This window comes from Bacteroides congonensis (genome assembly GCF_900130125.1).
Lineage (GTDB): Bacteria > Bacteroidota > Bacteroidia > Bacteroidales > Bacteroidaceae > Bacteroides > Bacteroides congonensis.
The window spans coordinates 115,344-173,014 of the sequence record NZ_FQXY01000010.1 but is presented as its reverse complement, the minus strand read 5'-3'; the positions used below and the strand labels follow the sequence as shown (position 1 = coordinate 173,014).

General features: G+C 44.6%; 39 protein-coding genes and 1 pseudogene (2 of these 40 cut by a window edge). 15 read left to right on the top strand and 25 right to left on the bottom strand.

Features of this window, described 5'->3' with window-relative positions; all coding sequences use genetic code 11:
• Together BQ7997_RS12295 and BQ7997_RS12290 are read left to right on the top strand one after the other, a co-directional pair.
• Positions 1 to 1,381, top strand: the 3' portion of a protein-coding gene (locus tag BQ7997_RS12295; protein WP_044654233.1) for a RagB/SusD family nutrient uptake outer membrane protein. The gene continues 548 nt to the left of window position 1, outside the view; the window shows 1,381 of its 1,929 coding nt (coding positions 549-1,929); its start codon lies beyond the left edge, outside the window; it ends in the stop codon at positions 1,379 to 1,381.
• Positions 1,382 to 1,416: 35 nt separating this feature from the next.
• Positions 1,417 to 2,970: a LamG domain-containing protein gene (locus BQ7997_RS12290; RefSeq protein WP_044654232.1), complete on the top strand. Its 1,554-nt coding sequence runs from the start codon at positions 1,417 to 1,419 to the stop codon at positions 2,968 to 2,970.
• 120 nt (positions 2,971 to 3,090) lie between these two features.
• Here BQ7997_RS12290 and BQ7997_RS25620 read toward each other — a convergent pair whose 3' ends face one another.
• The 6 genes from BQ7997_RS25620 to BQ7997_RS12255 form a co-directional block, all read right to left on the bottom strand.
• Positions 3,091 to 3,357 carry a hypothetical protein gene (locus BQ7997_RS25620; protein ID WP_073346729.1) on the bottom strand — a complete coding sequence of 89 codons (267 nt, stop codon included), beginning with the start codon at positions 3,355 to 3,357 and terminating at the stop codon, positions 3,091 to 3,093.
• 576 nt (positions 3,358 to 3,933) lie between these two features.
• Positions 3,934 to 5,490 carry a sulfatase gene (locus tag BQ7997_RS12275; protein WP_073346727.1) on the bottom strand — a complete coding sequence of 519 codons (1,557 nt, stop codon included), beginning with the start codon at positions 5,488 to 5,490 and terminating at the stop codon, positions 3,934 to 3,936.
• A gap of 59 nt (positions 5,491 to 5,549) precedes the next feature.
• Positions 5,550 to 6,938 carry an alpha-L-fucosidase gene (locus BQ7997_RS12270; RefSeq protein WP_073346726.1) on the bottom strand — a complete coding sequence of 463 codons (1,389 nt, stop codon included), beginning with the start codon at positions 6,936 to 6,938 and terminating at the stop codon, positions 5,550 to 5,552.
• Between the two features lie 37 nt (positions 6,939 to 6,975).
• Entirely contained in the window at positions 6,976 to 8,418 is a 1,443-nt protein-coding gene (locus tag BQ7997_RS12265) for a sulfatase family protein (RefSeq protein WP_083589224.1), read from the bottom strand.
• A 149-nt stretch (positions 8,419 to 8,567) separates the two neighbouring features.
• Positions 8,568 to 10,616, bottom strand: a complete 2,049-nt coding sequence (locus BQ7997_RS12260) for a RagB/SusD family nutrient uptake outer membrane protein (RefSeq protein WP_044655102.1) — start codon at positions 10,614 to 10,616, stop codon at positions 8,568 to 8,570.
• Positions 10,617 to 10,631: 15 nt separating this feature from the next.
• Positions 10,632 to 13,802 carry a SusC/RagA family TonB-linked outer membrane protein gene (locus tag BQ7997_RS12255; protein ID WP_073347386.1) on the bottom strand — a complete coding sequence of 1,057 codons (3,171 nt, stop codon included), beginning with the start codon at positions 13,800 to 13,802 and terminating at the stop codon, positions 10,632 to 10,634.
• 186 nt (positions 13,803 to 13,988) lie between these two features.
• Between BQ7997_RS12255 and BQ7997_RS12250 the strand changes: the two genes are divergently transcribed.
• A complete protein-coding gene (locus BQ7997_RS12250; protein ID WP_073347385.1) occupies positions 13,989 to 18,089 on the top strand; it encodes a hybrid sensor histidine kinase/response regulator transcription factor in 4,101 nt (1,366 codons plus the stop codon).
• A gap of 116 nt (positions 18,090 to 18,205) precedes the next feature.
• Here BQ7997_RS12250 and BQ7997_RS12245 read toward each other — a convergent pair whose 3' ends face one another.
• From BQ7997_RS12245 to BQ7997_RS12185, 13 genes are all read right to left on the bottom strand, one after another.
• On the bottom strand, positions 18,206 to 19,507 hold the full coding sequence (locus tag BQ7997_RS12245; protein ID WP_073347384.1) for a lamin tail domain-containing protein: 1,302 nt from the start codon (positions 19,505 to 19,507) through the stop codon (positions 18,206 to 18,208).
• A 149-nt stretch (positions 19,508 to 19,656) separates the two neighbouring features.
• Positions 19,657 to 20,064 carry a HEPN domain-containing protein gene (locus BQ7997_RS12240; protein WP_073346725.1) on the bottom strand — a complete coding sequence of 136 codons (408 nt, stop codon included), beginning with the start codon at positions 20,062 to 20,064 and terminating at the stop codon, positions 19,657 to 19,659.
• Entirely contained in the window at positions 20,055 to 20,375 is a 321-nt protein-coding gene (locus tag BQ7997_RS12235) for a nucleotidyltransferase domain-containing protein (protein WP_073346724.1), read from the bottom strand. Before BQ7997_RS12235 ends, BQ7997_RS12240 begins: the two co-directional genes overlap by 10 nt.
• Positions 20,376 to 20,445: 70 nt before the next feature.
• Positions 20,446 to 21,480, bottom strand: a complete 1,035-nt coding sequence (locus tag BQ7997_RS12230) for a DUF4857 domain-containing protein (RefSeq protein WP_073346723.1) — start codon at positions 21,478 to 21,480, stop codon at positions 20,446 to 20,448.
• Positions 21,481 to 21,517: 37 nt separating this feature from the next.
• Complete coding sequence (locus BQ7997_RS12225) at positions 21,518 to 22,186, bottom strand: hypothetical protein (RefSeq protein WP_022137384.1); 669 nt, start codon at positions 22,184 to 22,186, stop codon at positions 21,518 to 21,520.
• 105 nt (positions 22,187 to 22,291) lie between these two features.
• Positions 22,292 to 23,179, bottom strand: coding sequence for an ABC transporter ATP-binding protein (locus BQ7997_RS12220; protein ID WP_073346722.1), 888 nt, complete (start codon positions 23,177 to 23,179; stop codon positions 22,292 to 22,294).
• Positions 23,180 to 23,201: 22 nt separating this feature from the next.
• On the bottom strand, positions 23,202 to 23,768 hold the full coding sequence (locus BQ7997_RS12215) for a PepSY-associated TM helix domain-containing protein (protein WP_073346721.1): 567 nt from the start codon (positions 23,766 to 23,768) through the stop codon (positions 23,202 to 23,204).
• Positions 23,755 to 24,342, bottom strand: a complete 588-nt coding sequence (locus BQ7997_RS12210) for a hypothetical protein (RefSeq protein WP_073346720.1) — start codon at positions 24,340 to 24,342, stop codon at positions 23,755 to 23,757. Before BQ7997_RS12210 ends, BQ7997_RS12215 begins: the two co-directional genes overlap by 14 nt.
• Before the next feature lie 217 nt (positions 24,343 to 24,559).
• Positions 24,560 to 26,173 carry a fimbrillin family protein gene (locus BQ7997_RS12205; protein ID WP_073346719.1) on the bottom strand — a complete coding sequence of 538 codons (1,614 nt, stop codon included), beginning with the start codon at positions 26,171 to 26,173 and terminating at the stop codon, positions 24,560 to 24,562.
• 42 nt (positions 26,174 to 26,215) lie between these two features.
• Positions 26,216 to 27,727, bottom strand: coding sequence for a DUF6850 family outer membrane beta-barrel protein (locus BQ7997_RS12200; RefSeq protein WP_073346718.1), 1,512 nt, complete (start codon positions 27,725 to 27,727; stop codon positions 26,216 to 26,218).
• Positions 27,720 to 28,952 (bottom strand): DUF4876 domain-containing protein, encoded by a 1,233-nt coding sequence (locus tag BQ7997_RS12195; protein WP_073346717.1) that lies wholly within the window; start codon positions 28,950 to 28,952, stop codon positions 27,720 to 27,722. The genes BQ7997_RS12200 and BQ7997_RS12195 overlap by 8 nt, the downstream gene beginning before the upstream one ends.
• Positions 28,953 to 28,956: 4 nt before the next feature.
• Positions 28,957 to 31,800: a TonB-dependent receptor gene (locus BQ7997_RS12190; RefSeq protein WP_073346716.1), complete on the bottom strand. Its 2,844-nt coding sequence runs from the start codon at positions 31,798 to 31,800 to the stop codon at positions 28,957 to 28,959.
• Between the two features lie 251 nt (positions 31,801 to 32,051).
• Positions 32,052 to 33,059 (bottom strand): aspartate-semialdehyde dehydrogenase, encoded by a 1,008-nt coding sequence (locus tag BQ7997_RS12185; RefSeq protein WP_022137392.1) that lies wholly within the window; start codon positions 33,057 to 33,059, stop codon positions 32,052 to 32,054.
• Positions 33,060 to 33,364: 305 nt separating this feature from the next.
• On the opposite strand from BQ7997_RS12185, the gene BQ7997_RS12180 reads away from it, so the two are divergent.
• From BQ7997_RS12180 to BQ7997_RS12170, 3 genes are read left to right on the top strand one after another with little or no spacing between them, the layout of a single operon-like run.
• Positions 33,365 to 35,500, top strand: coding sequence for a cation:proton antiporter domain-containing protein (locus tag BQ7997_RS12180; protein WP_044653680.1), 2,136 nt, complete (start codon positions 33,365 to 33,367; stop codon positions 35,498 to 35,500).
• Entirely contained in the window at positions 35,482 to 36,216 is a 735-nt protein-coding gene (locus BQ7997_RS12175) for a tRNA threonylcarbamoyladenosine dehydratase (RefSeq protein ID WP_022137394.1), read from the top strand. The genes BQ7997_RS12180 and BQ7997_RS12175 overlap by 19 nt, the downstream gene beginning before the upstream one ends.
• 9 nt (positions 36,217 to 36,225) lie before the next feature.
• Positions 36,226 to 36,882, top strand: coding sequence for an ABC transporter ATP-binding protein (locus BQ7997_RS12170; protein ID WP_022137395.1), 657 nt, complete (start codon positions 36,226 to 36,228; stop codon positions 36,880 to 36,882).
• A gap of 178 nt (positions 36,883 to 37,060) precedes the next feature.
• Here the strand turns inward: BQ7997_RS12170 and BQ7997_RS12165 are convergent, their stop codons facing one another.
• Positions 37,061 to 37,987 carry a ComEA family DNA-binding protein gene (locus tag BQ7997_RS12165; RefSeq protein WP_073346715.1) on the bottom strand — a complete coding sequence of 309 codons (927 nt, stop codon included), beginning with the start codon at positions 37,985 to 37,987 and terminating at the stop codon, positions 37,061 to 37,063.
• Positions 37,987 to 39,357 (bottom strand): sodium-dependent transporter, encoded by a 1,371-nt coding sequence (locus BQ7997_RS12160; protein ID WP_022137398.1) that lies wholly within the window; start codon positions 39,355 to 39,357, stop codon positions 37,987 to 37,989. The genes BQ7997_RS12165 and BQ7997_RS12160 overlap by 1 nt, the downstream gene beginning before the upstream one ends.
• A 102-nt stretch (positions 39,358 to 39,459) precedes the next feature.
• Here BQ7997_RS12160 and BQ7997_RS12155 point away from each other — a divergent pair, with 102 nt between their 5' ends.
• Complete coding sequence (locus tag BQ7997_RS12155) at positions 39,460 to 39,867, top strand: VanZ family protein (protein ID WP_022137399.1); 408 nt, start codon at positions 39,460 to 39,462, stop codon at positions 39,865 to 39,867.
• Between the two features lie 66 nt (positions 39,868 to 39,933).
• Here BQ7997_RS12155 and BQ7997_RS12150 read toward each other — a convergent pair whose 3' ends face one another.
• Together BQ7997_RS12150 and BQ7997_RS12145 are read right to left on the bottom strand one after the other, a co-directional pair.
• Complete coding sequence (locus BQ7997_RS12150; RefSeq protein ID WP_073346714.1) at positions 39,934 to 41,232, bottom strand: UDP-N-acetylmuramoyl-tripeptide--D-alanyl-D-alanine ligase; 1,299 nt, start codon at positions 41,230 to 41,232, stop codon at positions 39,934 to 39,936.
• A gap of 77 nt (positions 41,233 to 41,309) precedes the next feature.
• On the bottom strand, positions 41,310 to 43,325 hold the full coding sequence (locus BQ7997_RS12145; protein ID WP_073346713.1) for a tetratricopeptide repeat-containing sensor histidine kinase: 2,016 nt from the start codon (positions 43,323 to 43,325) through the stop codon (positions 41,310 to 41,312).
• A 116-nt stretch (positions 43,326 to 43,441) separates the two neighbouring features.
• On the opposite strand from BQ7997_RS12145, the gene folP reads away from it, so the two are divergent.
• The 7 genes from folP to BQ7997_RS12110 all read left to right on the top strand — a co-directional run bounded on the left by folP (position 43,442) and on the right by BQ7997_RS12110 (position 54,219).
• Positions 43,442 to 44,308 (top strand): dihydropteroate synthase, encoded by an 867-nt coding sequence (gene folP / locus BQ7997_RS12140; protein ID WP_195407377.1) that lies wholly within the window; start codon positions 43,442 to 43,444, stop codon positions 44,306 to 44,308.
• A gap of 11 nt (positions 44,309 to 44,319) precedes the next feature.
• Positions 44,320 to 45,084 carry a diadenylate cyclase CdaA gene (gene cdaA / locus BQ7997_RS12135; protein WP_022137403.1) on the top strand — a complete coding sequence of 255 codons (765 nt, stop codon included), beginning with the start codon at positions 44,320 to 44,322 and terminating at the stop codon, positions 45,082 to 45,084.
• A 199-nt stretch (positions 45,085 to 45,283) separates the two neighbouring features.
• On the top strand, positions 45,284 to 47,620 hold the full coding sequence (locus BQ7997_RS12130) for a beta-galactosidase (RefSeq protein ID WP_073346712.1): 2,337 nt from the start codon (positions 45,284 to 45,286) through the stop codon (positions 47,618 to 47,620).
• Between the two features lie 28 nt (positions 47,621 to 47,648).
• On the top strand, positions 47,649 to 48,617 hold the full coding sequence (locus BQ7997_RS12125; RefSeq protein WP_073346711.1) for a glycoside hydrolase family 43 protein: 969 nt from the start codon (positions 47,649 to 47,651) through the stop codon (positions 48,615 to 48,617).
• Positions 48,618 to 48,783: 166 nt separating this feature from the next.
• Positions 48,784 to 51,285 carry an alpha-L-arabinofuranosidase C-terminal domain-containing protein gene (locus tag BQ7997_RS12120; protein ID WP_073346710.1) on the top strand — a complete coding sequence of 834 codons (2,502 nt, stop codon included), beginning with the start codon at positions 48,784 to 48,786 and terminating at the stop codon, positions 51,283 to 51,285.
• Between the two features lie 18 nt (positions 51,286 to 51,303).
• Positions 51,304 to 53,250 (top strand): glycoside hydrolase family 97 protein, encoded by a 1,947-nt coding sequence (locus BQ7997_RS12115; protein ID WP_073346709.1) that lies wholly within the window; start codon positions 51,304 to 51,306, stop codon positions 53,248 to 53,250.
• Between the two features lie 102 nt (positions 53,251 to 53,352).
• Positions 53,353 to 54,219, top strand: a complete 867-nt coding sequence (locus tag BQ7997_RS12110) for a TonB family protein (RefSeq protein ID WP_073346708.1) — start codon at positions 53,353 to 53,355, stop codon at positions 54,217 to 54,219.
• A gap of 642 nt (positions 54,220 to 54,861) precedes the next feature.
• Here BQ7997_RS12110 and tnpC read toward each other — a convergent pair.
• The gene (gene tnpC / locus BQ7997_RS12105) at positions 54,862 to 56,475 is read right to left on the bottom strand and encodes an IS66 family transposase (protein ID WP_073346707.1); all 1,614 of its coding nucleotides are present in this window, start codon (positions 56,473 to 56,475) and stop codon (positions 54,862 to 54,864) included.
• 69 nt (positions 56,476 to 56,544) lie between these two features.
• Positions 56,545 to 57,054 carry an IS66 family insertion sequence element accessory protein TnpB gene (gene tnpB / locus BQ7997_RS12100; RefSeq protein ID WP_073346706.1) on the bottom strand — a complete coding sequence of 170 codons (510 nt, stop codon included), beginning with the start codon at positions 57,052 to 57,054 and terminating at the stop codon, positions 56,545 to 56,547.
• Positions 57,055 to 57,397: 343 nt separating this feature from the next.
• Here tnpB and BQ7997_RS12095 point away from each other — a divergent pair.
• Positions 57,398 to 57,671 (top strand): annotated as a pseudogene (locus tag BQ7997_RS12095) (glycoside hydrolase family protein); its annotated part runs 64 nt beyond the window's last position; the annotation flags it as partial.

The following is a 57,671-nucleotide window of genomic DNA, read 5'->3' as shown; positions in this document are numbered from 1 at the left end:
GAAAGAATCGGCTCATGCAATGGTGGAAAAGATTGTTGCGGACGCGCAGACTGCGTATGGTATGGTGCCTAATAAATATGTGAAGACTTCTGAAAACTTCGGGCGTGTGGATAAGGGGGCTTGCCTGGGATTGATTTCCTTTGTCCGCTGGATAGCGGCAACTCCGTTGTGGAATGGGGCTTCCCAATATGGTTACAATTTGCGCCGTGTGTTCGAGAATGAATATACGTATGACATCAACCGGTGGAGAAGGGCAAAGGAAGCGGCTAAGGCTGTACTGGATTTTGAAGTTGGAGGCACAAAGCGTTATTCTCTTTATATGAAACATGACGCAAACGATTTCAAGGATCCGGCGGACGGCAACTTGAATGATAGCCGTGTGTATGCCCGCCTGTGGGATATGTTCTATGATATGGATGCGTTTGCCAATGAGTATGTGTTCTTTATGACGAAGAGCAAGGATCAGGCTTGGCAGGGCGATATTTATCCGCCAAGCCGCGAAGGAAGTTCCCGTCAGCAGCCTGTGCAGGAACAGGTGGACGAGTATGAATATATCGTAGGTGATTACGGTTATCCTGTATATTCGGCGGAAGCGCGCAAAGGCGGTTATGATGATGCAAATCCGTATGTGAAAGGAACTCGTGACCCGCGTTTCTATCGGGATATTATCTATCACGGTGCTCCTTACCGTAACAATAAGAATGAATCGAAAACACTGAATACTGCCAGTGGTTCTGATAAGATCGGAGCAACTAATGCTACTACTACCGGATATTACTTGCGTAAATTCCAACAGGAGTCCTGGAACAAATCCGGTAACTTCAGCATCAATGCGCCTGCTATCTGGCGTCTGCCTGAGTTTATCTATATTTATGCAGAGGCTTGCAATGAATTGGGAGAGGATTTGGATGGGGCTTATAAACTGGTAAATACCGTCCGCGAACGTTCGTTCATGAAACCGATGCCGCCGGAAGTTAAGACCAATCAGCAGTTGATGCGCGAATATATTCAACGCGAACGTCGTGTGGAACTCTTCTATGAGGGGAAACGTCCTTGGACTTGCCGCTTGTATCTGGAACCGACGAGTAAGGAAGAACTGGCAAAAGAGAGTCTTTGGAAATCCAGCGGAAGTGATAACTCAAAGCGTACGCAGAAGTACTGGGCGGCTAATAATGGAGCATTACCCCGTTGCCAGAGAATGGTTAACGGTATGCGTCCGGTACAGGATGAGAACGGTGCTATAACGGTGGATGGCGTGAAATACAGAATGGAACGTTTCTGTGTGGAAGAACGTACGTTCTCCATTCAGCATTATCTGTTCCCGATTCGCCGGAGTGAATTGCAGAAGACACCGTCTATTGAACAAAATCCCGGATGGTAAGTCGATAGAATGTATAACTTTAAAAAGAAAATCAGATGAAACGAATCTATACATATATGGGGCTGTTGCTCTTGTCGGTATTGTCATTCACTCTAATTAGTTGTGACGACGATGATGATAATGAGGGCGCAAAAGACCTGATTGAAGTGATAGTGAACAAACCGGTGGTACGTATCGGGCAGAACGAAGAGGTTAAGGTGAATATCGTGGTAGGAAACGGAAACTATTCAGTGAAAAGTTTTAATACTGCTATTGCGACGGCTTCCGTTTCCGGTGAACAGATTACTATAAAGAGTGGCTCTCAGAATGGAGCCACTACCGTGGAAGTAATAGATGGTGAGGGAGTGGTGGCCGATATTTCTGTGAATGTGGGAGTTTTTGAACTGGAAGTGAATGAACCGCAGGTTACATTGGAAGTGGGGGATGAAAAGCAGTTGATTGTCAGCATGGGAAACTTCTCCAGTAATGATGAACTTTCTTTTTTTGTTGAAGACGAAACTGTGGTCAGGATGATTAATACAGATGTGTTCCGTCCTTTCTATACGTTAACAGGATTGAAGAATGGGCATACGACAGTGACTTTCACTGACCATAAGGGAAAGCAAGCCACGGTTCAAGTAACAGTGAATCCTATTTCCATTGATGTTTCCAATCTGACTCCGAGAGTCGGTGTGAATAATAAAATGATGGTTACCGTAGAAAAGGGGAATGGCGGTTATACCCTGACAGCCGAAGATAATTCGATTGTGGATATACAGCAGGTAGACGATACCCGTTTCAACTTGATTGGTAAGAAGGCCGGAGTGACTACGGTATATGTGAGAGACCAGGCGGAACAAGAATTGCCTTTGACCGTAACTGTTGTATTGGCGGATAAGGTAGTTAATTTGGGCACCAGCAACTATTTCAAAGTACCGTTTACTTATAATGGTGTGGCGGACGAGTCATTGAAGAGTCTGAATACGATTACATTTGAGGCTCGTTTCAATATCGAATCCTTGAATGGAAGTGGGGATGCGCAGATTAATACAGTGATGGGGATAGAGAAGAAATTTCTATTGCGTGTAGATGTTCATAAGAATGGTAATAATAACGAGGAACGCTTCTTGCAACTGTCAGCAGATGATAAGGGAGGTATCCGTTATGAAGGCTTGACAAGAATAGAAACAAACCGATGGTATGATGTCGCTGTGGTATTGGATGACAGCAAGAGTGGAAGTGACCGGATTGCATTGTATGTGAACGGTAAGAAAGAAACTCTGCAACTCTCGAATGGTGAACCTGATAAATTGAAAGAGGTGGATTTGACTTCCAACTTCTTTATCGGCCAGTCTGATGGTAAGCGCCGTTTGAATGGCGCAATCAGTTACGCCCGTATATGGACTACTGCTTTATCAGATGAACAGATTACTGTGCAAAGTGGTAAGATTCTGAATGAGGATAAGGACGGACTGATTGCCAACTGGCTGTTTAACAACGGAAACGGTAATACTAAAACATTTGTTTCTTTGGCTGAGAAGAGCTTTGAAGCGGAAGCTGCAAATGTGGTTTCTACTTGGAAAGCAGACCCGATACTGACTGTGGAATAAGAACGGATAAGTACACTACAAAAAAAGCCATCCCCGGAATAGACGAAGTAGGGATGGCTTTTTTGTTGTAGTGTGCTTACTATTATTCGGCAGACTATGTCCTGCTTGTTGTTGGCAAGGTCATTCCTTGACAGGCTCAGCCGGTTTGTCTTTGGATGCAGTGTCATTGACAACTGTATCATTGACAAAAGTGGTTGGTGCACTCAGTTCCGTTTTCACAGGTTCGTCTTTGGTTACAGTATCTTTCACTACTGTATCGTTAACGATAAGTGCGGCATTAACTCCTGTCTGGGCTGTCACAGCTTCTGAGGGGTTCTGAGCCTTGACAAGGAATGAACCACCACAAACAAACATAAACATTGCTACTACTAATACTAATTTTTTCATAATCGTTTGCTTTAATGATAATTAGACATATGTTTTCAATTCTCTACTTTTTATGTTAAGGAATTGGTTGTTGCTATTACGGTAACGTCTAATTAAAGGTCAAAGTACGTGCCAAAGAATGTGAGAAGATTGTAAATGGTTGATAAATAGGGATATAGCGGCGATGTTGGATAATGAGTGTATGTGGAAAGCAATGGGGAATGTGTGGAAAGTGTGGCGGGGAGGGGGGGAAAAAAACAAACTTCCCCCCCCACCTTTTTTTTTGAGCAATTTTTTTTTAAATGGGCTAATTTATTTTTTTCCGCCCCGGGGAGGGCTTTTCGGGTTTTTTTTTGGTTGGGCGCTGTGGGGGTTCTTTTCTTAGGGAGTTTTTTTTATGACCTGTGTGGTTGTTGGGGGATGGGTACAAGGGGGGGGGGAGTGATGTTTGTCTTTTAACCAAATATGGTGGTGAAAAAGAGAGGGGAGTGTATGGGAAAAGAAAGGGGGAAGGTGTGGAAAGTGGGGGGGAAGGTGTGAAAAAAACCCACACTTCCCGCCACACTTTATGTTTAGAGCATTCTTCTATAGAGTGAGCTAATTGATTTCATCCGGCCACGGGCAGGGCTTTCCGGTTGTTTTGACGGTTGGACGCTGTGCGTCTACTTTCCTCAGGTAGTTACCTAGTTCTTTAGATAGTTTTCTTACAATGTCCGGATGTTGTGTACTGAGGTCATTGCTTTCACCTATATCATTCGGGATATTGAATAATTCTTTTTTCCCGCTGCCATAATAGTAAATCAATTTCCAGTCTCCGTTGCGGACTGCACAGTTGAAGTTAATGCCCGGCCCGTCATTTCCCCAATTGTTGGGCATATTCCAAAAAAGACTGCGTCCTTTGGATGGATTACCCGTTTGCTTCAATAGAGGGATAAAGCTGACTCCGTCTATCGGCTGAACCGTTTTATATTTCCTGACTCCTGCCATTTCGAGAATAGTGGGGTAGAAGTCTTCAATCAGTAAGTAGTTGTCGCATTTACTGCCCGGAGCTACTACTCCCGGCCAACTGACTATCATCGGTTCGCGGATACCACCTTCGTAAGTAGAACCTTTCCCGCTGTTTAACGGGTGATTTTGTGTGTGCAACTTTCCGTCGCGCCAATAGGATTCGGAAGCAAGCCCCCCGTTATCACTCATAAAGATGATAATGGTGTTGTCGGCTTCTCCGTTCTTTTCCAACCAGTCCATCAAATCGCCCAGGCTCTTGTCCATTCCTTCGATAAGAGTGGCATAGGCGGCTTCATGGTCGGTCATGCCTTTTTTCTTGTACTTCTCATAGAAACGCATATCTTTATTCAAAGGAATATGGATAGCATATTGTGACATATACAGATAGAAAGGCTGATTATACTTTTTTGCTTTATCCAATGCTTTGATAGCTTCCAGGGTCAACGCTTCCGTTACAAATGTCTCTGTTCCCCAATATTTCTCTAATCCGGGAACAGCCATCAATGACACAGGTTTCCCATCCTTGGTATGCCCGTAATTCTCTTCTCCCAGATAGCTGGCAAGTCCGCCGGCTGCGTGTCCGGCTATGTTTACCTCGAATCCCCAGTGGTGCGGGTCTTCTCCCGGAGTATCAATGGAACCGAAATGGGCTTTTCCACAATGGATGGTATGATAACCGCTGTTCTTCAGCAGTTCTACGAAAGAAGTCCCTACAAAAGTATTATTAGTGCCGGGCACTTGGCTGACACCGTTATAATTCCAGTCGGGCACAGCCAGCAGACTGTCCTTGCGGTCTGTCATCGTATTCTTTTGCAGTGTCCAGTTGGTAACACGGTGGCGTGCGGCATTTGTTCCGGTGATGAGGCTGCATCGGGTAGGAGAACTGATACTGCTGGCATACGCTTGGGTGAACATCATTCCTTGGCGTGCCAGCCGTTCCATGTTCGGAGTCTCGTACAGCTCGTTGTAATGCGTTTTTTGTGTCCAAAAAGGAAGTGAAGTGTCCTGCCATCCCATATCATCCACCATAAAGAGGATGATGTTCGGGCGTTTGTCCGTACGTTCTGTTTGTACATTGCTTTGTGCTTGCAGGCTGGTTGCTGCGAGGGGCACAAGTGCGAGGGGGAATAGTTTCTTTTTATTCATGGGGGAATTATTAAATTTTATCTTTATGTATTCTTGACTGTTCAGTTCTCGGAATTTGTTTATTTAGCGGAATAAATACTAAAATTGATGATGTCCGGTAATGCGATAGACTTGAGAATGGTAAGTCTTAGTTCGGTTGTTTCTATCGGTTCAAACTTCTCGATACGTTTGTGTCCAACGGATTCTCCTGAGCCGACAGGTTTCCATTTTCCATTTATTCTTGCTTCTATCTTATACTGGCGGATACGTTCTCCATTTTTTATATTTTCTTGGATGATACAGTAACTTACGGTTTGTTTCTTTCCGAGATTTAGAGTCAGGATCTTTTTTTGTCCTGACGTTTGCGCAATGGGCGAGGAAAAACGGCGGTCTATTTCTTCTCCCATCTCTTTCAGTCGTTGTACGTCTCCGGCAGGGATAAGCCCGGTGGGGTCGGGGGTTAATCCGAGGATAAGGGTAGCATTTCGTCCTACGGATTTTTCATATTTATCCATCAGGACGTCCAACGGATAAATATTATTCTCGTCATCCGGTTCCCAAAACCATTCATGACGTCCATTCGCTCCCCTTAATGGCGTGTCCGCCATAGCGGGCACCCAGTACTTTCCATCTTTGTCACCGTGTTTCAACAGTTCTAATTGGTCGATGTTGCTTTCTATGCGTTTATGGTGTGAACAGGGAACTGGAAAAGTAGACCAGCAGGGGTATTCTACCATACCCGTTTCCGAGCCTCCCCAACGGAAATCGGCACGGTCGATATTATGATAGAAAAGACATTCCGGCTGATATTTATTCACGATTGGTTCTACATCGGGACCGTCGCCACGCGGGTCATCGGCTCCACCGTCAAACCATATCATATAGAGGTCGCCATAACGTGTGCAAAGCTCTGTTACCATTTTCTCACAAAGGCGTTTGTACCATGTCTGACGGTTCCGGGCAAATTCCCCCTCACCTTCAGCCTTGAAGTTGTGTATTCCCAATAGGGAATTCCAGCGGATACCTACGTAAATGCCTGGTTGAATGCCATATCTACGACAGGAATTGACGAAATCACGGACTATATCCCCTTTTCCGTCTCTCCACTTGACAGCTTTCAGGCAGTACGGATTGACATCGCTTTGCCAAAGCCCGAATCCGGTTTCATGGGTGGCTGTCAGTACGGCAAACTTGCATCCGGCTGCTTTGGCGGCTTGTACCCATTGATCGGTATCTAATTCTTTCGGATTGAATATGTTATAGTCCTCAATAGGATTGATACGGTTGTTGCCTTGGCCATAGCGGATACCATCAAAGACATGCAAATCATAATGAAATACGGCTCCCAATTCGGCTTCGTGCCATTTTAGCTGGTGAGGTTTGGGAGTGGGGATTATTTTCTCCTGTTTTTGGGCAAAACAGTCAATTGTACAAAAGAGTAAGAGGTAAATAAGATATTGTTTCTGCATGGTTTAATTTGTTATGGGGGTAAGATAATAAGATTATTTAGAGGTCTATGTAATTAGCGAATGAATCATTGGTCTGGATAAGCCAAGCCTTCAGCTTTTTATTGAGTTGCCGGACTAATTGGGGGGATTGTCCGGCGATATTATTCATTTGATAAAGGTCTTTTGTGCGATCATAAAGAATAGTTTCGTCTATGACACCATTACTAGCATGAACTACAAATGTATGAGTTGCCGTGCGTAACCCGCGATAGCCGGTGGAATGATTATTATATTGTATATAATAATATGGTTGTACAATCTCTCTCTTACTTTTGCAGAGAATCTCACGAGATAAATCGAACGTTTGTACTGTTTCGGGAATCTTTTTTTGGAATCCCATCATAGATAAAAGAGAAGGGTATAGGTCGGCAAAAGCAATCATTAAATGATCATCTCTGCGTGGTTCTATCTTCTTAGGCCAGGATATGATCATCGGAATTCGCATGGATTCTTCAAAAAAGATATCCTTTCCCGCATTGTTATGGGCACCCATGCAGATACCATGATCGGAAGTGAATACCACAATTGTATTGTTGAAGAATCCGTTGTTCTTGAGAGCTTCTATGATACGTCCCACATGTTCGTCCACTCCTGTGATACAGGCGTAGTAATTGCGTATGTTATTTCTGAAATAGTCGCCCATTTCAGTGCCTTTGGGCGGTATATCCGGGCGGTTTGCACAAAGTGTTTCTACATCAAGGTCTTTATACATATCCTTGTATTTGTCGGGCACTAATTCGTAACCTGTATGCGGAGGGTTCATTGAAACGACTAAAGCAAAAGGCTGTTTGCTCTCTTTTTGTTTTTGAATATATTCGATGGCTCTATCTGCTTCATAAGCAGGCCCCCACTGGTTGACATAGTAAAAACTGTCTCTTGGAGTAGTCGTATTCCAGTACATCGGTTTCAGGTGGTTGTCGTATGTTCCGTAAGCTATCCAATGTTCAAAGCCATGGCGGCGTTCGGGAGAACACCATTCGTTCCACGCTACTTTCCCTTGATTGTTATAGGTATTGACATAAGGTTTGTAAGGGGAATCCAAATGCCATTTGCCGATATATCCGGTACGATAATTCATGTTTTTCAATACATCGCTCCAGCAATAGACGTCTTGTGGAAGTTCCACTCCATAAGGTGCAGTTTGTGAATTACAGTTACTTGTAACTTTGTTGTGTGGTGGATACAGGCCTGACATTAACATGGCTCGTGCAGGAGATGAAACCGGATAACTGCTGATTGCATTAGTAAATAGAATACCTTTGGAAGCTAGATTATCCAGACAAGGAGTTTTCACCGGCTCTTTACCAATACAGCCGAGAGCGTCACCCCGATATTGGTCAGCCATGATGAAAAGAAGATTAGGAGATGGCTGGGCAATAACAGACAGCGACGAAAATATAGTTCCGCTGACAAATTCCAGAAAGTAAATTATCTTTTGCATGGTGACGTTTATAATGGGTAAAGATACATATATTATTTCATGTATTGTAATAGGGAGGTAAAGTTATTTTTGTGAAAGACAACTTTTCCTCCCTGATACTGATGCAAAACTCGGTACTCTTTGCTATTGGCTGAGAACCGACTTGGTTTCTAATCGCCTACAGGCAATGTACCGTCATTCTTGCTCCATCCCGGATTTTGATAGATACTGGAACTGTCAAAGTCACCAGAACCGGCTGTTGCGGTCGTTAAGCGGAATTCCCGGTTACTTATTGGGTATAAGTATTTGGCGGTATTCCAATTAAGCCCGTCAAATCCTATATTTGCTTTATTTTTACGGTAGGGTAATAAATATTTTCCTTCTGCGTATGGGTCATTGCGTGATGAAACGTTGGCTGTTTCTTCCGTAGTTCCATATTCTGTCAATGTCATTTTCGCAAGTGTGGAAGCAGCATCTTCGGGTTGAGGATTTGTGTACAGCAGGTAAATGCTTTCCCAGAAATTACATCCCTGAATATGTATATTCTTTACTTGGTCAAGAGCTCTCCAACGTTTTAAGTCATTCATACGATGTCCTTCGGCCGCCAATTCTATCCGACGTTCACGACGGATATTGTATAATGTAGTATTCACTTGGGTTCCGGTAGAATAACTTCCCCAATCATTCTTTTCTTTTTCCATGATTGTATTATCAATTGTATTCTGATAGTCTGTATCTACACCGGCACGAGTACGGAGAGCTTTCCAATAAGTGTCACAGTTACCCTGTAAATTGCCATGTAATTCGTAGTATGCCTCCAGATAATTCAGATAAGCTTCTGCTGCGCGGAATATAGGACATCCGGTGTAAGACTCTTTAGTGGTCTGCATGCTACCGGAAGTATTTAATCCTTTGCGAAGACAGTAACCAGTAGCATTGCTGTTTTCAACCTGTCCTTCGAAAATCGGAGCCCGATAGAAATAACCTTTACCGTCATTTTTTATGTACTCTATCAAGTTGGGACCGTCAGATAAGAGATCTCCGGTTTTAAGGATGGTTTGCTCCATGCGGGGATCTCTGTTGGTGAATAGATCCTCATAAGAACCGTCACCTTGATAGTCGGAGTTGTCGGCATAAATCGGCAAACCGTTTTTCATCAGGTAGGAATCCACCATTGAGCGTGTGAAAGCAACATTTCCGCCACCGTTACGCTGTAGGTAACTTACTACAAAATGATAGGAAGTTGCTTCAGAATTCAAACTATATTTGCGCCATAACAAAACTTCATTCATACCACTCAAATCTACTGAGTTGAACATTGCAGAATAATCGTTGTTTAATATAGGATGAGCTTTGGCCACGATGTCGGCAGCTTCGACAGCTTGCTCCAGAAAGTATCTGATTTCGGAATCAATGTTGACATTGAAGTCTTTCAGATAATCCATAGTAGCGCCGGGCCAGCCGGGACCACCGGGAACAAATGCAGTACCTTTATGATATTTTTCCCAGGTGCCTTCAAATAAGGCTACGCGGCTTTTTACCAAGGCTGCACAATCCCGATTCAGACGGTTGGTTACAGGAGCGGTGGGTAACATATAGTTGTAGGCATTATCCAGATCAGAAAGAATGAAACGGGCTACCTCGTTACGTGGACGGCGTTTGGATGCTTCGCGTATAACATCATAATCGTCGGACACCACTTCTTTTATAATAGGGAAATCTCCTAGATTTCGCAGTGCCATAAAATAAATATAGGCGCGGAAAAAGTAGACTTCACCGATATAATGTTTGATATTTGCATCATTACCCGTGATTTCTCCATTCTCAAAACGTTGGGGGACACTCTGCAGGAAATAATTGGTTGCACGAATTTTTCGGAAGTATTTATACCAAAGATTTTCGTCACCAACATAGGATTGTCCTTTTACAAGCAATTTGTTGGGGGTATCGGCTGTTTGGTTGTCAGTCCCATTGTCATCATCAAAGAGTCCCATGTTATAACTGCCTGAACCATGTGACGGGAGAATATTTCCATATTCGTCATTATTTTCATTTTCGCTGTCATTATAGAATTTCGCGGCATAAGCGGCTAGGTCTGATTCAGAATAAAGATAGACTGTTGTACTTACACTTGTAATTGGTTCACAGTCCAGATAGTCGTTACATGAGGCAAATATGCCTGATGCGACCATGAATGTATATAATAATATCTTTTTCATATGCGTTCTGATTGTTTAGAAAGTTGCATTAATACCAAATGAAATTGTGCTTTGGAGCGGGTATGTCTTACCGGAAAATTCATCTCCATAGACAGAATAAGTTGTTTCCGGATCAAATCCTCCTGGCAAACTGCTGATGGTCAATACATTTTCTGCACTGACAAATACACGTAGGTTCTGCATACATAGTTTGTTGATAATCTGCTTAGGCAATGTATATCCTATTTGAATATTTTTAAGGCGTGCATAGGCACCATTTTGCAAGTAGCGGGTCTGTACTTTTTGGTTCATATCTTTGCCCATGTAAATTCTGGGGAAATAGGCATCTGTATTGGGGCCAAATACAGAATTTGTATTTTCCGGACGATAATAATCCAAATGTTCTTTGAAACCTGTTGATTGCCATTCACCACCGGAAAGTCCCCAAAACATAGCTCCTGTCAAAGCTAGGTCCCGTTTGGCCACTCCCTGCCAGAACATACTGAAATCTAAACCTTTCCATTCTAGCCCCAAATTGATTCCGAAACGGAAGCGTGGAGTGGAGTTGCCGATAATTTTGCGGTCTCCCGGATCATCTACGGTATTGGCTCCTTCATTGATTACGTTATCATTATTCAAGTCGGTATACATAATGTCACCTTCACCCCAGCCTGAACCCCAGGAAGGATTGTTCTTGGCTGTCCATTCATCCATTTCTGCTTGGCTTTTGGCAATGCCATGAGTTACATATCCCCAGATTTCTCCCAGTTCCTGCCCTTCATAATAGGTTTTGATTGATTTGTCCGCATTGGGATATTTGTCTACGAAAGAACGTGAGTCGGCAATATTGAATCCTACGTTGTAGTTGACTTGCCCTATTTGGTCGCGCCATGCTACAGCCAGTTCCCAACCTTTTGTGCGGAGATTGGTATTGTTGGTTTGTGGCATACCTGTTCCATAGATACCTGCTATTTCAGATGCGGGACCTACCATGTCAAGTGTTTTACGGACAAAGTAATCGAAGTTGACTGTAAGACGGTTGCGCAGCATACCCAAGTCGAAACCGACGTTCAGTGATTTAACGGTCTCCCAAGTCAGAGAACTGCTGATTGTTCCAGGAACATTGGCGACAGATGGTTTGGAATCTCCCATTAACCAGCTTCCACCGTTAGCTTTGACGGTCTGTAGTAAGTACATCGGATAATATGATTTAGTGTTTTGATTTCCTAATGTACCCCAAGAGAAACGTGGCTTTAATTGGTTAATGATATCTTTGTTTACAGAAAAGAACTCTTCAGCGGCTATATTCCAGCCTAAAGAGAAAGAACCGAACACTCCCCAGCGGTCTTTGCGCAGGAAGCGTGAAGAACCGTCATAGCGTAAGTTTGCCGCAAAGAAATATTTGTTAGAGTAATCGTAATTGATACGACCAAAGAAACCTGCTGTCGCCCATGAATACGCACTTGCTTCATTGATAACATCCTCTCCGGTAGCAGAACCGATTTCCGGAACATTTTCCGATATCAAGTCCATACGTTTGACTGATAAATAGCGATTGTTGTATTTTTCAGTATTGACACCGACCATGAGTTTAAACATATGTTGGTCAATGGAGAAAGAATAATCAGAATATAAACTGGTAGTCAGATGATTGGCTTTTGTCCAATGCTGCATGGCGCCGGTTTGTCCCGCAGTGTAATTTGAACCATATGAAAGTAACAGCGGTTCATTCTCTACATTATATTCATAAACTTTGTTCAAATTTTGTCTCTTTAGTTGGCTGATAAGGCGTAAACCTGCATTTGCATAAATATTCCAACCTTTCATCGGGTGAAATACTAATTGGCCTTGCAGATATACATTATCATTGCTAGTTTTCGAACGGCTGCCATTTGTCAATTGTGCTAATTTGCCGTTACGCATATAGTGTCCGTTCGGGTCTTCAAATGGCATGGTAGGCCACATGCGTACAATATCATGATAAAGCAAACCGTCCAAATCGGTATAGAATGGATTATCGAGGTCGGTATGTACATATTTGGTGTTAACCTCAATATCCAGCCATTTGTACGGTTGTGCATTGAATTTGGCGTTTGTAGAAATGCGGTCATATGTATCTTCACCAAAACGTAAATTTCCGTCTTGATTTAAATAATTGGCAGAAACATAATATTGGCTTTTGTCAGTACCGCCACTTATATTCAGATTGTGTTCATGTGCCCATGACCATTTATATTGTTTTTTGTACCAGTTTACATTGTCATTGGCTTTTTCATGGAATTGCCAGTTGCCGTTAGAATTGGCAACAGTGCTGGTGCTGATTTCTCCGTTCATATATTTTTGGATACGATCCATGGTGTCTGCGTCAAAAATGGGATTGGGGGAGCCGGAGTTTGCATTACCTTCATTGAAATAATTGGCAAACTGCCATGAATTCATTAAGTCGGGCAGGTGGTTGGGACCATAGTAGCGGGCATTTCCCGAATAAGTGACGTTGATTTTTCCTGCTTTTCCTTTTTTGGTTGTAATTAGGATTACGCCAAAGGCGGCACGGGAACCATAAATGGAACTTGATGCGGCATCTTTCAAAACAGAAATAGATTCTACATCGTCTGGGTTAAGATTGTTCATATTTCCCTCAATTCCGTCGATTAACACTAAAGTTGCTGCATTGGAACCTTGTGATATGGTACCAGTGCCACGAATGTTGATATCTAGTGTTTGTCCTAATTCACCACCCCGATTTCCGACAGACAGATTTAGACCGGGAACTGTACCTTGCAGAGATTGTCCTAAGTTGGTTACCGGACGTGAATCCAGCATTTTAGTATCTACGGTTGCTACGGCATCGGTCAGGTTGGCTTTTCTCTGGGTACCAAATCCTACTACAACCACTTCGTCCAATGTCTGGGTGTCTTCATCCAAGGAAATAGAATATTGTTTTTCAGAAGTGATTTTAATCTCTTTAGTTTGATAACCTATATAGGATATGACTAGCATATTTCCTATCTGAACATTAGTAAGAGTAAACTTACCATCGAAATCGGTAATCGTTCCATTGGTACTTCCTTTTACTATCACGCTGGCACCAATAATGGGCTCATTGAGCTTTTTGTCAGTGACCATACCTGTAATGTTGATTTGCTGTGCATACATGATATTAATGCTGAGCAACAACATGATGAGTAATGATTTAAGTCTTCTCATTGCATTTTGATTAAAGTTGAACATAAGGTTGTTATATTACAAATGCAAAAGTACGTGAATAAGAATTTTCAGGATATGCATATTCTTTTCATTGAGTATACATGTTTAATTCAAACATTATTTCTTTATAACTTTTTTTTGTGTATTCGGTTATAAATTGGTTTATTTGCATCAAAACAAAAAATGATGAAATACTTAAATCTAATTCTTTTTATTTTGATTGTAAGTAGTTGCCCGATAAATCTTGTGCATGCTTTTTTTGACAAAGACATTCGTTTACTGACGATGCAGGATGGTCTGGCTGATAATACAATAACTTCCATATATAAAGATGATGATGGATTTATGTGGTTCGGGACCAATGACGGGATAAGCCGTTATGATGGCAGGACTGTCAGAAATTTCAAACTGCAAGAAAGCTACATCCCGAATTCTGTTATTGTGCGCTTGTCTCATGATTATCTGGGGGTCGTTTCCAATGGTACTTTTCATGCTTACAACCGGAAGCGGGAAGCTTTTATTCCTGTATCTTCTGCTTCTAGGATGGAAAAAAATACCTTCAATCATGTATTACCTATTGATGAATCTTCTTTTTGGGGAGTAACCGGAAATAGATTGTTGTTATGTCGATGGAAGGATCAGGCAGAACCGGAAAGTAATACGGTTACTGTCCGTATTGAGTTGCAAAAAGAGTACGATTTGTTGCCAGAACAAAATGTTTTTTTTAGTGCTATTTGTTATGATGGGGAAAATAAGAACAGAATTTGGTTGACAACTAATAAAGGGGATTTGTTTTTATTCTGTACGGATACTTCGGAAATATGTGAAAAAGTCTCACTGGATAATGGAAAAGCATTGCAAATCACTTCTGTTTTGAGCAGGCAAGGGATTGTATGGGTTTCAACTTTGGCAAGAGGAATTATTCGTTATCATACATGTACGGGGCATATTGACCGTATTTCTTATGGTGGAACGGGAAAAGAAAATCTCCTTTCCCATACAGATGTTTATGAAACTATATATATCGGAAATAACCGTTATTTGGCAGCTACATGGAGTGGTTATACTTTACTGATGCCAGATGGAGAAAAAAAGGAGGAATTGACTTCAGAAGTATATAACTACACTTATACGCAAATTCATCGGAATCTTGAGACTAGGATGATTTCTGCCTTTTATGATCCGAATGGTGTTTTGTGGATTGGTACCAATGGCGGTGGAGTGATGTATTCGGACTTGAGATCCCAGTTTTATAACCGCTATTATCAGGACAGGCATAATGAAATATGTAGTGTGCTTATGGATGATGAGCGGCATATATGGTTGGCTACCTTTCATAAAGGGATAATGCGGAGTGATACACCGTATATTCAAAATGGAAAACTTTGTTTTTCGGCAATGAATGTTAAAAAGGAGAAGTCTGAAGAGACGATATTATGTGCGTCGAAAGATTCCGCTGGAAACCTTTGGTTTGGAAATAAGAATGGTATGCTGACTGTTTATAACACCCAATCCGGTAAGTTTATAAACCAGTCTTTGGTAATAGACGGGGCTGTCAACCAGTCTCCTGTATGGGCTTTGTATATGGATAAGAAAGAACGGCTTTGGATAGGTACGGAGCACGGACTCCTTTTATATGAACTGCAGACAGGGACTTGTGTGAGATTGCCCATAGAGCGTTGGCTGAATGAGAAAGGGGCCATTTGGGTACGTGCTCTTGCCCAAACAGAAGATGGAGCAATATGGTTAGGGACAAGTGAACAGGGAGTGTGCAGGATTTTAGAATCAGCTTCCGGTGATATGGCAGTTCGTAAAGGCTATGAGGAAAGTCTTAAGCTTGATTACTATTCGGTGCGTTCATTATTAGCGTCTTCAGATGGAAACTTATATATTGGCTATACTGATGGTTTTGCCATTCTTTCGCCTTCTCAAGATACAATCTGTGAATTTTATACAACTGCTGACGGATTGTGTAGTAATTTTGTCGGATGTATCGTGGAAGATGGTAAGGAGCATATCTGGTTAGGTAGTAATTCGGGAATATCACGTTATAGCCGCCATCAACATCTTTTTTACAACTATTATATAGCAGGGAGTAATCGTTCTGCGCTGTTCAGTTGTGGTACTTTGTTTTTTGGAAATAACCAAAGTCTGACTTATTTTGATCCAAATGAAATAGATACTTGGCCGAATAATGAGCGGGTCTTGATTACAGGTTTGGAAGTTGATAATCGCTCCGTTGAAATAGGAAAAGAGATAAATAATCAGATTGTGCTTGACAAAATGATTTCTTATACAGAACAGGTGATATTGAATAATGCTAACCGGGACATTGCTTTAATATTTAATAATTTGTCCTATTCCAACGAACAGCAGAAATATAACTATCGGCTTTTACCTTATCAGGAAAGTTGGTTGATATCTGATGATGGAGAAAAGGCGGTATATACCAATTTGGCGGCCGGAGATTATGTATTTGAAGTCAGGAGCATTTATCCGGACGGGCAGGCAGGTCCTGTGACTTCTTTGAAAATAGTAATTCTTCCTCATTGGAGTAACACTTTAATTTTTCGTGTTTTCATATTCTTGTTGGTGTCAGTTGGAATAATGTATTGCATACGGTTGATGAAAATGCGCCAAAAGCGTCTGGAACGTGAAATGCAGATGAAGCATGAACTACTGACCGTCAATATGGAACGTGAGAAAGAACACCAGATACGTATGGAACGTGAAAACTTTTTTACGGGAGTTGCTCATGAACTGCGCACTCCGCTAACTTTGATCCTTGCTCCATTGCAGGAATTGATAAAACAAGGTACTGTGTTGGATCCTTTCTATAAGAAGTTGCGGATCATGTACGAGAATGCCACTTCGTTACATACTTTGGTTGATCATTTGTTGTATGTGCAAAAAATAGATGCTGGGATGGTAAGACTTCGGGTATCGGAAGTAGATCTGGTACAATTGATAAAGAATGTATCGGAGTCATTCCGGCAAATGGCAGAAATCAGAGGTTTGCATTTTGAGGTAAACTTGCCAGACAGACAACTTCTGTTTTGGGTGGATGAGAGTAAAATATTTTCTGCTGTGCAGAATCTTCTTTCGAATGCTTTTAAATATACGCCGTCTTTGGGAGGTAGTGTCTTACTTTCTGTTTCTTATGTGGTAAAAGATGGAAACGGCTATTGTCAGATAGCTGTTTCGGACACGGGGGTGGGAATTTCGAAAGAACTGCAAAAACATGTTTTTGAGTCATTCATAACAGGAGAGAATATGCCGGAAGTTTCGACAAAAATAGGAATCGGATTACATATTGTGAAAAACACGATGGATTTGCACCATGGTCTGGTCACGTTGGAAAGTGTGCCGGGGGAAGGAAGCACATTTGTATTGTATATCCCTGAGGGGAAAGAGCATTTCTTAAAGGATACTTGTGAGTGGGTAGATTGTCAGCGGGAAGAAGTGGAACAATCGAGTGGCTTGAAAACTGAGTTGTTTCTGCAAGCTTCGGAAAATGAAATGCAGAATGTAGCGGCTAAAAAAAGCCTGTTAATCATTGAAGATAATGAAGATGTCCGCGAATACATTCGGAGCTTGTTTGTTTCCAAATATACGGTATATGAAGCTGGCAATGGTGAAGAAGGTGTACACATGGCGAAAGAAAAGCTTCCCGATTTGATTATTTCCGACGTGATGATGCCTGTAAAAGACGGTTTTACTTGTTGTGAGGAAATTCGTTCACAACAAGAGACAGCACATATTCCTATCTTGATGCTGACAGCAAAAGCAGAGGATGCGGACATCCTGCAAGGTTCGCGTAGCGGGGCGGATGATTATATGATGAAGCCTTTCAACCCTGAAATCCTGAAAGCGAAAGTTGATAACCTGATTTTGCAGCGTGAACAGTTGAAGAGGATTTATACCAAAGCCTTGATGCTGAAACAGAAATCGGAAGAAGGGGAACAGGAAGACGCTTTTCTGTTACAATTAATCCATGTCATAGAGGCGAATATTCCTAATGAGAACTTCAATGTCAAGATGTTGGCCGAACAACTGAATATGAGCCAGCCTACGCTATACCGTAAAGTAAAGCAGCGTAGTGACTTGTCTGTGATAGACATGATTCGGAGTATTCGCATCAGTAAGGCCGCTTCGTTGATTCTGGAAAACCGGTACTCGATTCAGGAGATTACGGAGATGGTCGGTTATTCGGATACCCGTACGCTTCGTAAGCATTTTACGGAACACTTCGGGGTGTCGCCTTCTAAATATATAGGAGAGAAATAAGCATGCTATATGCCATGCCTTGTGCCACCGCATTGGCACAACTGTGCCAGTCCGTTGGCATGAGCGTGCCAATGCGGTGGCACAACTGTGCCAATAGAAAGGTCTTGAGAGTGAACTTATTCTTGTGAGTTTGGTATCCCCGGCGTTCCCCCTGTCAGTGCCTTGGATGAATGCCAGTTCTTCCGGGTTGAGGAAGATAGTTCCGGTGAAACCTTTTCAAGAGATATACCTTGATGTCTTTTATCACCGGAACAGTGCATGGACTCAAAGTAACTGCATTTGTCGATAAGCCGTGACTTTTCCTCGTTAGTCATTATAGCGAGATAACTGTCTTCGTTGGTCAGTTTGGGAAAGTTGGTTATTCCGATAATTGTCTCTCCATTGGTCTTGTGCTTTTTGATAAGGGTAGCGGCTGATTTCGTAAGGCATATATAACCGTAAGGGGGAACGCTTATTTCCTGATTGCCGTCCGTTTGTTGCAGGATAACGGTAGACTTGGTGGTTGTGGTGTTCGCCCCCGCATCTATATATCTCATAAGTTTTAATGACGGGACAGAGACGGTAGAACCGGATGGGTTATAGAGTTCTATGTATTCTGCCCCGTCTGTTGCATTATCATACATTACTTCGTTGAACAATAAAATCCCTTTTACTTCTGCCGGATAATCAGGCGGAACGGGGATAGGGTCTGCGGGGGTATCCGGTTCATCCGGTGTCCCGTCGGGCTTTGTCGTTGTCTCCACATCGTTCGATAACTGTACATGATGGAAAGTGATGCCTTTGCTGCGGGTTTGGGTATAAATACAGTATATTCCGCAGCAGGAAGAGTTTTGGATACTATTGTCTTTTATTTGTTTTTCTTTGGTATATTCATCTTCGGAATCCAGGCGTGTCCAGAAAGTCCAGTAGCCGTTGTTGTCACACTCTACTTTTATATATAACTTCGGTGAGTTGTTTCCTTTCATCAGTTCCCTTCCCGAAGCCAGAAGTTTGGATTGTTTTCCATTCTGGCGATAAAGTGCTACGTTGTCTTTGGCACCACCTATCTGGATATAATAACCGTTCAAACTGCCGGAAAGTACACTGGAAGAAGAGGTCAGATAAAAACGGGCATAATTGTTGGCGGACGGATTAAAAGTAAGGCGTACTCCGAACTCCCAACGGGTGTTTTTTACGGAAGAAGAAGGGAAGGTGGCGTAGGCGGTTCCTGCATCTTCCTGCGGGTCATTCAAGCGGATTCCTTCTTTGGCATTGATGGTGAATTTGTCCGTTTCCCCTTCCCATGGAAGTTCGGATGTGATAGTATCTTCTCCTTCGGGATTTTCTGCCGCTTCGTCATCGGCAGGGAGTGAACAACTTTGGAATAAAAGGACAAAAAGGCTTAGGGATATGAATATAAGTGTTTTGTAGATTCTCATACGGTTATATATAAGGTAGTTTTCATTAACCGTATTTGTTTGTGTATAACGCAGAGGCAATTGCGGCTTAAATGTTTTATTAGATACAAAAGTAGTATTTTTTATGGAAAAGACACTCTGTTTATCCGTTTTTGTCAGCGTGATTCTTGTTACATGTCTTTTAGTGAAGTAAGTTTTTCGATTTTTTGTATGAGTTGCTCCGTTTTATCCAATAAGGGAATGACATCTTCTTCTGTCCAATCGAATAAATCATCATAGTCTCCGGATTTTCTCATATTTTGTAGCCGCGAAACCAAACGGGCATCTTCTTTGCTTACCAATTCTTTTTCAACAAATACTTGTCCGAATAAACAGATAACGCCATTATGAGTTTTTGAAAATAAGCCTTTGTCGGTGAGTAAGGCGGAAATGATGTGAAATGCTGCATAATATAAACGATTGGCAACAAGATTCCAATGTCCTAATTGGGCATTGTCTTGTGCCTCAATCATCGTAGCTTTTGCCTTTTGAATACGATAAGCTATGATAGCCTTTTTTTCTTCAATACTTAATGACATAACACAATTCCTTCTTGTTCTACATTTTTATAGAAAAGGGTGAAATTTCTTTTTTGCCAGTCTCTGTACGTATATAATATAGGATTTATCATTACTCCTATTTTCCATCCTAGTTCGACTAGCGGATAGGCTACATCATCAAAATCCATATTATTAATTCTATCCTTATCCAAAAGAATGAGAATATCCCAGTCGGAGTCTTCTCTCGCATCTCCACGAGCTTGTGACCCGAACAATACGACTTTTGCTCCGAAAGGAAGCACTTTGCCGGCTGTTTCCCGAATGGAATATATCACTCTTTCTTTTTGCATAGAAGTTCCTTTTATGCAAAGGAACAATATTTTTTTCTCTTATCCTACCAATTCCAGTATTTTTTCAGCCTTATTCAAAGCGCGGCATTACATATTTATCCTTGTAGGAAGTGAAAGTGATGCCCGGCATGGAATGAACATTCGATTTATTCTCCAATGCCTTAATCAGTGAATAATCGTCGGCATTCAATGCATAATAGTTGTCGGAAGCCGGAGTAGTTACTCGTACAGTCCAGTCGAACATATTGCCTATAATCGTCAGCGCATCCGTTTCAGGATTAAACATCGGGATGCCTGTTTTCACTATTTCATAGGTACGGTTGTTCAAGACGTAAAGGGCATTGTTGACGTCTGTCATAAAAGCAAGCGTCTTTTTACTCCTGAATTCTGTTAGGTACAGGTGGTTCAGTGCCAGTCCTTCGGGCAGTGGTATGGCACGGACGTAAGGACGGCCTTTCACTTGTTTCAGATGGAACAGACGGCGGTCGGCATCCAACAGGAGATATCCTTCGTCGTACTCTTTCTTCACGGTCGGGTTTCCTGCTATCTCCGTAGCGGGGAAGCGGAAACCTTTTTTGCTCATGGCTTCCGTGAACTGAAGGCTTTTTTCTGCCTTTACGCTGTTGGTAGCCATGTCGATAAAGTCAATTCCTTGGGAAGTGATGCGGAATACATCGTCCGGCATCTTGAGGTCTACACGTCCGGACATGGATTCGAGTAAAGGATAAAGTCCGATAGAGGGAGCATTAATGTCCGAAGGGACACTGCGGAAGTTGAAGTTCTCCGTTTGCACCAGTTTGGGAGTGACTGCTATTCCTTTTATCGTGTCCGGAAAACGTTCGTCGGACATCAACTGACGGAAGTAGAACATCGGAAGAATGCTGTCGAAAGCAGCTTCGGAATAGATATTCCCGGCAAGGTCACGGCGCACCGTTCCTTTTCCGCCCTCTTGTCCCATCAGGGCGAAATCACCGATAACGAAGCTATATAGCGTAAATGGAGTCTTCTCCGGCTTTACGACAAAGAAATTGTAACACCACGGCAACTGCCATAGGAGCAGGAAAGCAATGGTGACATATAATAATAAGGTACTGAAACGTCTCATCTTTATTTGATTCTTAATGTTTAGTTCTTCATTTCTTTTAGTCTTGTTTTCCCGCCTTGAACCGTACGATGGAGAGCCATGAGAAAGAGGCTGTCAGCAATGTATAGACCAGCAGGTAGGGGAGAAACTTGTTGTAGGCTTCCGGTGTGGGCGACAGAAAGAAGATTCGCAGTAAAAGCACGGCGATGACAAGGTTCAGGATACGGCGTTTCCATGCCGGTTCGAGACAAATCCATGCGACAAGCAGGTAACCGGAGATTCCGGCAAGATACCACGTCAGGGCGGTGAGCAGGATATGGTTCTTCAGTTCATGGGCAAGCACTCCGCTCAGATAAACTTCCATTAGCAGGAAGTTGGAAGCGAAGCAGACAAGGAGCAGCACCAGACCGGAGAGTAGCATATTTCCTGTCATCTTCAACTCCGGATAGGGCAGGTGAAGCGTCAGTTTCAGGCACTTGCGCTGCATCTCGGGCACAAACTGCACGATTGCCATCAGGATTCCGGCAATCAGGGGGATATATTGTAACATATCAATGAATATGACATCCCGTTGCAGCATGACTTCCCATACATGCGCGGCTCCTTTCATTTCTACCACCCGGTTGATGCGGAGCATACAGTAGCCTGTAAAACCGAGTGTGGCGAGTACGGCAAGCAGGAAATACCACCGTGTCTTTATCCATTCTTTATAAAATATAGCGTACATTGTTTTAAGATAAGTTATCTGTTCTAATCTATCAGCCGATTATCTATCAGTCAATAATCTATCGGCTCTTATTTTTCAATTCTTAATTTTCAACTCTCAACTGAATCAGTATTTCCCTGTCAGACCGATAAAGGCGTCTTCCAGATTCACTTGTTCGCTATGCAAGTCCGTATAAGGCACTGACATTGATTTCAGCTTCTCCTCTGTTTCCGCAGGCGGCAGGAAGGAGAAAGTCTCCAACGTATTCCGCATGACGGAAGGATGATAGAAATCTCCGGATTCGGGAAACTCATAGCCTTCGGGAACTGTAAATGTATAGCGGCGTCCTTTTTCCAGTAACTCGGAAATCGGTTTCTGAATCAGTATCTTTCCGTAGTCCATGATGATGCAATCGTCCACCAGACGTTCCATATCCTGGATGATATGCGAAGTCAGGAAGACCGTTTTTCCTTCGGAGCGGGCATAGTCACGGAGATAGTCTACGAACAGACGGCGGTAACCGGGGTCGAGTCCGAGGGAGAAGTCATCCAATACCAAAAGCTCGGGATTCTGCGCGAGAATCAGTCCGAGAGCTACTTGCGAGCGTTGTCCGCAAGACATACGTGAGATACGCTGTCCCGGAGCTACTTTCAACTTGTTCATCAGTTCATAATACGCTTCCCTTTTCCACTGGCCGGGATAGAAAGCAGCGTAGAATTTCTCTATTTCGGTGATGGTCATAAACTGATATTGTACATGACCTTCAATCAGCAGTCCGATGTTGCGGCGCAGGGCGGGTGCCATGCTTTGTATCTCTTGTCCGAAGATGCGGCACTCTCCCGAGCGCGGCTTGAGGTAACCGCTCAGGATATTTATAGTGGTGGTCTTACCCGTACCGTTTTTCCCTAACAGTCCCAGGATACGTCCTTTGGGTACTGTGAAACTGAGGTTTTCGTAAATCAACCGTTTGCCGTAATAATGCGTCAGGTTGTTACATTCGATAATATGTTCCATTCGATTTTATCTGTTATTCTATTCAAAAGAAGAAAAGGAAGAGAATAGGAATCAAGATTCCGACAATGAGCTCTATTCCCCCTCTGCCGATAATACCTTTATTCCCTTTCAGCATGATGATGCCGGAGAGAGTGATGATAATAAGTCCGACGGCAAAAATATCCGCGAAGTGCGTCCACCACTGCCCCGGATTGTAATGCAGGCGGGACATCGCCCCGATAAGCGGCCGGCGGGTGACAGACTCGTAGACTGCTTCCCCTGTCTTTACATTCACCAGCAGGTTGGAACCGCCTTTCAGAAAGACCTTCATCACGTCCGTTTGAGGGAAGTAATGTTTGGTGTAGTTGCCTGTCTCTCCCAGTGGTTCCAGTAAAGTAAGTACTTTCTCCTTATTCATTCCGGTTTTGTCCGGCAGGTTTTCTGTTATCTTATATTCTTTCCGCGTGATGGAGAAGTTCGGATTAATCGTATCGCGATGATTCATCACAATGCCGGAAATGGCATATATCAAGACCATTCCGGCAAAGAAAAATGATAAATCACGGTGTATAATCCGGCTCCATTTACGGATGCTGCTACTCCACTTCATATGAATTGGCTTCCATAAAATAGAATGATAAATACTCTTTTCCTGTATTTGCCTTGCGGTCGGCTATCTTGGCGCGGAAGTCTGCGATGCGTGCTTCGGGCGTATTGGCTGTTTCACCGCGCGCTTTCTTCTCAGTGTCGCATCCGGCTTCGCCTGTTCCATGTTTCTCGGCAGCTTGTGCTTTGAGTTGGGCTTCCCAATTCTGGAGATAGGCTTCGTCGATGCGTTGCTCTTTCAGTGTACCGGTGACGCGGACGATGGAGTTCACGCATTTAGGGTCGAATGCTCCCAGTGTTCCGGCTTCTACGCGGATTACTTGCGTGTCGTCGCTGCCCATCAGGAAGATTTTCTTTGCGCCATGTTTGCAGGTATGAGTACAGACGCCTTCGATGGTTACCTCTTTTCCGGCAAGGCTTTCGGCATTTGCCAGAAGGGAGTCGATTTCTAAAGCGGAAGAGGCCGTTTGTTCCGTAGTTGCTTCTGACGCGCTTTTCTGTTGTTTGTTGCCACATGAAGTTCCGATAATGGTTATTGCCATGAGGGCAATTGCGATTGTTAGCTTTCTTGTTTTCATTGTTACTGCTTTTGTTTTTATATAGTTTGTAAATAGTTTCTTGTTTTGCTTATAGCGTATAATGGTTCTCTCTACAGGTAACGAGTTTCAACCCTACTTGAAACTTTTTGTTTCTCGGTGTGAAACACTTTGTTTCACTACGGGAAACCATTCGTTTCACACCGAGAAACAAAGTGTTTCAAGGCATGAAACAAATACTGGCCCTTGGGGTGGCGGATTAGTCCCTTACGCAACGGAGTTGCATGCCGGATTTGATACTGACATAGGCTAATGATAATCTGCCTTCAGGATACTTGCTTGTATTGATTGTACTCATTAATCCAAAAAACTGTATATTGGTAAGTAGTCCGCTGCTACTATTGTAGATGGGTTTGTAGGCAGTCGAAGTCATGTAATAATTCATTGCCGGTTTCCCGTGCCATGCAGCTTGAATATTATCTTCGCTAGCTATTGTGGTTTTTTGATAACTGCCGGCACCAGTGAGGCTTGTCGCCATGCGAACACCGGAGAATTGGTAGTTAAATCCTGCATTATTTAGTGATGATATCTTTCCGCCGTCATAGCTTGTGTCATAGAAAAGGGCTTTATCACCATCAGCCGGTACTTTTCCGTCGGCGTCATTGGTCGATTTCCCTACGAGGTTAAAGTATTCCAAACGTGTCGGTATATGCCATCCTTTCGGGCAGATACCTTGTACTCCCTCAAAACTATTCAGGTTACTTTCCGTGATTTCCTTACCACCTAATGCTACTTGCAGGTCATATAGATAACCTAATTCTTTTATAGCACTTGCTTCTGTTGTAGCTACGGTTGCGCCGTCTACTATTTCATAAGGATACCAAATATGAGAATCTGTTGTCGGGTCAGTGGACGGAGTATATCCTTTCGGTAAGTAAGCGAGCGGTTCTGCCATCCATGTTGTGCCGTTCGCAAGAGTTACAGTGTTGTATTTCACTCCGTCATACAAGAAATAATTCTCATCAAGATGTTCTTCAAAAGATACTTCATTGTCTGCGCCGATTTCCCCCTCATCTGTCCAACTCTCGATTTTTCCGCTAAGCGTAACTATTATATCATCGGGCAGCACACGGGCATTCACACTATATTGTCCGCCTTGCGCCAATGTAGTAGAAGTAAGTCTCTGTGATAAAGTCTTGCCATCGGCAGTTGTCACTTCAAGGGTGAAAGCTACTGTCTGCGGGATGACGATGGCACGGTAAGCCTTGTTTGCTGTAACAACTTGTGCGGTAATGTCTGTTGCCGTAGCGCTTTCGTCTGCTGTAACCGAAAGGGCGGGCAGGTCGAGAGTAGCGGTCGGGACAGAACCTTTCAGTACGACCGATGAAATATCCGATTGTGTATCGTTCTCTATGTTAATAACGAGTTTGGTAAGTATATGCTTAAAGTTCATGACGACAGCATTGGTAGAAGGAAGTACGTCGGACTTGCTTGCGGCGATAAGGTCGGACGCGCCGTAGCCTGTAGTCTGGTCGGCCTTTACTGTAAATGAAGTCGGAGTACCGGCTGCGTCATAAGGATAATAGGCTACTATCTGCGATTTGTCGTTTCCTTCGGGGTACCAAAGCAAGTCACCGGTAAATACTCCGTTACTGTATGTCATCAGCTTGTTTGATGCGTACACAAAGTCATTGCTTTGGGTGATTGTTACGCCGATTTGGTCTGTATCTTCGAAGTCAACTTCCGTAGCACGTGTGATAATAGGTGCGATAGTAATGCGGCCATTGGTGTCAATAGTCGTAGTTTCATTCTCTTCCTGCTGGCAGGATGCCAACAGTGCGGCTGCGAACATAAATGTCAAAATCTTCTTCATTGCTTGATAATTTAGTATGTATAAATATGGATTGTTTCTAATTTAAAAGGTATATCCTAACTTTACCGTTTCGTTCCAACGGCTTGAACCTTCTATATAGTTAAGGTTGAAACCGTGCGTATAACTTCCCTGCACTTCAGCGTAAATTCCTTTGTTGAAATGATAGCGTAATCCGAGCCGGAAGGTGGCGTGCGTGGCGGTTGCGTACTCATTCCGCAGATTATACTCATCCGTCAGGCGGTAGGGCGGGTCGCCCGGCTCTGTCGTTGTTCCGGCAGTCCTGCTTTTTTCGGTGAAGTTTCCCGTAGAAAAGGAAACGGCGGCTTTCAGGTCGAATTTTCCGGTATGAAGTACGCCGGAGATATACGTCCGGCTGCATAGCATCTTTTCCGAAGCAATATAAGGGTACATTTGGGTGGCGAGAGACTTGAATACCGACAACTCGCTTCCTGCACGAAACTCTCCGCGGGGGCTTAAAAGTTCATATTCGGGATTGGCGAAGAAAGCGTCTTTCTCGAAGATGCGGTTGGAACCGTGTACATGAGTGGTCGTTATTCCGTTGACTGTCTCCTTGCTTATTACGTTTTCATTATTTGCCAGATGCGACCATTGCAGGTTCAGCCGTAGGAAATGCTCTTTGTTCCCTTGTTTGAAGCGGTAACTTAAACGGGAAGCAATCCGATGTGTCGGGAATTTGAACCAGATGGCTTCCCGTTCGCCGACAGAACCGGAAGAATGCGTATATCCGAACTCTCCGTAGAAACCTTTCCATTGCAGTTGCAAGGCTGCTCCGTGAGAAAGTTCTTTGATGGGGAAACCGTTGATTCCCGATTCGCTCAGGTGGATTCCGCTACCGTTCCATGCTTCGTAGGCCCCGTACATAAGTCCTTTATCCAGAAAGGCATTGTAAGATGTTTCCGCCGTGCCGATAACTTCCGCTTTGACAGACTCGCTGTTCTTGTTGAAGATATAAGAGAAACCGATTGCCAGTTCACCGGAATGATACATGACACTGGGGGCTACCGTCAGGTCGAGCCTGTAGTTGGTATGCCGCAAGTCTTTCCGCTTGGAGTAGTTGGATGCGGCAAAATCCACCTTTCCACCCAGCCGCCAGTTGGGGGCGATGTCGGTTGCTATGCCGCCCATGAACGCGTAGGTTTGCAGGTTTTTGCGTCCGGGGGTGAACTCGAGAAGGTCTACCGGATAAAATCCCGGATGGATAAACATCGAACCGCTCATATTCTTGCCGGAAGTGTGGTCGAAGGAGAACGAGCCGGTCAGGGAATAACTTTTCAGGTGCGTGATGGACTTTGCTACCGCCCCGGCACTCCAAGACTTTTCCGCTTCGTATGAGTTGCGGAAGTCGCCGTGGCGGTTGTTCCCGTACAATTCGGCGTAAGAAGTGGTGACGCTGTCCATCATGATACCGGTGACATTAGTTCCGGCGTTCCATGAGTTACGCCGTTCTATAATATCATAGGTCTGTGCCGAAGTAGCAGTCGCCATGCATAGCAGCAAAAGACAGGCTATATATATTTTTCTCATATCACTCATGCAAAGATGGTTTTTCCCGTTCGTAAAAATCGGTAGAGGAGTTGTTGGTATCTACCAGTATCTCATAACCGGCTTCCTGCGTGGCTTCTTCGTCTATATGGCGGTGCAGGCTGCGTCCGTTGTAAGTGGCGTTTTGTGTGACGTATCCGGCGTCAATGGAAGGAGAGATGCGTTTTTTGTTGTTCGAGGAACCGCCGTAATATATTTCCGTGCCGTCGATAACCCACTCTAACGGGACGGCTATCACACGGTCGACTGTACTTCCGGGCTTTTGCATGATGTTGCCTTCCCTGGATACGAAGTCCTGTATTGTAGTTCCCTCAGCCTTGAAGATGACAGTGGCGGGAGAGGATAACGAGTATGTATAGGCATTTGCCTGCCCGGTCTTCACGACTACGTTCAAGTAATGTTCCGGTGTGATTTGGTCGCCCGGAGCCGGATGGTATTGGGTATTCGGGAAATAGACGTTATTGTAACAGACAAAATATCCGGCTTTGTTCAGGTTGACGGATTGCGGGTATTGTGCTGCATGGTCGATAGCTCCATTGAGGGCAATCACCGCATCTTCTCCCGGTTGCAGGGGGAATGTCCTGCCTGTGCCGCCGAACTGCCAGACGCACTGGGCGATAGGGGCGAAGTCGGGGAAGATGGTTGCTCCGGTTTCCGCGTCCTGCTTCACCCATACGTTGGTCGCCTGTGCATTGTAAGGGTCGAGTGTCCCGAAACAAAGGCTGTCGAGGTATTGCACTTCCGAGTCGTTATTGTGAAGGATGATGTATTTGTCGGACTGGTAATTTCCTTCCAACGGCAGTTTGGTACAACCGCCGCAGTAGATTTCCTTGATAATGATAGCTCCTGCCCTGGAATGGAGCAACGGAAGGTTGAAAGCCATATCCCCGTCGGTCAGTTTTACATTGTCGGCGAGTCCGTTGAAGATGTCCTGTTCGCTCTTGTCACTGATTTGCACACGGTATATTCCTTGTGCCAGTGAAAATTGTACCGTTCCGTTCCTGTCGGTTTTTGCCTTGTAGGAGTTGCCCTGGTCTACGTCTTCAATTTTCACGGTTACTCCTTCACGGAGATGTTCCGTGTAACCTTCCGGGTAGACGGCAGTGACCTGCAATGTGTGCAACCGGTCGGCGTACGGATTCTCTTTGTCTATGTCCGTGCATCCTACTGTGATGCCGGTGACTGTCAGTAATATTATATAGATAAATTGTTTCATAAGTTTAAAGTTTGATGCGGCAAGTGAGTCCATAATAAAAATCAGGGGTGAAGAGTGCGCTTACACCGGTGGCGCGGGATTTCACATAAGGCCGGGAATTCGTGAAGTTGATAGCGTTGAGAGACAGGGATATATGATTACCAATCTCTTTGGTAATGTTGATGTTGGCAGAGAAATACGGGTTATACCCGTCGGCCGCGAACGTATAGGCATTGCCCGATTTGCGTATCAGATAGGAGAACTCCGGATTTCCGGCTTCGGCGTCGGTGAAAGGATGCATCTCATTGTTCAGGTCGAGATAAGCTACCGGGCGGATGGCTGTGTAGGAGTCTCCGTCATAAATGCTTCCCCCCGTTTGAGTGTTGCTGCTTTCACTGACGTTGAAAGCGTATTCCTTGCCTTTGTATTCGGAAATGTTCTGCGAACGTTTCACGAGTGAGGCTTCCAACCGGCATGATATAATCAGCCGCGCTTTCGGGATGCGGGTGATGGCGGTGATATTGGCATCCAGTGAGTGGGTGCGCTTGCCGTTGGCGGTTATGGATGAATTGTCGCCATTGGCATAGATACCTACATATTGGTAGGAACGGTTGGGAAGACTGGGGTCGGTGTGCGACCATCCGTTCTGATAATAATAGGATAACGAATTATCTATGTATTTGGTATATGTATAGGCGGCATCCACCCGGAATTGTGTACGGATAGGAGTTATCTCCGGGAAATCGACAATCATTTCCGCTCCCCGGCGAATCACGTCCGCTCCATTGTCGGGAGAGGTTGACCTGACAAATGTCCGGTCGGTCACCTTCACATCCATCGGAGTCCAATAGCCTGATTCGTTCTCACGTATATAAACCATCCCTGTCTGGCTGTCCACATTGATTTGCGGGTTGGCGGGCATGGTGAATCCATCGGGCAATTGAAGCACGTCATATGAAAAAGGGGTATAGGTATGTGTGTATTTATACGGCAGTTTCGTACGGTTGAAATATCCGACTAATGAAATCCGGGTTCGGGCTACATCAAGGTCGATACCTATCTCCGAATTTTGGTTCTTCTGCCAACGGAGATTCTTGTTGTGCAACAAGGTGTAGGGTTGGCTGTAATATACATAAGATGATTCATTGTTATTGGATGAGAAACCGAAAGTCTGTATGTCCCGGTACTCCTGCTTGGGATACAGCATATAAAACGAGGGTAACTTCTCCGAAATTCCCCATCCGCCACGGATAGCGATATGTTCGTTCAACTGCCACCGGGCGTTGAAACGCGGTGAAAGGCTGTTCAGGCTGTTGTATTCTGTTCCTTTGATAAACAGGTTTTCCCAACGTACGCCTGCCATCAGCCTGAGCATTGTATGGCCGACAGGCAGGGACAGGTTTTCTTCCGCATAAAATGACACGTTATGCATATACGGATACGAACTGTAAGGTCGCGGACGGTAGCCGGTCGGGGCTAACGCAGGGTCTTTGTAATATTCCCCTTCGCCGGCATTGCCTGTTGCCTTCCATTGGACGCCCGCTTTCAGGTTACTGTTGACAGTCCCGAACCGGTGGTTCCATTCATATTTTAGGGATGCGGCATAGTCCAGCTCCTTGGAATCTATAATTTGGTCGGCAAAGTAGGTGTATGGCAGTTTGCTTGCGAGGAAATATCCTTCCTGCGTGGCGTGGACTGCCGGTTGTTCGGACGCATAAGAGTAAAAGGTATGCGCGTGCGAGTTGTTGTCATTGTAATATACGGATGCGTCGAGTTTCAGGTTGGTTATCCATGATTTGTTGAGCAGCCATGACAATGAAGTGTTTGCACGGAATACGTTGTCCCTCACTTTGGTATATTCTCCTGAATATGCGTCGGGGTCGTCTTTCGTGTTCATTCCGCCGATATTACCCGTGACGCCGATATCGAACCGGAATACTTTGTTGAACGTATTGCTGTATCCGGCGGAGAAACTTCTTCTAGTATAAGAGGTATAAGGAGAAATCAGCTTTTGGGTGGCTTTTGTCCATTCTCCGTTTATGTTGATAACACCTTTATCGTTCCCCAAATCGAGTCCTTTGGAAAATGAAACCTGTTCCGTGCGGGGATTGATGGATAGTAGTATGTTCCAGGGAGTTTTCCCTTTCCTTGTCTGGATTTTAATCATGCCACTGTTCAGGTCGCCATATTCTGCGGACGGTACACCCGTGATTACTTCCACCGACTCGATATCCGCCACAGGAATGCTCCGCGTATCTGTGCCGTTCATCTCACCGAACGAACCATTGTTGCCGATACGTACGCCGTCCACTTCTACGGCTGTTCCGAAAGCCGCGTTGCCAATTGTCGAGCCACCGTTACGTAATGAGAAAATATTGTTGGCGGTAAGGTCGGGCACTTTCGTCTTTCCCCCCGGCAGAAGAGCAGAAATATCACTGATATTGGATACTTGAAGATGCTCCAATGCATTGCTACCGATAGTCAGCGTAGTATTCAACTCATTTTTCGGAGCTTGTGCGGTGACAACCACGTCTTCCAGTGAGAGGGTATTCTCTTGAAGTTGTATGGTCAGATTCTTAATGTCATTGCGTACGTTTACGGGAACACTTGCCGGTACGTATCCCAGGAAAGATACCTCTAGATTATAACGTCCGTTTTGTATTCCCGGTATCGTAAATTCTCCTTTCTGATTGGATACAGCCCATAAGTAGGTGCCTTTGATGACGATAGATGCACCAGGTAAAGGGGTATTCGTTTTTGCTTCGGTCACGCGGCCGGAGATTGTATGAATGTTTGAATCGGCAGCAGCTTCAAATAGATTACAAAATAATAGCCCCCACAATGCTATATTAAAAAGACAATACTTCATAGATAAGTTTTGCGCAAAATTCGTTAAAAAACGGGCGTGGGGCAATCGCTATAAATTGTTATTTTAAGGAAATGAAATACCTATAATGAGTGAGGGATTTCGTAAATACATCCTTTCCGGTTCTATGGATGCGATATTTGGTGTGTAAAAGAAGAAACCGACTTGCATGGCGAATTGTATCGCCTTGCAAGCCGGTTCATAGATTTGGCTTATCTTTGTCGATGTCCGGACTCAATCTCCGGACTCATACTTTAGACATTTTTTACTTTAATCAGATACTCGGCAATCTGAACAGCGTTCAGTGCGGCGCCTTTCTTGATTTGGTCGCCTACAACCCAGAAAGTCAGTCCGTTTTCGTTGGTCAGGTCTTTGCGGATACGACCCACATATACAGGGTCTTTTCCGGCCAGGAACAACGGCATCGGATATTCTTTTTCGGCAGGATTGTCCTGAAGAACCAATCCTTCACCCTTGGCGAATGCTTCACGGGCTTCTTCAATCGAGATAGGGCGTTCTGTTTCCAGCCAAATACTTTCAGAGTGAGCGCGCAATGCAGGAACACGTACACAAGTAGCACTAACCTTGATGTCGGAGTGCATGATTTTACGTGTCTCATTGAACATCTTCATCTCTTCCTTCGTGTAACCGTTTTCTGTAAATACGTCCACTTGCGGAATCAGGTTGAAAGCCAACTGATATGCAAACTTCTCCACAGTCACAGGTTCGTTAGCCAATACCTGGCGATATTGTTCGTACAATTCGTCCATGGCAGCGGCACCCGCGCCGCTCGCTGCCTGATAGGTAGACACGTGCACGGTTTTTATATGAGAAAGCTGTTCGATGGCTTTCAGTGCAACTACCATTTGGATAGTTGTACAGTTAGGGTTGGCGATGACACCACGAGGACGCTCCAAAGCGTCTTCGGGATTTACTTCGGGCACTACCAAAGGTACATCGGCATCCATACGGAATGCGCTGGAGTTATCAATCATCACAGCACCATATTTAGTGATGGTTTTCTCGAACTCCTTGGATGTGCCTGCACCGGCAGAAGTGAAAGCAATGTCTACCCCTTTAAAGTCATCGTTGTGTTGTAAGAGTTTCACCTCGATCTGTTTACCGCGGAAAGTATATGTTGTTCCGGCACTACGTTTAGAACCGAACAAAACTAACTCGTCCAACGGGAAGTTTCTTTCATCGAGCACGCGCAGGAATTCCTGTCCCACGGCTCCGCTTACGCCAACAATAGCTACTTTCATCTTTTTCTTTTGTTAAATTGTGAATATTGAATTTCTCTCCTTACACTGTCGAATAGAAGAGATTTGGCTGCAAAATTATAACAATTTAGCATATAAACATCGCTTTTGAGAGAAATATTTCAGTTTTTCGGTGGATTACTTTAACCTTGCGTATAGTCAGGCGTGGTTGCCGTACGAAATGAAAGTGCCTGACGAAATATATCCTGTCAGGTAAGCGGTGAAATAAATAATACACAGTCTGAACATTCATTGTGATTCTGCGAACTTTTTTGTTCCTTTGCATTGAATTCCTAAAGCCATAGCCTATGAACCTGTTTGATTTTAATTTTACCTTACCGATAACCGACCCTACCTGGGTATTCTTCCTGGTATTGATTATCATTCTCTTTGCTCCCATGATTTTGGGGCGACTGCATATACCTCATATTATAGGTATGATTCTGGCAGGTGTAGTGATTGGCGAACATGGCTTTCATGTGCTCGACCGTGACAGCAGCTTCGAACTTTTCGGTAAAGTGGGACTGTACTATATCATGTTTCTTGCCGGACTCGAAATGGATATGGAAGATTTCAAGAAGAACCGGACGAAAAGTTTTGTGTTCGGCTGGCTCACCTTTTTGATTCCGATGGGATTGGGTATATGGAGTAGTATGAGTATGTTGGGATATGGTTTTCTCACCGCTGTGCTGTTGGCGAGTATGTATGCTTCCCATACGTTGATTGCTTATCCTATTATCAGCAGGTACGGATTGTCCCGTCTGCGCAGTGTCAATATAACTATCGGCGGTACGGCAGTGACCGTTACCCTTGCCTTGATTATTCTTGCAGTCATAGGTGGTATGTTCAAAGGGACTGTCGACGGCTGGTTTTGGGGATTTCTTGTAGCAAAAGTCGCTTTCCTCGGATTTCTGATTGTTTTCTTTTTCCCCCGTATCGGACGTTGGTTTTTCCGGAAGTATGACGACAGTGTGATACAGTTCGTATTCGTACTGGCAATGGTCTTTCTTGGTGGCGGATTGATGGAGTTTGTGGGAATGGAAGGAATCTTGGGAGCTTTCCTTGCCGGGTTGGTTCTGAACCGCTTGATTCCCCATGTATCTCCTTTGATGAACCGGTTGGAATTTGTAGGAAATGCGTTATTCATACCTTATTTCCTGATTGGTGTCGGAATGATTATTGATGTAAGAAGCCTGTTTACCGGTGGGGAAGCATTGAAAGTGGCGGTTGTGATGACTGTGGTTGCTACCATTAGCAAATGGCTGGCTGCATGGATTACGCAAAAGATTTATGGGATGCAACCGAACGAACGGAACATGATTTTCGGTTTGAGTAATGCGCAGGCGGCAGCTACGTTGGCAGCGGTATTAATCGGACACGAGATTATCATGGAGAATGGCGAACGGTTATTGAACGATGATGTACTGAACGGTACGGTCGTGATGATTCTTTTTACTTGTGTCATCAGTTCTTTGGTGACGGAACGTGCTGCCCGCCGTTTTGCCTTGGATGAAACAGTGCAGTCGGAAGAAGAGGGAACGAAGAAAAATAAGGAGCATATATTGATTCCGGTTGCCAATCCGGACACGATTGAAGACCTTATCAACCTGGCACTGGTGATAAAAGATGCCAAACAGAAGAATGCATTAATCGCATTGAACGTTATCAATGATAATAATAGTTCGGAAAAGAAAGAATCACAGGGAAAGCGTAATCTGGAAAAAGCGGCGATGATTGCCGCTGCTGCAGATGTACCTGTCACGATGGTGAGCCGTTATGATTTGAATATTGCTTCGGGGATTATTCATACGATAAAAGAATATGAAGCTACGGATGTTGTCATCGGTTTGCACCGGAAAGCCAATATCGTGGATTCTTTTTTCGGGCATCTGGCCGAAAGCTTGCTGAAAGGTACGCATCGTGAAGTGATGATTGCCAAATTCCTGATGCCGGTGAATACCTTGCGGCGAATCAATATAGCCGTTCCGCCGAAAGCCGAATATGAAACCGGTTTTGCAAAATGGGTGGAACACTTCTGCCGGATGGGAAGCATCCTGGGATGTCGCGTGCATTTCTTTGCAAACGAACGGACTTTGATGCGGCTTCAGCATCTTGTAAAGAAGAAATATGCAGGAACACCGACTGAGTTTTCCACGTTGGACGAGTGGGAAGACCTTCTTCTATTGACAGGACAAGTCAATTTCGACCATCTGCTGGTAGTTATTTCCGCCCGTCGGGGGTCTATTTCTTACGATCCTTCTTTTGAACGTCTGCCTGCACAACTCGGAAAATATTTCTCTAATAATAGTTTGATTATTTTGTATCCCGACCAGTTCGGCGAGCCGCAGGAGATTGTTTCTTTCTCTGACCCTCGCGGACATAATGAGTCGCAGCATTATGAAAAGGTTGGTAAATGGTTCTATAAATGGCTAAAGAAAAATTGATGGAAGAAAATAACTGGCAGCAAAGGACAGAGCTCCTTTTGGGAGAGGAAAAGATGAATCGTATCCGTAATTCCCATGTGTTGGTCGTAGGTTTGGGGGGAGTAGGGGCTTATGCGGCCGAGATGATTTGTCGTGCGGGAGTCGGCCGGATGACGATTGTAGATGCCGACACGGTGCAACCTACCAATATAAACCGCCAGTTGCCTGCCATGCATTCCACATTGGGAAAGACAAAAGCAGAAGTGTTGGCTGCCCGGTATAAAGATATAAATCCGGATATTGAACTGAAAGTTCTTCCTGTCTATCTGAAAGATGAAAATATACCGGAACTGCTGGATGCCGGTAAGTATGATTTTATAGTGGATGCTATTGACACAATCAGCCCGAAATGCTATCTGATTAGTGAAGCGATGAAGCGTCGTATCAAGATTGTTTCCAGTATGGGGGCAGGGGCGAAAAGCGATATCACACAGGTTCGCTTTGCCGACCTTTGGGATACTTACCATTGCGGACTAAGCAAAGCCGTTCGGAAGCGTTTGCAGAAAATGGGAATGAAACGGAAGCTCCCGGTAGTATTCAGTACCGAACAGGCCGACCCGAAAGCTGTGTTGCTGACCGATGATGAACAGAATAAGAAATCTACTTGTGGAACAGTCAGCTATATGCCGGCTGTGTTCGGATGCTACCTCGCAGAATATGTCATTAAACGATTATAAAAGGCTATTATGATAAAACTAGAAGGAATAACGAAGAGTTTCGGTTCATTGCAGGTACTGAAAGGGATTGATCTGGAAATCAATAAGAGTGAGATTGTCAGTATCGTAGGGCCGAGCGGGGCAGGTAAAACTACCCTGTTGCAGATAATGGGGACTTTGGATGAGCCGGATGCGGGAACGGTGGAGATTGACGGGACGGTAGTCAGCAAGATGAAAGAGAAGGAACTGTCTGCTTTCCGTAATAAGAATATTGGTTTCGTATTCCAGTTCCATCAGCTTTTGCCGGAGTTTACGGCATTGGAGAATGTGATGATTCCTGCGTTTATAGCCGGCGTATCTTCAAAAGAGGCAAACGAGCGTGCAGTGAAGATACTGGAGTTTATGGGGCTTGCCGACCGTGCCTCTCATAAGCCCAATGAACTGTCGGGCGGAGAGAAGCAGCGGGTAGCAGTAGCACGTGCTTTAATCAATGACCCGGCTGTAATCTTGGCCGATGAACCGTCAGGCAGTTTGGATACTCACAATAAAGAAGATTTACATCAACTATTCTTTGACCTAAGGGACAGGCTGGGGCAGACATTTGTCATCGTCACCCATGACGAGGGACTTGCCAAAATCACCGACCGGACAGTGCATATGGTTGATGGTATGATTAAAAAAGATTAATTAAGAAACCTAATTTCTAAAAATGGATACCAAAAAGGTAGAGGCTTGCATGGTTTCTACCTTTTTGCTATATATTTGTAGTCGCTTCTCTACGGAAGTCTGTGAAGATGATAGTAGAGTGTTTGTTTTGTTTGTGTGTGATGCATTCTTGTCTGGTGTGATAGGAATGCATCTTTTTTTATAAATCACAACAAACGTATGGTTCGAGCCTTTCAAAATCCACCGGAGTAAATTCCTCATAGAGCGATAACTGTTTCAGGCTGTTTATGCTTCCCTTCTTTTTCCGGTACTCTACGATTACTTTCGCTTGATAGAAGTTAATATACGGGTGATACATCATCCGTTCCAAACTGGCTTTATTTAAGTTGATACGATGTATCCGACCGGCATCAATAGAGAACCAGGGACGGAGCTTCTCTACTTTTAGCTGAATCTCCTGTAATTGCTCTATCCGGCAAAAAGCTCCTAGCCGCTTGCGGTAATTCACAATCTTCCGGGCAATGCTGCTACCGATTCCGGGAATCTTCTTGAGTTCGGTGGTATCGGCAGAGTTGAGGCTGATAATAGTTCCGGGCTGGTACTTGAATACAGTATCTCGCTGTGCGCTTTTTGCTGTTAATAGTTGTACTGTATCTCTTGGTTCTCTAGGCTCGGCACTTTTCGCAATCTGAATATAAGGAAGCAGTGTCTGATATTGTTCTTCTGTTAGTCCGTATATTTTCCGGAAGTCTTCCGGGTGGTGGAATCGTCCCTGTTTGCTACGATAACGCAGGATGTTCTTAGCCATCCATGACGGTAGTCCAAGAGACAGAAAAGTCATGGAGTCGGCCGTATTCGGGTCAAAGACGGTAAGCCTTATTTCTCTTTTGGGAGATGACCGGAAGGAGCTGTCGGTAGGTTTTCTGTGTGGTTTTGTCTCTTCGAGGGAAGTGATAAATTCATTTAATTCTTTTTCGAACTTCTCTTGTTCAGCGGCATCCATCTCTTTGGGATGGACGAAAAGCGTGAAGAGCTTAGGAATTGCGAATGTTCCTAAAATAAGAACGACAAGGACGATAATGCCTTGTCGTTCGGTTTTAGTGAAATAAAAAAAGTCTTTCCACATTATAGTTTGATGAATCCTAATTCGTTGATAAATATCAGTGTGATGGCAACCGGGGCGATATATTTCAATATGAAAATGATTAGTTTATACACGGGAACTTTCAATGAACCGTCATTTGTAATCTCCGACCATACTACTTTCTTGTCGAGATACCATCCCGTGAAGAGGGAGATACACAATCCGCCGAGCGGTAACATGATTTTAGCTGTAACAAAGTCGAAGAGGTCGAACGTTCCCAGTCCAAAGACCGTGAATCCTTTTGTGACTCCCAGTGACAAGGAACAGAATATTCCCAGGAATATACATCCACCGGTGACCAGCCTTGCCGCTTTTCCCCGGGAGAATTTGAACTCTTCGTGCAAATAAGCCGTCACCACTTCGTGCAGTGAAATGGTGGAAGTCAAGGCAGCCATTGCCAGCAGGGTATAGAACATCACAGAGAATATGTATGCTAATACGGGTACTCCGCTAAACGCCTGTTGGAATACATTAGGCAGCGTAATGAAGATAAGACTCGGCCCAGAACCGGGTTGGATGCCTACGGAGAAAGCTGCCGGAAAGATGATAAAGCCCGCCAATATGGCTACAAGAGTGTCAATGATGCCTACGCTGAATGCGGTTTTAGTCAGATTGGTTTCTTTACTGAAATAGGAAGCATAAGTACAAAGGCAACCCATTCCCAAGCTAAGGGAGAAGAAGGCTTGTCCCATCGCGCTAAGGAATACATTCCCGTCCACTTTGCTGAAATCCGGTTTCAGCAGAAACTCGATACCTGCACCGGCTCCCGGCAGAGAGACTGAACAGACTACCAGTATGAGTATAATAATAAATAAGGTAGGCATCATAATCTTGGAAGATTTCTCGATGCCTTTTTCTACTCCTTTTACGATGATAAAATGAGTAACCAGCAAGAAAGCCACCAACCATACCACGGGGCGCCAGGGGTTACTGGAGAAATCTTGGAAAGAAGTAATGAACTCATTGGGCGTTTTACCGGCAAAGCCATTCGTGACGGCTTCAAAAACATATTCAAGTGTCCATCCTGCCACTACTGAATAATAACTGAGTATCAGGAAGCCTGCTAATACGCCCATGCGCCCTACCCAACGCCAATGTGTTCCGGGAGCGAGTTTTTGATAGGCGCCTGCGGTGTTTGCTCTCGAACGGCGTCCTATAAGAAACTCGGCAATCAAAATGGGAAGTCCGAGAAGAAGCACACAGCCTAAATAAATCAAAATAAAAGCCGCACCCCCATGATTTCCTGTCTCATAAGGGAATCTCCATATATTGCCCAATCCTACTGCCGAGCCGGCGGAAGCAAGTATTACGCCTAATTTACTGCCGAAGTTCGCTCTATCATTTTTCGTCATAAATCTTGTTTTATCTTACAAATCGTTATAAATGTACGTATGAAAGTGCAAATATAGAAAATGATACTTATATTTGCATCGAATCTGTAATTTTATTTAGTTATGCTATCTTATATTAAGAAATATCCCGTTTCGCTTTTTATCATATTGACTGTGATTTACCTGTCGTTCTTCAAGCCGCCCAAGACGGATTTGAATGAGATTCCCAACTTGGACAAGTTAGTTCATATTTGTATGTATTTCGGTATGTCGGGAATGTTATGGTTAGAATTTTTGCGGGCGCACCGCAGGGATAATACTCCTATGTGGCATGCTTGGGTAGGTGCCTTCGTTTGCCCTGTGCTTTTCAGTGGTTGTGTGGAGTTGTTGCAAGAATACTGTACCAGTTATCGTGGTGGGGATTGGATGGACTTTGCAGCCAATTCTACGGGAGCGATTTTGGCGAGTTTACTTGCCTATTATGTGGTACGACCGAGAATGAATAAAAAAGAGAATGCGCCAAGAAGATAGTATTTACTTCTTTTTGACGCATTCTCTTTTCATTTTATAGTATTTTGCTTCTAATTATTCCACTGTTTATAAGTGTTCTACTGTCGAACTGAGTTTGATGCCGTTGGAACCTTTGATGAGAATGGTGTATCCTTTCGGTTTATTAGTTTCCAGTTCTTTGATGACTTCCTGCACATTGGCATAAGTCTTGAAGGAATGTTGTGCGGCTGCGAACTGTTCGCCTACAAGCCAGACTTTCTCAAAACCGTTCTCCTTGATGTAATCCACAATCTTTTGGTGTTCGGCTGCACTTTCGGCACCGAGTTCTCTCATATCTCCCAATAGGAGCATCTTATGGGGAACAGTCATGTTACGGAAGTTTTGCAGGGCAGCCATCATGCTGGTCGGATTTGCATTGTATGCGTCAATAATCAACGTGTTGTCTTCTGTCTTTTTGAGTTGGGAGCGGTTGTTCTGCGGGGTATATTCCGCTAAGGCTTCATCAATCAGCTTTGCTTCTACTCCGAAGAAACGTCCGATAGTAATGGCAGCCAAAGCGTTCGGGAAATTATATTCTCCGATTAACTGCGTGCGGACTTGGTGAATCTCTCCGTCTTTGCCCGCTTTCCATTCGAAAGTAAGATAAGGGGAATTATCCGTGATGTGTCCGTTGACATACAAATCATCCTGCGTACCGTAAGAAATGAGGTTCAATCCACCGGCTATATTCATTAAATACGAATTGTCGTGATGGATGAAAACGGTGGAATCACTTTTGGGACGAAGGAAGTCATAGAGTTCTCCTTTCGTCTTGATAACTCCCTCGAAAGATCCGAATCCTTCCAAGTGAGCTTTCCCCACATTGGTGATAATACCATAATCCGGTTCGGCTATTCCGCAAAGGAACTTGATTTCTCCCTGATGATTGGCTCCCATTTCAATAACGGCGAGGTCATGTTCCGGTTTCAACCGGAGCAAAGTCGTGGGCACGCCGATGTGATTGTTGAGGTTACCTGATGTATAAAGAACATTGTGTGCTTTACAAAGAACCGAGGAAATTAATTCCTTGGTAGTCGTTTTCCCGTTTGTTCCGGTGATACCAATCACACGTGTACCGAGTTGGCGGCGATGGTAGTTGGCAAGTTGTTGCATGGTTTGCAGGCAGTCGTCTACAAGTATATATCGCCGGTCGCCTTCTACGGCATATTCAGCTTCATCGACAATGGCGTATGCACACCCTGAATCCAACGCTAACTTGGCAAATACATTACCGTTGAATGACTCGCCTTTCAAGGCGATAAACAAAGAACCGTCCGGGCAGTTCCGGCTATCAGTAGTGACTGATTGGCACTCCTGGAAAATTTGGTAAAGAGCAGTAAGTTTCATAACCTGAACTTTAATTTAAAACACTGCAAAGATAGGCTATTCTTTCGGATTTGGCAGGAGTTCGGACTGTTTTTTACTTAGACATAAACCAGAGGTAAAGTCAGTACTATCCGGCATCCACCAGTGTACGAAGAGTCTATCCGCAGACTGCCGCCCAATTTCTCAACAATCCCCCGGCTGATGGGAAGTCCTAGTCCGGTTCCCTGTGTGAAAGAGTCCGCTTTGTAGAAACGGGAGAATACTACATCCTGCTGTTCTTCCGGGATACCGATTCCGGTATCGGTCACAGCGATTTCCAACTTCTTTTCTGCTTCTAATACAGAATAAGCAATGCGGATACTGCCGTTAGTCGTGAATTTGGCAGCATTATGCGCCAGATTATTCAGCGCTTGCGAGACGCGTTCGGGATTACTGAGAATAAACAGATACTCCCTTTCCAATTCAAGAAAGACTTCCACCCCTTGCTGCCTGTTATCTTTGGCTACTTCATATGCAAGTTGGCAGATCGTATTTATATCCGTTTCAGTGTTTGCGGGAAGCTCGTCATACTGATCCAATTCGGATAAGGTAAGTACGTCAGTGACCAGGCGAAGCAAGTCATTACTGTTACTCTTGATGATATTGACAAACTCCTGGGTTTCCGGGCTGTTGCTGTAATGGTCGTTCAACACTTGTGAGAAGCCTATGATAGAATTGAGCGGCGTGCGGATTTCGTGTGACATACTTTGGATGAATGTCGTTTTCATCCGGCTGTTCGCTTCAGCTATATCCCGGGCTTTGCGTAATTCTTCCCGTGACACCGTTAGTTCTTCGTTACTGGTCTTCAGTTCCGCTTCCGAAACTTTCAGTTTGCGGTTCAGGAAGTTCTCCCTGTACAGGAACATGAATACAATCCCCAGTACGATAACCAATGAAATAATCAGCGTTGTTTTATTATGTATCTCTTTTTCCTGTGCCTGGAGCATAAGCTCCTTCTTTTCGGAATTGAGCTTTTCCACATTGAGCAAAGTGGCGAACTCGCTGCTGGCCATTTGCTCATTGGTTATTTTTAATGAGTCTTCGGCCTTGATATACATTTGCAGGTATTTGACAGCCTGGTTCATGTTGCCCATGTCACTGTATATTTCCCCTTTCGTGCGGTAGTGGCTGCTGTTAAGCGCGCTTTCGCTAAGGCGTTGTTCTTCCATTTCCTGCCTGTCGGCGGCTTCCAGGGCTTTCTGATACTGTTTGGTCTGCTTGTAGTAAAGGCATTCCATGTTGTAGAGCCTTTTCTTGATAGATTCCAGTCTCTTGTCCTGCTCAAACTCCTGTTTACATTCCTGTAATATATTCCCGGCAGCCGGGAAATTCTCGAATCTGCTATAATAGTTGATAAACTCCAGTTTCGCGGTAGTCTTTTGAATAGGAGAGTTGGCGGTTTCGATGGATTTTTCCAGCGCTTCCAATGCCTCTTCGGGCTTATCCTGATTGATATAGTAATTGGCTATTTGAGTATAAGTCTGAGAAATATTATAGTTCTCGAGCTTATATTTCCCGGTCAGTTCGATTTCTTTCAGACGCCATTCGCAGGCCATGCCATCCAGCCTTTTGACGGTGTAGATTTGCGACATGATATTATAGCAACGGGACAACCCTGTCTTGTCGTCCTCGTCCTGCGCTTCTTTCAGCATTTTTTGTGCTTCGTAAAGTGCCAGGTTGGGTCTGCCTGTTTTCAGATAATAGGTGATGAGCCTGTTGGCCCATGCGAAATAATAATATTTGGGTTGGCGGGTAGCCCGGGCGAACTCCTTCACCTTGTCGGTGTAGAAGATAACACTGTCTTCCTGCGTCCCCTGAAAATAATAATAGTCCAATCGGGTAGCAATGGCTACTGCCTGCATGCGTATGTCATGCTGTTCGGCAGCCATATTGAACAAGGTGTCAGACATGCCGAGCACAACAGGTTCCAACAAGTATTCCTGGCAACGCTGATAATATTCATACAGAGTAGAATCAACGTTAAATGTTTCGGCCTCTTTTTGAGCTTTGGCGGAAGCTGTCAAGAACAAAAGGGAAAAAATAAATCCTGCGCGAATGAGGGGTGATCGGTACATGGTATGAATTTTTCGGTTTCTTCTATTGATTGCAAATATACGTTTATTTATTATTTTTAGTGCAATACTTGCTTTTTTTATCTACATTTGTAGGCAATCTAAAAGGAATAGTATCAATGATGAAACCTGTATCTCCTATTTATATAAATGTAAAAGGGCGGTTGCTCGACCTCGCTACTCCGCAGGTGATGGGTATTTTGAATGTAACTCCCGATTCTTTTTATTCCGGCAGCCGGATGCAGACCGAAGAGGACATTGCAGCCCGTGCCCGGCAAATCATTGACGAAGGTGCTTCCATTATTGATATAGGGGCTTATTCTTCCCGTCCCAACGCCGAACATATCTCTGCCGAAGAAGAAATGCGCAGGCTTCGCACCGGACTGGAAATTCTGAACCGTAACCACCCGGACGCTATCGTTTCCGTAGACACTTTCCGCGCCGATGTGGCGGAACAATGTGTGAAGGAATACGGAGTAGCCATCATCAATGACATAGCTGCCGGTGAGATGGACGACCGGATGTTCCATACAGTAGCCGGACTGGGCGTGCCCTATATCATGATGCATATGCAGGGAACACCGCAAAGTATGCAGAAAGAACCTCATTACGACAATCTGATAAAAGAAGTCTTTCTGTATTTCGCCCGCAAAGTGCAGCAACTCCGTGACTTAGGAGCAAAAGACATTATCCTTGACCCTGGCTTCGGTTTCGGCAAGACATTGGAGCATAATTATGAACTGATGGCGCACCTCGAAGAATTCAGTATTTTCGAGCTCCCGCTTCTGGTCGGAGTATCCCGGAAATCCATGATTTATAAATTACTGGGCGGAACCCCGCAAGATTCGTTGAACGGGACAACTATCCTGGATACTGTTGCGTTAATGAAAGGAGCGCATATTCTCCGGGTGCATGATGTACGCGAAGCAGTAGAAGCCGTCCGAATCACGGAAAAGATAAAAAAAGAAAGTTCATATAGCAAATAAAAGAAGATAGCATGTTTTTTGAATTTGGCATAAAAGATTTTATTGATATTCTGCTGGTAGCTTTGCTGTTGTACTATACCTACAAACTGATGAAAGCGTCCGGTTCCATCAAGGTTTTCACCGGCATCCTTGTCTTTATCCTGATTTGGCTCGTCGTGACTCAGGTACTGGAAATGAAACTGCTCGGCTCTATCTTCGACACATTGATGAATGTGGGTGTGATAGCCTTGATTGTCCTTTTTCAGGATGAGATACGCCGTTTCTTACTGACCTTGGGCTCTCACCGCCATGTCAGCGCATTGGCACGTCTTTTCAACGGCTCGAAGAAAGAAGCTCTGAAGCACGACGACATCATGCCGGTAGTAATGGCATGTCTGAGTATGGGCAAGCAAAAGGTCGGTGCATTGATTGTCATTGAACATAATGTCCCCTTAGACGAAATCATCCGTACAGGTGAAGTAATCGACGCGGCAATCAACCAACGCCTGATTGAAAACATATTCTTCAAGAACAGTCCTCTGCATGACGGCGCGATGGTTATCAGTAAGAAACGTATCAAAGCGGCAGGATGTATCCTTCCTGTATCCCATGACTTGAATATCCCCAAAGAATTAGGATTGCGTCACCGTGCAGCTATGGGAATCTCGCAGCAGTCGGATGCCCATGCCATCATTGTTTCTGAAGAAACGGGCGGAATCTCCGTGGCTTATCGCGGACAATTCTATCTCCGCTTGAATGCGGAAGAACTGGAAAGCCTGCTGACAAAGGAAAACTGATTTTAGCTACGAAAACAACGCAATGGTCAAAAGATGATGGTCATAAAATGACCATCATCTTTTGACCATTGCCGTTTTCTGTCTATAAAAAGCTATTTTGCTTTATTTCCAACCCTTTTTGAACGATAATTATGCCCTCTCATTTAGGTGAATCGCCTACCTTTGCCGTATACTATTAAAATTCTATTTTGAATAAACCATGAAAAACAGATTGATTGCTTTACTGGTACTTTTTACAGTCATTATCTTTAGTGGTGCACAGGCACAGACTACTGCCCGCAAGTTCGAGGCCGGTAAGAACACATTCTTGCTGGACGGCAAACCATTTGTGGTGAAAGCGGCCGAGCTGCATTACACCCGTATCCCGCAAGCATATTGGGATCATCGTATCGAAATGTGCAAAGCGTTGGGGATGAATACGATTTGTATCTATATCTTTTGGAATATCCACGAACAGGAAGAAGGCAAATTCGACTTCTCCGGTCAGAATGATATTGCCGCTTTCTGTCGTACCGCACAGAAACATGGCATGTATGTCATTGTCCGTCCCGGCCCGTATGTATGTGCGGAGTGGGAGATGGGCGGACTTCCCTGGTGGCTGCTGAAGAAAAAAGACGTGGCATTGCGCACGCTCGACCCTTATTATATGGAACGTGTAGGCATCTTTATGAAAGAAGTCGGCAAGCAACTGGCTCCGCTGCAAGTAAATAAAGGCGGTAATATCATCATGGTACAGGTGGAAAATGAATATGGTTCTTATGGAACAGACAAGCCCTACGTATCTGCCGTGCGTGATTTAGTCCGCGAATCGGGTTTCACCGATGTGCCCTTGTTCCAATGCGACTGGAGCAGTAACTTTACCAACAATGCGCTTGACGACCTGATTTGGACAGTGAACTTCGGGACAGGAGCCAATATCGACCAGCAATTCAAGAAACTCAAGGAGCTTCGCCCCGAAACTCCCCTGATGTGCAGTGAATTTTGGAGCGGCTGGTTCGACCACTGGGGACGCAAACATGAAACGCGTCCTGCCAAAGATATGGTACAAGGTATCAAGGATATGCTCGACCGCAATATCTCTTTCAGTCTCTATATGACTCACGGTGGAACAACCTTCGGTCATTGGGGCGGTGCCAACAATCCGGCTTATTCTGCCATGTGCAGTTCTTATGATTATGATGCGCCAATCAGCGAACCCGGTTGGACGACAGAGAAATACTTCCTATTGCGTGACTTGCTGAAAAACTATCTCCCGGCTGGTGAAACATTGCCGGAAGCTCCCGCTGCATTGCCTGTAATAGAGATTCCCGAATTTCACTTTACGAAAGTGGCTCCACTTTTCTCTAACCTGCCGAAAGCGAAACACTCGGTGGATATTCAACCGATGGAGCAGTTCGACCAAGGCTGGGGAACAATCTTGTATCGCACAACTCTGCCTGAAACTACTGCCGCAGGCACAACCTTGAAGATTACAGAAGTGCACGACTGGGCACAGATATATGCCGACGGCAAGCTCCTGGCTCGTTTAGACCGTCGCAAAGGAGAGTTTACAACCCCGCTTCCCGTACTGAAGAAAGGTACGCAACTGGATATTCTTGTTGAAGCGATGGGACGTGTCAACTTTGACAAATCCATCCATGACCGTAAAGGCATTACAGAAAAGGTGGAACTGATTTCGGGCGGCCGGACTAAAGAACTGAAAAACTGGACAGTATATAACTTCCCGGTAGATTACTCTTTTATTAAAGACAAGAACTATCAGGATACTAAGGCACTGCCTACTATGCCTGCTTATTATAAGGTTACCTCTAAACTGGATAAAGTCGGAGATACCTTCCTCGATATGAGCACATGGGGCAAAGGCATGGTTTGGGTGAACGGTCATGCAATGGGGCGCTTTTGGGAAATCGGTCCACAGCAAACACTCTTCATGCCGGGCTGTTGGCTGAAAGAAGGGGAAAACGAGATATTGGTCTTAGACCTGAAAGGTCCTGCAAAAGCCTCTATCAAAGGCTTGAAGAAGCCTATCCTCGACGTACTTCGCGAAAAGGCACCGGAAACACACCGCAAAGAGGGTGAGAAACTGAACTTGTCTGGCGAGAAAGTTGCGCACGAGGGAGCATTTACTCCGGGCAACGGATGGCAGGAAGTACGCTTCACCGCTCCGGTGAAAGGACGTTTCTTCTGCCTCGAAGCATTGTCTCCACAAGCGAATGATAACATTGCCGCCATTGCTGAACTGGATGTTCTGGGCGCGGACGGCAAGCCTGTATCCCGTGAACATTGGAAGATTCGTTACGCTGACAGCGAAGAGACACGTAGCGGCAACCGCACAGCCGATAAGGTATTCGACTTGCAGGAGTCTACTTTCTGGATGACGGTGGACAATGTGGCTTATCCCCACCAACTGGTGATTGACTTGAGCAAAGTGGAAACGGTGACAGGCTTCCGTTATCTCCCCCGTGCCGAAAAGAATTATCCGGGCATGATTAAGGAATATCGTGTGTATGTGAAACCTGCGGACTTCAAATACTAATCATCATAGACTAAGCATTGAATATTACATGAGTATGAAGAAATATACCACCCTTTTGGCACTCCTTCTTGTAGGAGTGCTGACTGGCTATTGCCAGCAATCCGCCTACCTGTTTGTTTACTTCACCGGAAATAAGATGAGTGAAGAAGCCATTCGGATGGGCGTCAGCCTTGACGGATATAATTATAAAGCGCTGAATGGCAACCGGCCGATACTAGATTCCCGTGTGATAAGCTCTACGGGCGGAGTGCGCGACCCCCATATCCTGCGTTGTGAGGATGGCAAGACATTCTATATGGTTGTTACCGACATGGTATCCGGGAACGGATGGGATTCCAATCGTGCCATGGTACTGTTGAAATCGAAAGACCTGGTGCACTGGACTTCCAATATTATAAATATTCAAAAGAAATATCCAGCTCAGGAAAACTTGAAGCGTGTTTGGGCTCCACAAACCGTCTATGATAAGGAAGCCGGAAAATATATGGTATATTGGTCAATGAAACATGGCAATGGCGCAGATATTATTTATTATGCATATGCCAATAAGGACTTTACCGACCTCGAAGGCGAACCGAAACCCTTGTTTCTGCCGAAGAACGGAAAATCATGTATCGACGGCGACATTATCTACAAAGACGGGCTTTATCACCTGTTCTATAAAACGGAAGGGAATGGAAACGGAATCAAAAAAGCGACTACTTCCTCTCTGACTTCAGGGCAATGGCAGGAATCCGATGACTATAAGCAACAGACGAAAGAAGCCGTGGAAGGCTCGGGCATCTTCCCGTTGACAGGCTCGGACAAGTACATCCTGATGTACGATGTATATATGAAAGGCAAGTACCAGTTTACGGAAAGTACCGACCTCGAAAACTTCAAAGTAATAGACCATGCCATCAGTATGGACTTCCACCCACGTCACGGCACAGTGATACCCATCACCGGAAAAGAACTGAAACGCCTGTACAAAGCCTACGGCACACCGCAGTTCTGATACTGGAAAATCATACATAATACTGTAAAGGTGTACAAATTAATATTGTTCGTTTGTTTCTCATACGCTTTTGAATAATAATTGGTAATTTTACACTTAAAGAATGGTTTGTTAGAATAATGAAAATCTTATCTTTGCGATTGATAATCTTAATGACACATATACCATGAGAAAATTATTCCTACTGTCAGTTGTCTTGTTTTTGTCGTTTCCACAGGTCACTTTAGCTGCCATCAGAGAAACGACGAGTATCCCTGATTCTGTTTACCTTTTTTCGTATGCTACTTCCGGTGACGACGGACGTAGCGGACTTCGTTTCGCTTGGAGCATGGATAAGGAAAATTGGTTTGAAGTCGGTCGCAATTACGGCTATCTCCGTTGCGATTATAGCCGTTGGGGTTCACAGAAAAAGATGCTCGACCCTAATTTGAAGCAATCGCCCGACGGCGAATGGCTTTGTACCTGGAAGCTGAACAATCACGACGGATACGGACAAGCCACATCAAAAGACCTGATTTACTGGACTAGCCAACAATATCCCCGCACCACCCCCGACTTCGACGGAACGCGAGTGAAAGCGACCATTGCCGGCGAAGAACAAAAAGGAACTGTCAACCGAGTGGCATGGACACTGGTGGACGGATTGAATAAGAACTATGAATGGAATCAATACCGGAATACCCTTCATGCGGAACGTCCCGTTCAGGATGGCGAACGTTTCGCCGGATTAAAACCCGTAAAAGCCACAGTTACCGTACAGCCGGAGCGTGCAAAAGCTATTAGCGACCTGCTATTGGGGGCTTTCTTTGAAGATATTAATTATTCGGCGGATGGCGGACTCTATGCCGAACTGATTCAGAACCGTGACTTCGAATACACTCCTTCCGACCGGGAAGGGGATAAAAGCTGGAACAGTATGCACTCCTGGACATTGAAAGGGGATAAAGCAACTTTCACGATTGATACGGTCGTTCCTATACACCGGAATAACCCGCATTATGCCGTGTTGGCAATAGAACGCCCCGGTGCGGCATTGGCAAACACCGGCTTTGATGAAATCGCATTAAACGGCGGAGAGAAATACGACTTCTCTGTCTTTGCCCGTGTGCCGCAAGGTACATCCAATAAACTACAGATTCGCCTGGTAGACGACGAAGGAAACATCTGCGGAGAAACATCCTTGAATATATCTTCCCGCCAATGGAAAACCTATAAAGCCGTGATAACTGCCAAAACCACTGCCGATACCCATCTTGAAATTATCCCTCAATCGGCAGGCGAATTGCACCTGGATATGATTTCCTTATTCCCGCAAAACACGTTCAAAGGACGTAAGAACGGGCTTCGCAAAGACCTGGCGCAAGTATTGGCGGATATTCATCCCCGCTTCATCCGTTTTCCCGGTGGCTGTGTGGCTCATGGCGACGGACTGAAAAACATTTATCAATGGAAAAACACCGTCGGCCCTCTCGAAGCACGCAAGGCGCAACGTAACCTTTGGGGCTATCATCAAAGCATGGGACTGGGGTATTACGAATATTTCCAGTTCTGCGAAGATATTGGTGCTGAACCGCTTCCGGTACTTGCAGCCGGTGTACCTTGTCAGAACTCTGCCTGCCACGGTGATTTGAGAGGCGGTCAGCAAGGCGGTATCCCGATGGACGAGATGGGTGCTTATATTCAGGATATTCTTGACCTGATAGAATGGGCGAACGGTGACGCCAAAAAGACAAAATGGGGAAAAGTACGTGCCGAAGCCGGACATCCGAAACCCTTCAATCTGAAATATCTCGGAATCGGTAATGAAGACCTTATCACCGATATTTTCGAGGAACGCTTTACGATGATATTCAATGCCATCAAGGAGAAACACCCCGAAATAACAGTCGTAGGTACAGTAGGCCCATTCAATGAAGGCACAGATTATGTGGAAGGTTGGAAATTGGCGGATAAATTAGGTGTCCCGATGGTAGACGAACATTACTACCAGTCTCCGGGATGGTTCCTGCATAATCAGGACTTCTATGACAAGTACGACCGCAACAAAAAGACGAAAGTTTACCTGGGTGAATATGCCACTCATATCCCCGGACGAAAGGCAAACATCGAAACCGCATTGACAGAAGCACTCTATCTGACTGCTTTGGAACGTAACGGCGACGTGGTACACATGACTTCCTACGCCCCGCTATTGGCAAAAGAGAAACATACCCAATGGAGTCCCGATTTAATCTATTTCAATAACCGGGAAGTGAAACCTACCACCGGATACTACGTGCAGAAACTCTACGGGCAGAATGCCGGAAATGAATATCTGCCGTCCAGGATTGTGCTTGACAATAAAGAGGATAAAGTACAGAAACGCTTTGCTTCCTCTATCGTTCGTGACTCGGCAAGCGGAGATGTGATTGTGAAGTTAGTCAACCTGCTTCCCGCAGAGATTAATACAAATGTAGACCTCACCGGAACAGGCATCGTACAATCTTCGGCCAAAAGAACCGTATTGACAGGCAAGCCGGCAGATACTCCGTTGCCTGTGGAAGATACAATGGAAGTAGCTGAAAAATTCGACTGCCAGTTGCCCGCTTATTCTTTTACAGTGATTCGGATAAAAAAGGCAAATGAGAAATCGTCACAAGATAAAGAGAAATCGTCACAACATAAATAATCGGAAACAATGGTTCATATGAAGAAAATTATAGGCACCTTATTGGCAAGTTTTTGTCTGACTCCCCTGATGGCACAGGACGTAGTTGTGAAAGGCCCGGATGAGAAACTGCAATTAGTAGTGTTTACTTCTCCCACAGAAAAGCCAACTTATTCCGTCACCTACAACGGAAAGACAATGCTCGAAAAATCTCCTTTAGGCATGAACACCACTATCGGTGACTTTTCCAAAGGAATGAAACTGACAGGACACGCTGTCAGCCCGATTGATACCATCTATCATCAGAACCGTATCAAAACTTCTCAAATCCATTATCAGGCGAACGAACTGATTTGCAATTTTGAGAACCCGAAAGGACAGAAGATGAACGTAGTCTTTCGTGTCAGCAACAACGATGTAGCTTTCCGCTATACCCTGCCCCGTCAGGATGGAAAAGGAAGCGTGACTGTCAATGCCGAAGAAACCGGATTCCGCTTCCCGCAGCAAACTACCACCTTCATGTGTCCGCAAAGCGACGCCATGATAGGATGGAAACGTACAAAACCCAGTTATGAAGAAGAATACAAAGCCGACGCACCTATGGGCGAACGTTCCCAATACGGACACGGATACACTTTCCCTTGCCTGTTTCGTGTAGGTGATGATGGTTGGGTATTAGTCAGTGAGACAGGTGTGGACAGTCGCTATTGCGGTTCGCGTTTGAGCGACGTAAGTGAAGGAAACCTGTACACTGTCGCCTTCCCGATGGCGGAAGAAAACAATGGGAACGGAACAACTTTCCCGGCATTCGCACTTCCCGGCGCTACTCCCTGGCGTACTATTACCGTTGGCGAGAACTTGAAACCGATAGTCGAGACTACAGTTGCCTGGGATGTAGTAACTCCCCTCTACGAAACGAAGCATGATTATCGTTTCGGACGCGGCACATGGAGTTGGATTCTTTGGCAGGATGACAGTATCAATTATGAAGACCAGGTTCGCTATATGGATTTTGCCGCCTCTATGGGATATGAATATGCACTAATTGATAACTGGTGGGACACACGCATCGGGCGTGACCGGATGAAATCTTTGATAGAATATGCCCGCGGCAAAGGCGTAGAACTGTTTTTATGGTATAGTTCTTCCGGCTATTGGAATGATATAGAACAAGGGCCTGTCAACCATATGGATAACGCCATCATCCGCAAGCGTGAAATGAAATGGCTGCAAAGCCTTGGAGTGAAAGGAATCAAGGTCGATTTCTTCGGTGGCGACAAACAGGAAACGATGCGTCTGTATGAAGACATCCTCAGTGATGCAGACGACCACGGACTGATGGTTATCTTCCACGGCTGTACCATCCCTCGCGGTTGGGAGCGTATGTATCCGAACTACGTAGGAAGCGAAGCGGTGCTGGCATCCGAGAATATGGTTTTCAACCAGCACTTCTGTGACGAAGAGGCCTTCAATACCTGCCTGCATCCGTTTATCCGCAATGCGATAGGCAGTATGGAATTTGGCGGTTGCTTCCTGAACAAACGTCTGAACCGTAATAACGACGGCGGTACGACCCGCCGCACTACTGATATATTCCAGTTGGCTACCACCGTATTGTTCCAAAATCCTGTTCAGAACTTCGCCCTTGCTCCGAATAACCTGAATGACGTTTCTTCTGTCTGCATGGATTTTATGAAAGCAGTTCCCACCACATGGGATGAAACACGTTTCATCGACGGCTATCCCGGCAAATATGTAGTCCTGGCTCGTCGTCACGGTGACACCTGGTATCTGGCTGCTGTAAATGCAGGGAAAGAGCCTTTGAACTTGAGACTGGATTTGGACATGTTTGCCGGAAAAACGGTATCCCTGTATAAGGATGACAAGAAGGGAGAACCGCAGCTTGTTCCTTTGAAGGTGAAAGAGAACGGTAAGGTGCAGTTGGAAATTTTTCCCCAAGGTGGTGCTGTATTGATAAACAAGTAAATAATTGTTGCAATAAGAAGAAAATAAACAATACTTTTGTTTGTCTTTTGGCTTGAAATTGTTATCTTCGTTATATTGTTTAACCATAAAAAGATAATAGCCATGAACACAAAATTATTAAGTCTTCTTATTGCACTGTTTCTGTATTTACCCTTGTCAGCCCAACATCAGAAAGAATCCGCTCCCCGGGTCGATAGTAACGGCATTTTTTTAGTTCCTGATAAGATGCCGGAGTTCCCGGGCGGAATGCAGGCTATGATGAAATACTTGTCAACCAACGTCAAATATCCTGCTGATGCTCAGAAGCGCGGCGTTTCAGGACGTGTAATCGTTCAGTTCGTCGTAATGGAAGATGGGACACTGGGACAGGAGAAAGTTGTGCGTGGTGTGGATCCTCTGTTGGACGAAGAAGCTTTGCGCGTAGTAAAAGCAATGCCGCGATGGTCGGCAGGTATGGCAGATGGTAAAGCCGTAAAAGTACGTTTCACAATTCCTATTATGTTCAACCTGTCGAAAGGGCAAGGCAATGATGCAGCGAGGATGAATATTCCCGAACTTACCGTGCCTGTCGGACAAGAAATTACTGATAGGACATTAGAAGGGGTATGGCAAAGCTGTTTGGTGCAACCCGGAGCGAATGATTATAAAATAGCTCTGCTGCCTATATTGAAAATTATCTCAGCCGATAAGACATTTATGAACATCATGACTCGCGGTAGAGATGCCAAATCGAATGCTATTATTTTTTCGCAAGGAGAGTACCGTTTGCCTTCAGACAGCGTTTATGTTGAGATATTGGGTAAATCGTCTGATTCTGTTTTCATCGAAGGAACAGAAAATAAAATTAGTGTTGAACGTCTCCACGACAATTTGATTAAGTTATCGTTCTCAATTCCCGATAAAGAAAGACGATGGGTGGAATATTGGTTCCGTATTCCGTCGCCTGACATGAAGATGATGGCTGACTGATAATTATTTTGAATCGTTATGAGCTAAATGGGAATTTAATTTAGACATAAGAACAAAAGAACATAAAGGCTGCGCTTGGAAAATTATTTCTGTCGGTCATTAAACTACTACTGTTTCATCTTTTGTTCTTATGTTCTTCTGTCTAAAAAGAAAATTATTATTCTGTCTGCAAATAAATTTGGAATTACTACCGACTATCTGCAAGGAAACCTTGCCGGGCGCTATGCCCCTAAATTATCATTTAACTCATTTCACGTCCCGTTTTGAATCTTTTCTATTCTGTTTAACTCATTTCAGTACGTTGTGTTTTAATGTGGGTTTCCTAGCTATGTTGTTTAGGGAAACATAAGTTATGAAGTAAGAAAGTGTTGGTTATCTTGCCTTTATCCTTGCGTTAGGCTGCCGGTATCCTTTCATTAGATTACCGGTATTGTTATTTCGCCACGGCCGTGGTAACTATTCGTCACAGCCATGGTAGGTTCTCTTCACAGCCGTGGTAGGAATTTGTCACGGCCGTGACGAATTAGTGATATCGGTAATCTAAGTAAGCATTCGGCCTCGTGCGTGTTTCTTTCCAAGCTATAATAAAGCCAAAAGCCAGACGTACTTCGTCTGGCTTTTGGCTTTATCAATCTTTCTTGTTTATCCTTTCCAATTAAATGGCAGTAAATCGGAGTAGTCGTTTTTCTCTTCTCTTTCTTTCTCCTGTACCCTAATCAACACGTCCTGCATCCATAGTTTCGGGTTCACCTTATTTTCCCTGCAACATCCCATCAGTGAAAAGAATATTGCCGCTGCATGTGCCGCCTCATGTGATCCGGAGAAAAGAGTGTTTTTTCTGTTCAAAGTCAATGGTCTTATAGAACGCTCCACCGGATTATTGTCAATGCAGAATTGTGCATCGTTGACATATCCGGACAGTTGTTCAAATCGTGTGTACATATAGAATATGGCCTTGGCAATAGGCGATTTCTCAACCGTATGTTCATATTCCTCCTTGCACCATTTTTCCAGTCCTTTGATAATAGGGTACGATTCTTCCTGGCGAAGCTTTACTACAGCCCCGCCTTCCAGATGTTCTATCCTGATTTTCTCCTCCACAGCATACAGTCTGCCTATTTGTTCAAGTGCATACCCTGCTCTGGGAGGGTCATTCCCTTCCGCTTCCACAAACTTGCGCCTGACGTGTGCCCAGCAGCACAGGTGTAACTTTCCGGGTAGCGTGTCGAACTCGTCATATACTGCAAAGCCGTCACTCTGTACCACCCGGACCTGTCCTGCCAGCAGTGTGTCTATTCCACTGCTGCCACGTCCCTTGTGATATTCAAAGAAGGGGGTATGGAACCGGGGCAGATAGAAGTTCCACATATACCCGCGGTGAAGGGCACCGGGACGGTCGCTTTCAAGTACGGGGTGGGGCGTCTCATCGGCCATGACGTAATAACTGTCCTTGACCAGTTCACGAAGCTCATTATAGACCGGCTCCAGACGCTGTGCGGCGGCCATCATCCAGTTACTTACGGTGGAAGGACTCAGATGGATGCCTTCACGCTCAAAAATGTCCAGCTGTCTGTGCAGAGGCAGGTGATCGTAATATTTGGCGGTAGCAATGTGGGACAATATACTTTCCGACGCATTGCTGTGAGGGTGTGCCGTTACGGGCATGGGAGCAGTCATGATACGACCGTCGGCAAGCCGGTATTTAGGGCGGATGATGCGTCTCACATAGAATCGCGCAGGGCTGACGGCATATTGTTCGCTCACTTCCTCCCCCAGCTTTGTCGCTCCCTCCAGGGAAAGACCTTCCGGCATGGGAATGATGATTTCCTCACGGGGAAGGGACGGGTCGATGGGCTTACGGGCGTGGGGAGTAATCTTTTTGGTGAAGCTCTTACGGAAACGGTTGTAACCATTCTCCGATTTGACAGATTTCTCAGCTATTTTCTGTTCTTCCGCTACCGGGTCATTGACATCGGACGGGGATTCGAAACAGATGCTCAATTGGCTGGCATCTTCGGGAAGATGACGTTTTTCACTGGATTTACCCCATAAACGGCGTGTCAAGTCAGCCAATTTCCATCTCAAGTCAGCTATGACGGCTGTACAGGCTGAGATTTCCCCGGCCTGGCGGGAATACTCCTGCAAAGAGGCTTCGTATTTTCTCTGAAGTTCCGCATGCTCCTTTTCAAGACGTTCACGTTCCTTGCGCAACTCTTCGTACTCTTCCAAAGTAAGGGTAATGACTGGTTCTTTCACTGTATATCCACTTTTTTATTATGTGGCAAAGTTATCAAAATAAAGCTGTACGGCTTATAGGACGGGAGATTACTTTTCAACTGTTTTCCGATACTTTTTAACAGTAAGCAGCTCATTCAGGCGATTCCAGGAAATTTGAAGAAAACCCCTCTTCCGTTCGTCCTTTTTCAAGAGGAAAGAACCGTGGTTCAGACGACGGCATTCCAGACGGTATTCATCGTCGCACCGATAAAGGATATGCAACCTGCTACGGGAACGGTCAAGAAAAATATGGCAACTCTGCTCTGACACGTAAGAACCCGTGTGCCGGATGACCTCACCACAAAGACCGTCAATTCCTTTATGGAAATTACAACCTTGCGGATAAAGGTAATAAGACCAGAAAGGACTGCTACGGAAAAGACCAAGACCTAAAGGGAGAAGTAGGTCCTGAGGGGAATGGATACCAAGACTAGAAGCCGATACTTTATAACGACGACCACCGTCAAATATGAAAAGAACAGAATCAAAATGATTAGACTCAGACAAGAGACTACGCAGCTTCTCACTTTCACTAGAAAATACTAATACTGAACACATAATAGATTAAGATGATTATGAAGTCACAAAGGTAGGAAGGAAAACAAGGGAAAGAAACACGCACAAGGCCGAATGCTTACTAATATAACGAAAGGATACCGAAGAGATAACGTTAATATCCCGTTAGTATATCCTATGTTTTATAGGGGGATGGGATGATAGCACCCTGAGAGCAAAAGTTACTCTCAGGGTGCTATCATGATCTGCTCTCATAGCTGAAGCTACGATGAATAAAGGCTTTGAAGAAATTTATGAGGGCATGAGGGTAAATCGTGAAAACTTTTGTTTGGAGTGCGTGTTTATTTCTGAAATCGAATTAGCTCATTTCCGTACCTGCTTAGAGTTCAATAACCCTATATCTTTGGTAAAGAAGATTGCTGAATTGTCTGATGATTATCTCGTTTATACAGGCAGGTATATACGCATTTTTCCCGGCAGACATAATGAAGCCCTCGCTATTTAACGTACTGGATGGATGACTTCCGGTTGTGCAGGATGGGAGCCTAATAAAGCCCGGTTGCTGACGGCTAGTTCGATTCTTGGAGAATGGAAACAACTTTCGAATCCATGCATCGGAGAGAAAGCGGATAAGATCTTCGGGTGACAGGGCATATATA

What these genes read in the sequence shown, in the direction of transcription:
- BQ7997_RS12290 (WP_044654232.1), top strand. Translation starts at nt 1,417, where the DNA reads ATGAAACGAATCTATACATATATGGGGCTGTTGCTCTTGTCGGTATTG.
- BQ7997_RS25620 (WP_073346729.1), bottom strand. Translation starts at nt 3,357, where the DNA reads ATGAAAAAATTAGTATTAGTAGTAGCAATGTTTATGTTTGTTTGTGGT.
- BQ7997_RS12275 (WP_073346727.1), bottom strand. Translation starts at nt 5,490, where the DNA reads ATGAATAAAAAGAAACTATTCCCCCTCGCACTTGTGCCCCTCGCAGCA.
- BQ7997_RS12270 (WP_073346726.1), bottom strand. Translation starts at nt 6,938, where the DNA reads ATGCAGAAACAATATCTTATTTACCTCTTACTCTTTTGTACAATTGAC.
- BQ7997_RS12265 (WP_083589224.1), bottom strand. Translation starts at nt 8,418, where the DNA reads ATGCAAAAGATAATTTACTTTCTGGAATTTGTCAGCGGAACTATATTT.
- BQ7997_RS12260 (WP_044655102.1), bottom strand. Translation starts at nt 10,616, where the DNA reads ATGAAAAAGATATTATTATATACATTCATGGTCGCATCAGGCATATTT.
- BQ7997_RS12255 (WP_073347386.1), bottom strand. Translation starts at nt 13,802, where the DNA reads ATGAGAAGACTTAAATCATTACTCATCATGTTGTTGCTCAGCATTAAT.
- BQ7997_RS12250 (WP_073347385.1), top strand. Translation starts at nt 13,989, where the DNA reads ATGAAATACTTAAATCTAATTCTTTTTATTTTGATTGTAAGTAGTTGC.
- BQ7997_RS12245 (WP_073347384.1), bottom strand. Translation starts at nt 19,507, where the DNA reads ATGAGAATCTACAAAACACTTATATTCATATCCCTAAGCCTTTTTGTC.
- BQ7997_RS12240 (WP_073346725.1), bottom strand. Translation starts at nt 20,064, where the DNA reads ATGTCATTAAGTATTGAAGAAAAAAAGGCTATCATAGCTTATCGTATT.
- BQ7997_RS12235 (WP_073346724.1), bottom strand. Translation starts at nt 20,375, where the DNA reads ATGCAAAAAGAAAGAGTGATATATTCCATTCGGGAAACAGCCGGCAAA.
- BQ7997_RS12230 (WP_073346723.1), bottom strand. Translation starts at nt 21,480, where the DNA reads ATGAGACGTTTCAGTACCTTATTATTATATGTCACCATTGCTTTCCTG.
- BQ7997_RS12225 (WP_022137384.1), bottom strand. Translation starts at nt 22,186, where the DNA reads ATGTACGCTATATTTTATAAAGAATGGATAAAGACACGGTGGTATTTC.
- BQ7997_RS12220 (WP_073346722.1), bottom strand. Translation starts at nt 23,179, where the DNA reads ATGGAACATATTATCGAATGTAACAACCTGACGCATTATTACGGCAAA.
- BQ7997_RS12215 (WP_073346721.1), bottom strand. Translation starts at nt 23,768, where the DNA reads ATGAAGTGGAGTAGCAGCATCCGTAAATGGAGCCGGATTATACACCGT.
- BQ7997_RS12210 (WP_073346720.1), bottom strand. Translation starts at nt 24,342, where the DNA reads ATGAAAACAAGAAAGCTAACAATCGCAATTGCCCTCATGGCAATAACC.
- BQ7997_RS12205 (WP_073346719.1), bottom strand. Translation starts at nt 26,173, where the DNA reads ATGAAGAAGATTTTGACATTTATGTTCGCAGCCGCACTGTTGGCATCC.
- BQ7997_RS12200 (WP_073346718.1), bottom strand. Translation starts at nt 27,727, where the DNA reads ATGAGTGATATGAGAAAAATATATATAGCCTGTCTTTTGCTGCTATGC.
- BQ7997_RS12195 (WP_073346717.1), bottom strand. Translation starts at nt 28,952, where the DNA reads ATGAAACAATTTATCTATATAATATTACTGACAGTCACCGGCATCACA.
- BQ7997_RS12190 (WP_073346716.1), bottom strand. Translation starts at nt 31,800, where the DNA reads ATGAAGTATTGTCTTTTTAATATAGCATTGTGGGGGCTATTATTTTGT.
- BQ7997_RS12185 (WP_022137392.1), bottom strand. Translation starts at nt 33,059, where the DNA reads ATGAAAGTAGCTATTGTTGGCGTAAGCGGAGCCGTGGGACAGGAATTC.
- BQ7997_RS12180 (WP_044653680.1), top strand. Translation starts at nt 33,365, where the DNA reads ATGAACCTGTTTGATTTTAATTTTACCTTACCGATAACCGACCCTACC.
- BQ7997_RS12175 (WP_022137394.1), top strand. Translation starts at nt 35,482, where the DNA reads ATGGCTAAAGAAAAATTGATGGAAGAAAATAACTGGCAGCAAAGGACA.
- BQ7997_RS12170 (WP_022137395.1), top strand. Translation starts at nt 36,226, where the DNA reads ATGATAAAACTAGAAGGAATAACGAAGAGTTTCGGTTCATTGCAGGTA.
- BQ7997_RS12165 (WP_073346715.1), bottom strand. Translation starts at nt 37,987, where the DNA reads ATGTGGAAAGACTTTTTTTATTTCACTAAAACCGAACGACAAGGCATT.
- BQ7997_RS12160 (WP_022137398.1), bottom strand. Translation starts at nt 39,357, where the DNA reads ATGACGAAAAATGATAGAGCGAACTTCGGCAGTAAATTAGGCGTAATA.
- BQ7997_RS12155 (WP_022137399.1), top strand. Translation starts at nt 39,460, where the DNA reads ATGCTATCTTATATTAAGAAATATCCCGTTTCGCTTTTTATCATATTG.
- BQ7997_RS12150 (WP_073346714.1), bottom strand. Translation starts at nt 41,232, where the DNA reads ATGAAACTTACTGCTCTTTACCAAATTTTCCAGGAGTGCCAATCAGTC.
- BQ7997_RS12145 (WP_073346713.1), bottom strand. Translation starts at nt 43,325, where the DNA reads ATGTACCGATCACCCCTCATTCGCGCAGGATTTATTTTTTCCCTTTTG.
- folP (WP_195407377.1), top strand. Translation starts at nt 43,442, where the DNA reads ATGATGAAACCTGTATCTCCTATTTATATAAATGTAAAAGGGCGGTTG.
- cdaA (WP_022137403.1), top strand. Translation starts at nt 44,320, where the DNA reads ATGTTTTTTGAATTTGGCATAAAAGATTTTATTGATATTCTGCTGGTA.
- BQ7997_RS12130 (WP_073346712.1), top strand. Translation starts at nt 45,284, where the DNA reads ATGAAAAACAGATTGATTGCTTTACTGGTACTTTTTACAGTCATTATC.
- BQ7997_RS12125 (WP_073346711.1), top strand. Translation starts at nt 47,649, where the DNA reads ATGAGTATGAAGAAATATACCACCCTTTTGGCACTCCTTCTTGTAGGA.
- BQ7997_RS12120 (WP_073346710.1), top strand. Translation starts at nt 48,784, where the DNA reads ATGAGAAAATTATTCCTACTGTCAGTTGTCTTGTTTTTGTCGTTTCCA.
- BQ7997_RS12115 (WP_073346709.1), top strand. Translation starts at nt 51,304, where the DNA reads ATGAAGAAAATTATAGGCACCTTATTGGCAAGTTTTTGTCTGACTCCC.
- BQ7997_RS12110 (WP_073346708.1), top strand. Translation starts at nt 53,353, where the DNA reads ATGAACACAAAATTATTAAGTCTTCTTATTGCACTGTTTCTGTATTTA.
- tnpB (WP_073346706.1), bottom strand. Translation starts at nt 57,054, where the DNA reads ATGTGTTCAGTATTAGTATTTTCTAGTGAAAGTGAGAAGCTGCGTAGT.